Source organism: Gilvibacter sp., from assembly GCF_013214815.1.
Classification (GTDB): domain Bacteria; phylum Bacteroidota; class Bacteroidia; order Flavobacteriales; family Flavobacteriaceae; genus Gilvibacter.
Genome location: NZ_JABSPU010000018.1, coordinates 1 through 46,154, shown reverse-complemented (window position 1 = coordinate 46,154; position 46,154 = coordinate 1). Strand labels below are relative to the sequence as shown.

Annotated in this window: 44 protein-coding genes and 1 pseudogene; 26 read left to right on the top strand and 19 right to left on the bottom strand. The window is 42.3% G+C overall.

The features are described from left to right. The 5 genes from HRT75_RS05995 to HRT75_RS05975 form a co-directional block, all read left to right on the top strand. Positions 1-463: aminotransferase class V-fold PLP-dependent enzyme (locus tag HRT75_RS05995; protein ID WP_291183841.1), on the top strand; the 463-nt coding region annotated here is incomplete at its 5' end. 18 nt (positions 464-481) lie between these two features. Beyond that, positions 482-1,435 carry a D-2-hydroxyacid dehydrogenase gene (locus tag HRT75_RS05990; RefSeq protein ID WP_291183838.1) on the top strand — a complete coding sequence of 318 codons (954 nt, stop codon included), beginning with the start codon at positions 482-484 and terminating at the stop codon, positions 1,433-1,435. Between the two features lie 124 nt (positions 1,436-1,559). After that, positions 1,560-2,210 carry a DUF937 domain-containing protein gene (locus HRT75_RS05985; RefSeq protein WP_291183835.1) on the top strand — a complete coding sequence of 217 codons (651 nt, stop codon included), beginning with the start codon at positions 1,560-1,562 and terminating at the stop codon, positions 2,208-2,210. A 117-nt stretch (positions 2,211-2,327) separates the two neighbouring features. After that, positions 2,328-2,732, top strand: a complete 405-nt coding sequence (locus HRT75_RS05980; RefSeq protein ID WP_291183832.1) for a DUF6146 family protein — start codon at positions 2,328-2,330, stop codon at positions 2,730-2,732. Further along, positions 2,732-3,028: a DUF6787 family protein gene (locus HRT75_RS05975; protein ID WP_291183829.1), complete on the top strand. Its 297-nt coding sequence runs from the start codon at positions 2,732-2,734 to the stop codon at positions 3,026-3,028. The genes HRT75_RS05980 and HRT75_RS05975 overlap by 1 nt, the downstream gene beginning before the upstream one ends. A gap of 94 nt (positions 3,029-3,122) precedes the next feature. On the opposite strand, the gene HRT75_RS05970 is transcribed toward HRT75_RS05975, so the two are convergent. The 3 genes from HRT75_RS05970 to HRT75_RS05960 all read right to left on the bottom strand — a co-directional run bounded on the left by HRT75_RS05970 (position 3,123) and on the right by HRT75_RS05960 (position 6,663). Next, positions 3,123-3,746, bottom strand: coding sequence for a GTP cyclohydrolase (locus tag HRT75_RS05970; protein ID WP_291183826.1), 624 nt, complete (start codon positions 3,744-3,746; stop codon positions 3,123-3,125). 143 nt (positions 3,747-3,889) lie between these two features. Next, entirely contained in the window at positions 3,890-6,244 is a 2,355-nt protein-coding gene (locus tag HRT75_RS05965; RefSeq protein ID WP_291183824.1) for a TonB-dependent receptor, read from the bottom strand. 122 nt (positions 6,245-6,366) lie between these two features. Beyond that, on the bottom strand, positions 6,367-6,663 hold the full coding sequence (locus tag HRT75_RS05960; RefSeq protein ID WP_291183822.1) for a hypothetical protein: 297 nt from the start codon (positions 6,661-6,663) through the stop codon (positions 6,367-6,369). A 221-nt stretch (positions 6,664-6,884) separates the two neighbouring features. Here HRT75_RS05960 and HRT75_RS05955 point away from each other — a divergent pair, with 221 nt between their 5' ends. Next, positions 6,885-7,451 carry a type 1 periplasmic binding fold superfamily protein gene (locus HRT75_RS05955; protein ID WP_291183818.1) on the top strand — a complete coding sequence of 189 codons (567 nt, stop codon included), beginning with the start codon at positions 6,885-6,887 and terminating at the stop codon, positions 7,449-7,451. A gap of 51 nt (positions 7,452-7,502) precedes the next feature. Here the strand turns inward: HRT75_RS05955 and HRT75_RS05950 are convergent, their stop codons facing one another. Further along, on the bottom strand, positions 7,503-7,811 hold the full coding sequence (locus HRT75_RS05950; protein ID WP_291183816.1) for a hypothetical protein: 309 nt from the start codon (positions 7,809-7,811) through the stop codon (positions 7,503-7,505). Between the two features lie 280 nt (positions 7,812-8,091). Between HRT75_RS05950 and HRT75_RS05945 the strand changes: the two genes are divergently transcribed. The 9 genes from HRT75_RS05945 (at position 8,092) to HRT75_RS05905 (ending at position 17,262) form a co-directional block, all read left to right on the top strand. Then, positions 8,092-10,500 (top strand): DUF5916 domain-containing protein, encoded by a 2,409-nt coding sequence (locus HRT75_RS05945; protein ID WP_291183812.1) that lies wholly within the window; start codon positions 8,092-8,094, stop codon positions 10,498-10,500. Between the two features lie 62 nt (positions 10,501-10,562). Further along, positions 10,563-11,219 (top strand): ABC transporter ATP-binding protein, encoded by a 657-nt coding sequence (locus HRT75_RS05940; RefSeq protein WP_291183809.1) that lies wholly within the window; start codon positions 10,563-10,565, stop codon positions 11,217-11,219. Further along, on the top strand, positions 11,219-11,986 hold the full coding sequence (locus tag HRT75_RS05935; protein ID WP_291183806.1) for a TIGR02757 family protein: 768 nt from the start codon (positions 11,219-11,221) through the stop codon (positions 11,984-11,986). The genes HRT75_RS05940 and HRT75_RS05935 overlap by 1 nt, the downstream gene beginning before the upstream one ends. A 70-nt stretch (positions 11,987-12,056) precedes the next feature. Beyond that, on the top strand, positions 12,057-12,530 hold the full coding sequence (locus HRT75_RS05930) for a hypothetical protein (RefSeq protein WP_291183801.1): 474 nt from the start codon (positions 12,057-12,059) through the stop codon (positions 12,528-12,530). Positions 12,531-12,634: 104 nt separating this feature from the next. Then, the gene (locus HRT75_RS05925; protein WP_291183798.1) at positions 12,635-14,557 is read left to right on the top strand and encodes a BatA domain-containing protein; all 1,923 of its coding nucleotides are present in this window, start codon (positions 12,635-12,637) and stop codon (positions 14,555-14,557) included. Between the two features lie 34 nt (positions 14,558-14,591). Continuing rightward, on the top strand, positions 14,592-15,851 hold the full coding sequence (locus HRT75_RS05920; RefSeq protein WP_291183796.1) for a dihydroorotase family protein: 1,260 nt from the start codon (positions 14,592-14,594) through the stop codon (positions 15,849-15,851). Further along, a complete protein-coding gene (locus HRT75_RS05915; RefSeq protein WP_291183793.1) occupies positions 15,844-16,164 on the top strand; it encodes a hypothetical protein in 321 nt (106 codons plus the stop codon). The genes HRT75_RS05920 and HRT75_RS05915 overlap by 8 nt, the downstream gene beginning before the upstream one ends. 46 nt (positions 16,165-16,210) lie before the next feature. Next, positions 16,211-16,525: a hypothetical protein gene (locus HRT75_RS05910; RefSeq protein ID WP_291183790.1), complete on the top strand. Its 315-nt coding sequence runs from the start codon at positions 16,211-16,213 to the stop codon at positions 16,523-16,525. Between the two features lie 80 nt (positions 16,526-16,605). Beyond that, positions 16,606-17,262, top strand: a complete 657-nt coding sequence (locus HRT75_RS05905) for an alpha/beta fold hydrolase (protein ID WP_291183787.1) — start codon at positions 16,606-16,608, stop codon at positions 17,260-17,262. On the opposite strand, the gene HRT75_RS05900 is transcribed toward HRT75_RS05905, so the two are convergent. Both HRT75_RS05900 and HRT75_RS05895 read right to left on the bottom strand, forming a co-directional pair. Next, positions 17,259-17,753, bottom strand: a complete 495-nt coding sequence (locus HRT75_RS05900) for a hypothetical protein (RefSeq protein WP_291183784.1) — start codon at positions 17,751-17,753, stop codon at positions 17,259-17,261. The two genes, HRT75_RS05905 and HRT75_RS05900, sit on opposite strands and share 4 nt — an antisense overlap. Before the next feature lie 15 nt (positions 17,754-17,768). Further along, positions 17,769-18,548: an MBL fold metallo-hydrolase gene (locus tag HRT75_RS05895; protein ID WP_291183781.1), complete on the bottom strand. Its 780-nt coding sequence runs from the start codon at positions 18,546-18,548 to the stop codon at positions 17,769-17,771. A 79-nt stretch (positions 18,549-18,627) separates the two neighbouring features. Between HRT75_RS05895 and HRT75_RS05890 the strand changes: the two genes are divergently transcribed. Beyond that, positions 18,628-20,073 carry a TonB-dependent receptor gene (locus HRT75_RS05890; RefSeq protein ID WP_291183779.1) on the top strand — a complete coding sequence of 482 codons (1,446 nt, stop codon included), beginning with the start codon at positions 18,628-18,630 and terminating at the stop codon, positions 20,071-20,073. Between the two features lie 15 nt (positions 20,074-20,088). Here HRT75_RS05890 and bcp read toward each other — a convergent pair whose 3' ends face one another. Then, positions 20,089-20,544 carry a thioredoxin-dependent thiol peroxidase gene (bcp, locus tag HRT75_RS05885; protein WP_291183776.1) on the bottom strand — a complete coding sequence of 152 codons (456 nt, stop codon included), beginning with the start codon at positions 20,542-20,544 and terminating at the stop codon, positions 20,089-20,091. A 30-nt stretch (positions 20,545-20,574) separates the two neighbouring features. Here bcp and nth point away from each other — a divergent pair, with 30 nt between their 5' ends. After that, positions 20,575-21,243, top strand: coding sequence for an endonuclease III (nth, locus tag HRT75_RS05880; RefSeq protein ID WP_291183773.1), 669 nt, complete (start codon positions 20,575-20,577; stop codon positions 21,241-21,243). A 241-nt stretch (positions 21,244-21,484) separates the two neighbouring features. On the opposite strand, the gene HRT75_RS05875 is transcribed toward nth, so the two are convergent. After that, positions 21,485-22,069, bottom strand: coding sequence for a sigma-70 family RNA polymerase sigma factor (locus tag HRT75_RS05875; RefSeq protein WP_291183770.1), 585 nt, complete (start codon positions 22,067-22,069; stop codon positions 21,485-21,487). Positions 22,070-22,304: 235 nt separating this feature from the next. On the opposite strand from HRT75_RS05875, the gene uvrA reads away from it, so the two are divergent. The 4 genes from uvrA to HRT75_RS05855 all read left to right on the top strand — a co-directional run bounded on the left by uvrA (position 22,305) and on the right by HRT75_RS05855 (position 28,101). Further along, a complete protein-coding gene (uvrA, locus tag HRT75_RS05870; protein WP_291183767.1) occupies positions 22,305-25,082 on the top strand; it encodes an excinuclease ABC subunit UvrA in 2,778 nt (925 codons plus the stop codon). Between the two features lie 295 nt (positions 25,083-25,377). After that, positions 25,378-25,677: a hypothetical protein gene (locus tag HRT75_RS05865; RefSeq protein WP_291183764.1), complete on the top strand. Its 300-nt coding sequence runs from the start codon at positions 25,378-25,380 to the stop codon at positions 25,675-25,677. A 260-nt stretch (positions 25,678-25,937) separates the two neighbouring features. Beyond that, on the top strand, positions 25,938-26,657 hold the full coding sequence (locus HRT75_RS05860; protein WP_291183763.1) for a hypothetical protein: 720 nt from the start codon (positions 25,938-25,940) through the stop codon (positions 26,655-26,657). 151 nt (positions 26,658-26,808) lie between these two features. Beyond that, positions 26,809-28,101 carry a hypothetical protein gene (locus HRT75_RS05855; protein ID WP_291183760.1) on the top strand — a complete coding sequence of 431 codons (1,293 nt, stop codon included), beginning with the start codon at positions 26,809-26,811 and terminating at the stop codon, positions 28,099-28,101. A 35-nt stretch (positions 28,102-28,136) separates the two neighbouring features. Here the strand turns inward: HRT75_RS05855 and HRT75_RS05850 are convergent, their stop codons facing one another. From HRT75_RS05850 to HRT75_RS05840, 3 genes are read right to left on the bottom strand one after another with little or no spacing between them, the layout of a single operon-like run. After that, positions 28,137-29,456 (bottom strand): glycosyltransferase family 4 protein, encoded by a 1,320-nt coding sequence (locus tag HRT75_RS05850; RefSeq protein WP_291183758.1) that lies wholly within the window; start codon positions 29,454-29,456, stop codon positions 28,137-28,139. Between the two features lies 1 nt (position 29,457). Continuing rightward, the gene (locus HRT75_RS05845) at positions 29,458-31,893 is read right to left on the bottom strand and encodes a hypothetical protein (protein WP_291183755.1); all 2,436 of its coding nucleotides are present in this window, start codon (positions 31,891-31,893) and stop codon (positions 29,458-29,460) included. Positions 31,894-31,916: 23 nt separating this feature from the next. Continuing rightward, positions 31,917-32,174 (bottom strand): DUF4834 domain-containing protein, encoded by a 258-nt coding sequence (locus tag HRT75_RS05840; RefSeq protein WP_291183752.1) that lies wholly within the window; start codon positions 32,172-32,174, stop codon positions 31,917-31,919. Between the two features lie 107 nt (positions 32,175-32,281). Between HRT75_RS05840 and HRT75_RS05835 the strand changes: the two genes are divergently transcribed. Continuing rightward, the gene (locus tag HRT75_RS05835; protein WP_291183749.1) at positions 32,282-33,283 is read left to right on the top strand and encodes a transporter; all 1,002 of its coding nucleotides are present in this window, start codon (positions 32,282-32,284) and stop codon (positions 33,281-33,283) included. Next, complete coding sequence (locus HRT75_RS05830) at positions 33,280-34,398, top strand: GTP cyclohydrolase (protein ID WP_291183746.1); 1,119 nt, start codon at positions 33,280-33,282, stop codon at positions 34,396-34,398. The genes HRT75_RS05835 and HRT75_RS05830 overlap by 4 nt, the downstream gene beginning before the upstream one ends. Positions 34,399-34,445: 47 nt before the next feature. Here HRT75_RS05830 and HRT75_RS05825 read toward each other — a convergent pair whose 3' ends face one another. The 3 genes from HRT75_RS05825 to HRT75_RS05815 all read right to left on the bottom strand — a co-directional run bounded on the left by HRT75_RS05825 (position 34,446) and on the right by HRT75_RS05815 (position 39,014). Then, complete coding sequence (locus tag HRT75_RS05825) at positions 34,446-35,708, bottom strand: aminotransferase class I/II-fold pyridoxal phosphate-dependent enzyme (protein ID WP_291183743.1); 1,263 nt, start codon at positions 35,706-35,708, stop codon at positions 34,446-34,448. A gap of 124 nt (positions 35,709-35,832) precedes the next feature. Next, positions 35,833-36,873 (bottom strand): pyridoxal-phosphate dependent enzyme, encoded by a 1,041-nt coding sequence (locus tag HRT75_RS05820; RefSeq protein WP_291183740.1) that lies wholly within the window; start codon positions 36,871-36,873, stop codon positions 35,833-35,835. Positions 36,874-36,956: 83 nt separating this feature from the next. Further along, positions 36,957-39,014 carry a S9 family peptidase gene (locus tag HRT75_RS05815; protein ID WP_291183844.1) on the bottom strand — a complete coding sequence of 686 codons (2,058 nt, stop codon included), beginning with the start codon at positions 39,012-39,014 and terminating at the stop codon, positions 36,957-36,959. A gap of 154 nt (positions 39,015-39,168) precedes the next feature. Between HRT75_RS05815 and HRT75_RS05810 the strand changes: the two genes are divergently transcribed. Next, complete coding sequence (locus tag HRT75_RS05810; RefSeq protein ID WP_291183737.1) at positions 39,169-39,495, top strand: YbaB/EbfC family nucleoid-associated protein; 327 nt, start codon at positions 39,169-39,171, stop codon at positions 39,493-39,495. Here HRT75_RS05810 and HRT75_RS05805 read toward each other — a convergent pair. Then, complete coding sequence (locus HRT75_RS05805; protein ID WP_291183734.1) at positions 39,492-39,947, bottom strand: thioredoxin family protein; 456 nt, start codon at positions 39,945-39,947, stop codon at positions 39,492-39,494. The genes HRT75_RS05810 and HRT75_RS05805 overlap by 4 nt on opposite strands. A gap of 105 nt (positions 39,948-40,052) precedes the next feature. Beyond that, on the bottom strand, positions 40,053-41,147 hold the full coding sequence (locus HRT75_RS05800; protein ID WP_291183732.1) for an OmpA family protein: 1,095 nt from the start codon (positions 41,145-41,147) through the stop codon (positions 40,053-40,055). Between the two features lie 231 nt (positions 41,148-41,378). On the opposite strand from HRT75_RS05800, the gene HRT75_RS05795 reads away from it, so the two are divergent. After that, positions 41,379-41,705 (top strand): YegP family protein, encoded by a 327-nt coding sequence (locus tag HRT75_RS05795; protein ID WP_272832375.1) that lies wholly within the window; start codon positions 41,379-41,381, stop codon positions 41,703-41,705. Positions 41,706-41,753: 48 nt separating this feature from the next. Here the strand turns inward: HRT75_RS05795 and HRT75_RS05790 are convergent, their stop codons facing one another. Genes HRT75_RS05790 through HRT75_RS05780 form a run of 3 tightly spaced genes read right to left on the bottom strand, consistent with a single transcriptional unit; the run spans position 41,754 to position 45,815 of the window. Next, positions 41,754-42,767: a GntG family PLP-dependent aldolase gene (locus tag HRT75_RS05790; RefSeq protein WP_291183727.1), complete on the bottom strand. Its 1,014-nt coding sequence runs from the start codon at positions 42,765-42,767 to the stop codon at positions 41,754-41,756. After that, positions 42,768-43,394 (bottom strand): hypothetical protein, encoded by a 627-nt coding sequence (locus HRT75_RS05785; protein WP_291183725.1) that lies wholly within the window; start codon positions 43,392-43,394, stop codon positions 42,768-42,770. A gap of 6 nt (positions 43,395-43,400) precedes the next feature. Continuing rightward, positions 43,401-45,815: a zinc-dependent metalloprotease gene (locus tag HRT75_RS05780; protein ID WP_291183723.1), complete on the bottom strand. Its 2,415-nt coding sequence runs from the start codon at positions 45,813-45,815 to the stop codon at positions 43,401-43,403. A gap of 91 nt (positions 45,816-45,906) precedes the next feature. On the opposite strand from HRT75_RS05780, the pseudogene prfB reads away from it, so the two are divergent. Further along, a pseudogene (gene prfB, locus HRT75_RS05775) lies at positions 45,907-46,154 on the top strand (peptide chain release factor 2); the annotation flags it as partial.

Sequence of the window (46,154 nt, the reverse complement as noted above, 5' to 3'; positions counted from 1 at the left end):
GGTTAAAGAAGAAATTCTGGTCAAAGTTAGCCGTACCATCCCATCCATGTTGGATTACCAAGTTCATTTAGGGAAGGACAGTATGTTCAACACGCCTTCTGTATTTGCAGTATTCACTTCTATGTTGACCTTAGAGTGGTTAGAAGAGCAAGGCGGTGTTAGCGCTGTAGAAAAGATCAATAACGATAAGGCGGCCTTGTTGTACGGGGAGATTGACCGAAACCCACTCTTTAAAGGTTTTGTTGCAGATGCTACAGACCGATCCACTATGAACGCCACCTTTACCATTAATGATGAGTCGCAGACCGATCGATTCAACGCCCTATGGCAAGAAGCCGGAATTAACGGTTTGAACGGACACCGCTCCGTAGGCGGTTATCGCGCTTCTATGTACAATGCTTTACCGCTTTCAAGCGTACAAGTATTGGTAGATGTGATGCAAGAATTTGAAAGAACAGCATAATATAAATTAGCAGGAATAATGAAGAAGATTTTAGCCAACGACGGAATTTCGCAAAGCGGAGTCACGGCTCTAGAAGCCGCAGGCTATGAAGTGATCACCACTAAGGTGGCTCAAGAACAGTTAGAGAATTATATCAACGAAAACCAGATCAGCGGTTTGTTGGTTCGTTCAGCGACCACAGTACGCAAAGACCTGATTGACGCATGCCCTAGCCTAAAGCTTATTGGACGCGGTGGTGTTGGAATGGACAATATTGATGTGGATTATGCTCGTGACAAAGGACTGCATGTGATCAACACTCCTGCAGCCTCGTCAGCTTCTGTTGCCGAATTGGTATTTGCTCACCTTTTTACGGGAGTGCGCTACCTCTACGATTCCAACAGAAATATGCCCTTAGACGGAGACACAAAATTCAAAGATCTTAAAAAGAACTACGCTAAAGGCGCAGAACTACGCGGGAAAACCCTTGGAATTATTGGTTTTGGACGTATTGGTCAAGCTGTGGCAAAGATCGCTATTGGCTGCGGAATGAATGTCTTAGCTCATGATAAGTATACGGAAGCTGCAAGTCTTCAATTGGATTTCTTTGACGGGCGTTCTATGGATTTTGAGATCAAGACCATCGCTATGGATGAAGTACTGCAAAAGTCAGACTTCATCACTTTACACGTTCCTGCACAAAAGGATTACGTGATCGGCAAGGCAGAAATGGATCAAATGAAAGCAGGTGCTGCCTTGATCAACGCTGCTCGTGGAGGAGTCATTGATGAAGTAGCGCTGATTGACGCTTTAGATAACGGCAAGCTCTCCTTTGCAGGTTTAGATACCTTTGAGGAAGAGCCCAAACCGGCCATCAAAGTATTGATGAATCCAAAGGTATCATTGACACCGCACATTGGTGCAGCTACCCAGGAAGCGCAAGATAGAATCGGAACCGAATTAGCAGATCAAATTGTGAGTTTGCTCGGTTAAGTGTATTTTGTCGGTTAATGTTATCGCTTTAACTGATTGATTTTGAAAATTTAAGGTGAGGTACTGGTATTTGTACTTCACCTTTTTTAATTTGTAGTCAGAAATAATTCACTAAACAATAATCATGGAAGGATTAATGGATTTGCTTCAAAGCGACATGGGTAAACAAATCATAAACGGGGTTAGTTCCCATACAAATGCATCTCAACAACAAACGCAATCAGTACTCTCAATGGCTTTGCCAGTACTTATGGGAGCCATGAAGCGTAACGCAGCTTCTCCAGAAGGTGCTGAAGGCCTTATGAGTGCGCTATCTGGAAAGCACGATGGAAGCATCTTAGACAACCTAGGCGGACTATTTGGCGGTGGAGTTGATCAAAGTGTTATGGATGACGGTGCCGGAATTTTAGGACACGTATTGGGAGGTTCACAACAAAACGTGACTTCTGCTCTTTCGTCTAAATCGGGCTTGGATTCTAACACGGTAGGCAACATTCTACAAATTGCTGCTCCTATCCTACTCGGATTCTTAGGGAAACAACAGCGTCAACAAAATGTACAATCAAGTGCTGGTTTGGGAGATCTTCTAGGTGGATTAATGGGCGGCGGCGGCTCTCAACAACCTAAGCAGCAGTCAATGATCGAATCTTTACTTGACGGTGATGGTGACGGGAGTATTTTAGACGATGTAGCAGGAATGGTTTTGAACTCTGGAGGTAAAGGCAAAAAAGGCGGCTTAGGAGGATTGTTAGGCGGACTCTTCGGAGGGCGCTAACAGACCGCTACAAATAGTATAAAAAGAGGCTCCTGGCCTCTTTTTTTTTATTATGACATTCAGAATTAATTAGGTTGACGGTATATTTAGTAAATTTACAATCAATTAAAAGCTAAGATGAAATACCTTCTAGGATTTATACTCACCGGTCTTCTCATTTTCAGTTGTGACAGTTACAAAGGGCCGTCTAGATCGGCTCGTGACGGGGCAACTGCCAACGACACGGTGCGTATTGCCAATGACAGCCTAGATTATGAGATCATCATTATTGAACCTGGCTTTTACAATTGGTTGGTGACTCAATTTCCAGAAGACTATTATACTTTGAGCTTTTTGGAGAACAGAAACTTATTCTACGTTCAAGAGTACAACCGCAGAGTAATTAATCCCAACCAGTACGATTCACAATTGTATTTATGGCAGATCGATTATCAGCCCAATGTCAAATACGGCAAAGAAGTGAATTATTTACTCTACAACTGGTTCATTTACTTTCAACAGACCTACAAGCAAAAACTGTGATGGACAAGCTAAAAGCCCGTTGGAACATTCAAGACAATTGGCAATTGACGGTAATTTTTATCGTTTTTGCGATTACTGGAAGCACTGCTGCTAAATTTGCGGGACCATTGGTGGAATATTTAGGAATCACCAAGGAGAGTGGAGCTCTGATCTATTGGCCCGCGCGTATCCTATTGATATTCCCAATTTATCAGATTCTGTTGGTGTTCTTCGGATGGCTTTTTGGTGAGTTTCAGTTCTTTTGGAACTTTGAAAAGAAAATGCTGCGCATGTTTGGACTGTTTAAAGAGCGGTAGTCCGTTTATCACCAGTACTAAAAAGACATATACAAAAAAAACTCCCGTCCTGTAATAATACAAGACGGGAGTCTTTATAAGAGCTTTTAACTAATTACTGTACGTTCAATACGAAAGTTAGATCGAAGTCAGTATCTCCATCGTTAACTCCTGTATCAGCAGTTTTGATATCTGGCTGGTGCTGAAGTCTAACACGGAAAGATCCTCCTGTAGAAGCAGCAGCGTTTGTAGTCCAAGAAGTGCTAAGACCTACTGGGTTCCCATTGTCATCAGTATCGTTGTAGTTGATAGCGTCAGCGGCATCGTCAAAGTTTCCGTTTCCAGCTGGGTCTGCAAATACATCAGTTGTGAATGAGAAAAAGAACTGGTGCTCATCATCCTCTTCTAAGATTTCCTCTCCGATGTCTTCTACATCAGCAGGATCCAAAGCGTTAAGGATAGCCATAGTCAAAGTGTAAGTCGCATCAGCAGTAAGCGTGATCTCGTCGTTCACTTGTAATTCTTGGATACCTTCTCCATCAGGATCTACAGCAGTAGCAGTTACTACGTCAGTAGCATCAGCATTGTTGGTAAAGATCAAAGAAACAGAAGTAATTACTTCTACTTCATTCTCCTCTTCTGGAGCAGCATCATCGTCATTGCTACAGCTTGCTGCAAAAACAGCAACAAACAATAGAGCAATTAGTCTAAAATTCAAAATTTGATTAAAGGTTTTCATTTTTATTTGAGATTTGATTTATGAACTTGTTATTAATTTAAATAGTAGTGTAATAGAACGGTTTGTAACGTAATTTATTCATGGAGCTCTTGTTTTTTTGTTGTATTCATTAAAGTCTGATGTTATTTCCATCGAATTTGTATTTAAAAACTGTAATTCAATGAAAACAGTATGTTTATTCCGGGTTCATCGGCAAAATACCTGAACTCGTTTAAATAGTTTCTATAGCTGTTGTTTAATACATTTTGGGCTGTAATACTGCCGCCTAAGTTCTTTACTTGGAAACTCCACTGCATGTCGAGAAGGAAATAGCCTTCAGGTGCATCAATAAAGTCAAATATTTCAGAATCCGTATCAATTTCCACAGTTCCTTCTACCAAACTCTCAGGAGTCACTGTTCTCGGAGCTTGGAACTGCTCAAATGTGTAGCTCGGGCGCAGTCCCCAGGTACTGTCGTCAAAAATCCAAAATCCACCTTGCTCCCACTGCAACTCTAAATTGGTAGAAATTGGTGGTTGTTCAATTAAGGGTTGATCGTCACCTATATTTCTAGACCAGAGATAACTCAATCCATAAGTTGAGGATAATCGCTCACTGAAATTGTGTTTCCAAGTATAATCCAATCCTATAAAGAGTGCTTCGGCTTGATCGATAATGAATGCAGGTTGGGGACCTCTAATACTACCAAACACGCCAATTGGACGCTCATACACAAAATTGTCAATGTAATTGACGTATCCAGTTAGTAAATGGGAATTATTTTCAGAATTGGTTCGGTATTCTGTGGTAAGTTTATATCCGCGTTCCAAGTCAACATCACTGTCTTCTAACAATACGACTTCACTGGTACTCAAAGTTCCGTTATCATCAGAGAATCGAAGTAAACCAAAGGTAGAACGATAGCCTTGTTGTCCAAAACTAAACAACTCGGCAACATTAGGTGTTCTAAAGGCAGACCCGACATTGGTGCTCAGAGAACTGTTGTCGGAAATATTCCACAGATACCCTAAGGATGCTGTGAAATTGGTAAAGGTATAATTGTCTCTAAAAATATCTTGATCGGTCTCACGTCCTCTCACATCGTTGGTCTCCCGGTCAAAACGAACTCCAGCCTCAAAAGTGTCATCCCCTACTTCTAAGGTTTCAATAACAAACACACTGACCCGTTCGGTATTGTAGTTAGGAATAAAAGGAGTGGTGAGTGTCCCTGGGTTATTATCATTATTCTGATTGAAATACTGAACACCAATAACACCATCAAAACCCTTCCAATCGGGATGTTCCCATTCCAATTGGTATTCATAGGTAACCAAGTCCAAGATAATAATTGGGATCTCCTCCGGCCTTCTTACATCAAATTCGTTACGTCTGTTTTGTTGAATTCCCGCGTGAAAATGGAGTTTACCTCCATTTGAATAACGCCAATCTATACCCACCTTTGCCAGTTGGTGTTCTGTGGTTTGGTTGGGTTCTTTAACATCATAGGTAAACGGATTGATAATTATAGGTTCATCGGCGTTGATCGAATTGATAAACAGGTCTGGGCTTCTTGTTACAGAAGAACGCAACAAACCGAGGTTTTGGTCGATATAACTGTAATAGACTTTAAAGTCCCAAGCATCAATATTGTATCGAGCGCCCAAACTAAAGGCCGTTTCTTCCTTTCCGGTATTGGATAGGTTGTAATCTGGAGCCTTTCTATCACCAATACGCGCATAGCTTCCATTAGCGAAATAACTGAAATGCTCACCGCCTGCTCCAATTTCAGCATTGGCATTGTAACCACGACCGTTGGTTTGATATCCTGCTCCTACTCGCCCATAAAATGGATTGTAAAGCGCTAAAGGATTCGGCTCAACTAATATGGCTCCACTGAGTGCTTCTGGTCCAAAACGAACTCCAGCAGCACCTTTAATGACGGTAATTCCATTGGCCGCATTCATGTCGATCTCTGGAGCATGGTCAGAACCCCAATTTTGGAACGCATGCTTAATATCGTTGTTCAGAACTAAAATTCTGTTTCCAGACAAACCATGAATAATCGGTAATTGCACGTTGGTACCTGTCGACGCAAAGGTCACCCCTTCTAGTTTGGAAAGAGATACCGCCAGTGATTGGGTTGAATTACTCAGAATGTCATCCTTGCTCAAACGGCTTTGGGCTATGGTCTCTGTGCCTTTTTCCTTAGCAGCTTCTACCTTCACAGTAACTTCATCTAAACTAGCCACAGTCTCTTCTAAGTAATATGTTGGGATTTCACCGTCCTGTCTTGTGGTGGTGAAATTTGCTTCCTTATAACCCAGCACATTGATGGATATGCTAACGCGGTCCGGGCAATAATCGGTCAAAACAAAACTTCCGTCTTCCTTGGTTTGGGTGTAAACATTCGTGTTAGGAACGTTGACCGTTGCAAAAGCTACAGGAGCATTGGTCGCTTTGTCCAATACTTTCCCCTCGGTACAACAACTGCAGCTTTGCTGCTGTCCTTGAACAGGCAAATTAAATAGACAAAAGCCTAAGCATATTGCAAATCTTAGTTTGATAATTCTGGAATTAAATAATTAAAGGGTGGCTGAATGATAATCAGCGCTCAGGTTTAAAAACAGGATCTTTGGACGTATTACAAAGAGTGCGGCGGAGGCCTGCTGTAAAGATGTGAATTGATTTCCTGCTTGGCAGCGGAAACCACAACCCCGTGAATCTCTTCTTGAAAGTTTAAAATTTCCTCCTTCAATTCAAAGGTAGTCTCTAAGACTAGAAAACCAAGTTCTTGCGAAGTTACAAGGTGTTCGCAGAGTTCACAAGCCATCTCGTGGCCATCACTATCTGCATGATGCGTAACCTGATGTATTGCAAGAGAAGACACCTTGAGCACTACAGTGATCAGCAGTATTGAAAAGAAAAAATAGTTTTTCAACTTCATAGCGTGTTGAAAAGGTAATTTATAGTTGTCTTCTTTAGGATTTTTAACATCCTGCTTACAAGTTTGGCAAAAATAAGTTAAGCTTTAGACAAAAACAACATAATATCGCCTTTTTCTGTAACTTTGTAAAACTGGGTAAACTTAGTAAAACCGCGGGTTTTAGACTCCGCTTAGTGCGTTAATCCCAAGTTAAATTTTTAATAGAAATTAGAATTATGAAAAAGAGTCTATTCTACACTTTTGGACTCCTAGTAACCTTAGTCCTTTTTGCCTGTAGCAATGATGATGACGGAGGTTCTACAGAGAATCAACTCGATGATGTTAATGTGACAACTTTAGTGCTGACCTTAACTCCGGAAGGCGGAGGAACCCCAGTGATCTTTACTTCTCAAGATTTAGATGGTACCGGACCTGGTGAGGCAGAACTAACTGTTGATGGAACGCTAACAGCAAACACCTCATATACAGCTACCATTGTATTTTTAAACGACGCTGTAGATCCTCAAGAGAATCAGACAATTACTATACTCCAGAATCCAAATCAGTTTCAAGTATTCTACATCAGTAGTGATGCGCTGAATCTTAATCCTATTTACTTGGATGGAGATGGAAACGGCAATCCTCTAGGAGTACTTATGGGCTTTGAAGCCGGAGACGGCAGCTTTGGAAACTTGACAATTTCATTACGCCAAGATCCTAACAAACCTAATGACGGCAGCTTATCTGGAGCTGGTGGCACCACGAGAATTGAAACTACATTTACAGGAGTAGCTATTCAATAGTACTACATTAAAAAAGCTAAAAAGCCCCTTCAAAACGAAGGGGCTTTTTTATTAGCGGTCTGCTCTAACTTTTATGGGAGTCAACTCTCCCGGATCTTCACTGTTGAACACATAGGTATATAACCACATCAAAGTGAAGGTGGGTATAAAGTCCAGTCCAGGGATAAGCTCCTCTAGAAATACAATGACAGAAGCCATCTTTCCTTGCTTTCCTGGATACATTTTATTCATTTGCCAAGCGGCTATCGGCGCCCAAACCAGATCAATCACAGTTCCAATTCCAGGTAACACCATAGTTACCATTCCTGCAGCATCTAGCACCAATCCCTTGGCCAGCATTTTATATTTTAATTTACGCATAGGTATTTTTTAGTTCATTTATAATCGAGCAATAAGCGTACCAAATTTTGGAGCTAAGAAAGCTCGTTACTGATCAGACGCGAAAACGTCTTGTTTGTTTCAATACTAAAGATCTCATTTATTCTTCTAAGCTAAACAATCCTGACAAACAATTATCATTCTTTTGACATTTCCTTGGCTTTATTTAACGTTTCCTTAGTAGCCCTCCCCAATTGAGCAGAGTAGCTTTGCTTGCAATCAACTGACGACCTCGCGGTCCGCCGCAAAAAAATTTAACTGTATGAACTTGCGTAGCTTAACGTTATTGTTGCTGCTTATACCTACTCTATCTCTGTGCCAAGTCCGCAAAAACCTTGAGGCTACACGGATTGACACCCCTCCTAAAATTGACGGAATTCTAGACGATGCGATCTGGCAAGAGCTCCCGGCTTTTAACGATTTCAATATGTATGAACCTGGGAATGAAGGAGAGATCCCTGACGAATATCAAACCGAAGTTAAGTTCGCCTATGATGACAACTACGTCTATATCGCGGGCTATATGTATGATCCGAATCCGGAGTCTATTTTAACCCAATTCTCCCAACGCGATGAGGTTTTTGTTCAGGCCGATGTATTCACGGTAGCACTCAACACCTATAATGACGGAATTAACGAAACGCGCTTTTACATTAACAGTGCCGGAGCTATTGGAGATGCCTTTGTGTCTAACGGCAGAACTGATTTTAGTTACAACGTTGTTTTTAGCGCGCGTACCTCAATGGATGACAAAGGTTGGTATGCTGAATTTAGAATTCCTTATAACGCTTTGCGCTTTCCTGAGATCGATATTCAAGATTGGAGCATAAACTTTTACAGACGTCTTCAAACTCAAAATGAGACACATACGTGGAACTTCATTGAGAACAGCGTGGGTAATGAAACGCAGTACAATGGAACGGTGAGTGGTGTTCAGGGGATCAATCCACCACTAAGATTGACCCTTTTCCCCTTTGTTCAAGGTGTAGCAACAACATTTGATGGCGAATCCGAAACAGAATTTGCGGCCGGAATGGACATTAAATACGGGCTCAGCGATAGTTTCACTTTGGACGCTACTTTAATCCCAGATTTTGGGCAAGCCGCTTTTGATGAAGTCCGATTGAATTTGGGGCCCTTTGAACAAACCTTTGGTGAGAACAGACAGTTCTTTGTTGAGGGTATAGAGCTTTTTAACAAAGGAAACATTTTCTTTTCCAGACGAGTAGGAAACGCTCCAACAGGAAGCGTTGGCCCCTTAGACGAGAATGAACGGATCATTGAACAGCCTTCAAAAGTTAATCTGCTCAATGCCGTAAAAATTTCAGGGCGTACCAAAGAAAAACTCGGAGTTGGATTCTTCAATGCCATTACGGAGCGCACTTTTGCCCGTATTGAAGACACGCTCACTGGAGAACGCAGAAGGGTACTTATTGAGCCTTTGGCCAACTACAACATCTTTGTGCTGGATCAACAGTGGAATGACAACTCATCCATATCCCTGATCAATACGAACGTACTTAGAAACGGAAACTTTAGAGATGCTAACGTGACTGCTTTAGTTTTTGACGTTGCCGATAAGGCCAATACTTTCAGAACCTCTGGACGTGTGGTGGTGAGTAATGTAAATGAGAACAACGGCTTTAAAACGGGTTTACGTACTGAGTTTGATATTTTTAAGACTAAGGGGAATTGGCGTTATAGATTCGGACATGATTTTGCAAACACCACACTAGACATAAACGATTTAGGGCTAAACTTTAGAAATAACTTCAACAATTTTGTGGTTGGAGGGAGTTATCAAATCTTTGAGCCAACAAAGACCTTTAACTTTTACAGGATCAATCTAACGGTGAGACACCGCCGACTTTATGAACCTGATGTACAAACGGGGAACAGCATTTTTACCAATGCCTTCTTTGTAACTCCAGAGCGCTTCGCTTTTGGTGTTGACGGTAGTTACAATACGGAGAGTGACGATTATTTTGAGCCTCGTGTAGCGGGGCGATTCCTCACCTACCCGTCTAATTATGGTTTTGGCGGATTTGTCTCTTCCGACTTTAGAAAGAAATTTGCCTACGATATAAACGTCGGATACCGCAAATGGGATGCTGAGCAACAGTATCGTTACAACATCAATGTTTCTCCGCGGTACCGCTTCTCGGATAATTTCTTGGTGGTTTGGTCCACTTCTTTATCTAAGAATGAGAACAACTTTGGGTGGATCTTTAATGACGATAATGGCATTGTCATAGGTCAGCGAGATTTAACCAACCTGGAAAACAGCCTTACGGCGAGTTATAACTTTGATCCCTATAAGGCGCTTGACCTGCGTTTTAGAAACTTTTGGAGTACAGCAAATCACAGTGACAATGTTTACTGGATGCTAGAAGAAGATGGCTCTAGAACACGCACAGATTATGATTTAGCCAATAGAGATCCCGACACCAATTTTAATATTTGGAATTTGGATTTGAGCTTCCGTTGGCGTTTTGCACCAGGTAGTGAGGCTACACTGCTCTATCGCAACCAGATCTTCAACGTGACCGATATGGCTAGTTTGAACTACTCTGAAAGTTTGGAATCTCTCTTTGAACAGCCAGCGCAGCATACCTTGTCCTTACGCATTACCTATTTTGTAGATGTGAATAATTTTGGAAATTGGATCTAATTGTCTCTGCGGATTGCATCAGCCAATTTAATGTTCTAATTTTACGTTTTATCATTCGGTAGATGATCCAAGCAGTAAATCTTCATAAATCTTATTCAGACCTGCATGTCTTAAAAGGTGTGGATCTCTTGGTAAAACAAGGGGAAATAGTTTCTGTTGTCGGAGCATCAGGCGCAGGTAAGACTACTTTATTACAGCTTTTGGGGACTTTAGACCAGCCTGATGAAGCGACAACTAGCCTAAAGTTTCAAGATCAAGAGCTCAAAGGAATGAATAAGCGCGAGCTCGCTGAGTTTCGCAATAAGCATTTGGGATTTATCTTTCAGTTTCACCAATTACTTCCAGAATTCACTGCTTTTGAAAATGTGTGTATTCCGGGTTATATCGCTGGGACACCAAAGGCAGAAGTGCAGCAGCGCGCTAAAGAGCTTTTAGATCTGCTCGGACTTCAAGATCGCTATGATCACAAACCCAGCGAACTCTCCGGTGGAGAACAACAACGCACAGCGGTTGCACGGGCTTTGATCAACAAACCTGACCTTATTTTGGCTGATGAACCCTCCGGGAATTTAGACTCTGAGGCTGCGGATAAATTGCACAAACTGTTTTTCGAACTTCGTGACACTTTAGGCCAGACCTTTATTTTGGTTACTCACAATAACGAATTGGCCGATATGGCTGACCGAAAACTTACCATGGTAGACGGTAAGATCGTATAATGAATCGTAGCGAGCTCAAAGCATTCTTAGATGAAAAGGCGGCTTACTACGAGCAGCCTAGCTTTCTGGAACAAGACCCCATTCAAATCCCACACAGATATACCCAAAAGGAAGATATTGAGATCAGTGGTTTTTTAACAGCTGTCATTGCTTGGGGGAATAGACTGAGTATCCTCCGCAGCGCCGATAAAATGATGCAGATCATGGGTGACGCCCCACATGATTTTATTCTGAATCACGAGCCTACGGATCTTGAAAAGATCGAAGGTTTTGTGCACAGAACCTTTCAAACTGTAGATCTCAAGTACTTCCTAAAGGCCTTGCAGCAACTCTATCGTCATCAAGGAGGCCTAGAATCTACCTTAGCAAAACACTATAAAGAAGCCGGAGAACTGCAACTGGCTTTGAGCTCTTTTAAAAAAGAGTTCTTCAGTTTTGATCCTCCTGAGCGGAGTTTAAAACATTTACCAGATCCGCTTAAAGGTTCAGCGGCAAAACGCATCAATATGTATTTGCGATGGATGGTTCGCTCCTCGGCTAGAGATGTTGACTTTGGGATTTGGGATCAAATTCCTGCTTCTGCCCTCTCCTGTCCGTTGGATGTTCACAGCGGTCGTGTTGCCCGTGCTGTTAAACTTTTGAAGCGCAAACAGAACGATGCAAAAGCCGTTTTGGAACTGGATAAGGCACTGCGACGTTTAGATCCGGAAGATCCTGTGAAATACGATTTCGCGCTATTTGGCCTGGGCGTGGATGAAAAATTCTAACCCTTCACTGACAGTATTTACTGCTTTCTGCGACTTAAGTTACATCAGAGCAATCCTTCTGTTGAGCCTAATGGCCCTACCCTTTTCCGTATTGAGTCAGAATATGAACAACGAGCGCCTGCAAGAGATTCTTCAGGTAGAAAGTGATTCGGTTGTTGGTGCCAACGGGCGTTGGCAAATAACTTACAAAGAAGCACCCATGCTGGTACTGACAGACCAGACCAATGACCGAATGCGAATCATTATGCCTATTACTAAAGGGACCACACTCTCAAAAGAGATGCTGCAAGCCTGCTTAACGGCCAATTTTCATACGGCTTTGGATGTCAAATATGCTTTGTCTGACGAACTTTTATGGGCAGTGTACATACATCCTTTAAGTCCGTTGACAGAAGGCCAACTCAAAAGTGCGCTGGCCCAGGTATACTCTGCTGCCCTGACCTTTGGCACTACATTTTCCAGTACTGATCTATTGTTTGGTGGTGGTCAAATTCCAGAGGATCAGCCAGATCCGAGTCCGGAATTAAACCCTAAAAGAGGCTGATAGAATTAGCCTGCTGGCTAAAAATGTTGCAGGGAAGTTAAAAGCGTTCCTTCTCGCTATCAAAAGTGTATCTTTGAAAGCAATACGCTTTTTTACTGCGCTAAATGCAATTCAAAAACCCGGAAATCTTTTACGGCCTACTTCTGCTACTGATCCCTATATTGGTACATCTGTTTCAATTGCGGCGTTTTGTCAAGGTGCCATTCACCAATGTTGCTTTTCTAAAAGAGATCCAACTTAAGACCCGAAAAAGCTCTAAACTCAAAAAATGGTTGGTACTCGCCTTGCGTTGTTTGGCCTTAGCAGCTCTTGTAACCGCCTTTGCCCAGCCTTTCCTGTCGGACAAAACCGAAGACCAACAAGAAGACGAATTCGTTTTCTATTTGGACAACAGCTACAGCATGACTGCTCGAGATCAGCAAGGCACGCTTTTGTCAAAAGCCGTGCAAGATCTTTATGACAATCCGCCTTTGTCTGGAAGTTTTAGATGGTTTACTAACAGCGACGACTACAATTCAGATACAGAAGTTGACTTTAGAAACAGCTTGCTAGAAATCAGCCCATCCTTTAAACAATACAATTACAAAGAAATACTGCTTAAAGCCAGCGGTATGTTCTCCAAAGAGGACACGCGTAAAAACCTGGTTATATTTTCAGATTTTCAAGCCAATGCTTTTGGGACGATGGATTCCTTGCCGGCTATTGATATACAGGCCGTAAAACTAGAAGCCCAATCCTTGGCTAATGTGAGTATAGATACTGCATACATTCAAGCAAACATTAACGGAAGCGCCGTTTTAAAAGTAGGCCTAAGTGCCGCTACAAGAAATAATGTCAATTACCCGGTTTCCTTATGGGAAGCAGAGACACTGGCGGCCAAATCAGCCGTTTCCTTCGATCAAAACCTAAAACAAGAAGTAGAGTTTCCTATTGACTTGAACAAGCCATTTTTAGGCCGATTGAGTGTCAATGATCAAGAACTGGAATTTGATAATGAGCTCTATTTTGCACTCGGCAAGAAGACTGCCATTAAAGTGATGAGTATCAACCAAGCAGATCAATCCTTTTTGGATAAGTTATTTCCTCAAGGTGATTTTGAATTAACCCATTTCAATTACGCAGCTGCAGATTATAACGCCATCTTACAACAAAATGTAGTTGTGCTGAATGAATTAGATCGCGTTCCCGCAAGTTTGGTCACAGCTCTGGAACGCTTTAAAGAAGAAGGCGGCGTGATTGTTGTGATTCCAGCGGCACAAGCAGATCTAGCAGAGTATACCGCTTTATTACAACGCCTGGAGGCAGGAACTTTTTCTGAGCCCGTCAATCAGCAGCGAAAACTCAACACTATAAATTTTGATCACCCCCTGTTTAGTTCTGTATTTAGTAAAACTGTGGACAACTTTCAATATCCAACAGTCAACACCTTTTTTGATCTGACCAGTGGCGGCAATGACCCTTTATCACTTGAAGGAGGAAATCCATTCTTGGTACAATTCAATAGTGTTTATGTATTTGGCGCGCCTTTGAGCAGTCCAAATTCCAACTTTAAAGAGTCACCGCTTATCGTCCCTACATTCTACAATATCGGGCGGAGCGCACTCCCCTTACCGGTCCTTTATTATGAAATCGGGAAGAGTCAGCAGATCGGTTTGCCAATTTCCTTAGGGGAGGATCAAATTGTAAACCTAAAAGGAACCGATCAGGATTTTATCCCGCTTCAACAACGCTATGCCAATAAGGTAGTTTTGTCTACAGAAGCAGATCCGGCCTTTCAAGGACATTATTTTGCCATGAACAAAGCCGATACCGTGGCCATTCTTCCTTACAACACGTCAAGGAAAGAAGCAGATCTTCAAAATTACAACACCAATGATTTAAGGGGTATTAACTTCTTTAATTCTGTAAAGGATATGTTGTTGGAAATGAAGCAACAAGGACAGCAACGTCCGTTATGGCAGTGGTTTGTGATCTTAGCCGTGCTGTTTTTGATTACAGAAATGGCAGTTTTACACTTTTTAAAGTGATGAATTTTTTAAAGATAGTATTATCTTTGCGCCGATGCAGGTGTTAATAAAATCCGCAACCATTCTAGATCGTGCTAGTGATCACCACAACAAAAAGCGCGACATTCTCATTTTTAACGGTATTATTCAAAAGATTGCTGCCTCCATTGACCAGAAGGAAGCCGATCTCGTTATTGACAAGCCCAACCTTCATGTTTCTTTAGGTTGGTTTGATTCCAGCGTGAGTTTTGGTGAACCGGGCTACGAGCACCGGGAAACCTTGGCCAATGGTATGCAAGTGAGCGCTCAGTCTGGGCTGTGTCACGTGGCCATCAATGCCAATTCAGCGCCAATAACGGACAACAAATCTGCAGTGAGCTTTATTGCACAACGCACTGAAGATTCTCCGGTAAATGCTGTGATCGTTGGTGCCTTAACTCAAGGAAGCAAAGGAATTGATCAGGCTGAAATGTTCGATATGAATACTGTAGGCTGTCCGAGTTTTTACGATTACAAACGTCCAACAGACGATGTAAACTTGCTGAAACTTTCTTTGCAATACACACAACCTTTTGGTGGATTGGTACAGAGTTTTCCTCTGGAAAAAGGCTTGGCTACAAAAGGCGTAGTCCATGAAGGCATTGCCAGTACGCAATTAGGTTTAAAAGGAATATCCAGTACCGCCGAGACCTTGAGAATTCAAAGGGACTTGGGTATTTTAGAATACACCGGTGGAAAGTTGCATATTCCTACCATCTCATCTGCCGCTAGTGTGAAATTGATCAAAGCGGCTAAGAAAAGTGGTTTGGATGTTAGTTGTAGCGTTGCTGCGCATCATTTGTTATTTACTGATGATGTTTTAGAAGGCTTTGATACCCAATACAAGGTCATGCCTCCACTGCGTGATGAAGCAGATCGCAAGGCGCTTATCAAAGGCTTGCTAGACGGCACCATTGACGGAGTAACCTCAGATCACAATCCGCTGGATATTGAATCCAAAAAAAAGGAATTTGATCACGCAGACTTCGGCACTATTGGCTTAGAATGCCTATTTGGAGCAACTAATAAAGCCTTGGGAACTGAAGCAGCTGTTGATGCTTTAACTGGATTGAGAGCAGCCTTCGGAATCAATTCAACCACAATTGAGGAAGGCCAAACAGCTGACCTGAGCCTGTTTGATCCTCAAGAAACTTGGACGGTAGATGCTAAGACCCTTCCCTCCTTTTCTAAAAACTGTATCTATCACGGGCATAAGCTTCAAGGAAAGGCCTATGGAATGATCTTGGGTGAAAAATACCACTTAAACGATGAGTGATTCTCCTTCTGACAAAAGCATTGCCATAATCGCTTACATTACCTTCATTGGGACCATTATCGCCTACTTTTTAAATAGAGAGGCTAAACATCCCTTTGCTACCAAGCACATTCAAAATATGTTTGGCTTATTGCTGATCTTATTCTGTGCCCAAGTGGCCTACGGTTATATGAATCCTATTTTAGGCGATGTCCTTTGGATCGGGTCCTTTGGAGCCTGGGCCTTTAGTTTAGTGACCGCAATTATCGGTAAAGAACCTGCCATTCCTTTCTTCAGTCAAAAATTTCAAGAGTGGTTTCAGTTTTTAAAGTAATTAGCTATCTTTAAAAAGCTAAATAACTAACTAAAAACAATTTACCATGTCTGAAGAAACTACTTCAACCTCCTCGAATACTATTGCTATCATTAGCCACATTACACTTATTGGATGGATTATTGCCTTGGTAATGCATCAAAATGACAGAACCAGTTTAGGTGTTTTTTACATTCGTCAAGTACTTGGACTCTTCCTGTTGATGTTCGTTTCGAGCTTTATTCCATTTCTAAACTTAATTCTAGTACCTGTGGTATTAGTTCTGTGGATATTGAGCTTGATCGGGGCTGTTCAAAGTAAGGAGCAGTTAACCCCTGTTTTAGGCCCAATGTTTCAAGATTGGTTTAAAGGTATTTCCTAAAACAAAACCGATAACAAAATTACAGCCATCGTTTTACGGTGGCTTTTTTTATGGCTAATTTTGCCTAAGACTTAAGCATTATGGCCACATTTGCACTAGAACATTTATACCGACCAGCGGCAGACACCTCTAAAAAAGCACCATTGATTATCATGCTTCACGGCTACGGAAGTGACATGAATGACCTGTTTTCATTCGCTTCTGAATTGCCTGAGGAGTATGCAATTCTTTCAGTTCAAGCGCCGCATGCAATGCAACCCTACGGCAATGCGTGGTATGCCATTCACTGGGATCAGGTTGGCGGTGGAAAGTTCAACGATATTGAGCAGGCTGTAGCATCTCGAGAATTGTTGGGGACTTTTATTGAGCAGGCCTTAGAAGAATATCCAGTGGATCGGGAGCGTGTCGCACTAATAGGTTTTAGTCAAGGTACAATTTTGAGTTTTGCTTATGCCTTATCCCATCCGCAGCAAATCAAGTGCGTAGTGGGCTTAAGTGGTTATATCGTACCAGAAATGTATGCTGAGAATTATCGGGAAAATGATTTTAGCGGACTTAAAGTATACAGTTCCCACGGAAGTGTAGATGCTGTAATTCCAGTAGATTGGGCGCGTAAAACCCCAGGCTTTTTAGATGAATTGGGAATCTCAAATGTGTTTAGTGAGTTTCCCGTTGGACACAGAGTGGCTCCGCAGAACTTCTACGAGTTTAAAGCTTGGTTAGAAGAAAACCTTTAGTTTGGGTACATCAATGAGCCTAAGGTATTGAAGGTGATCTGTTTATCATCCTCAATATAGTATTCCATCACCATTTCTCCCCAATAGCGTCCGTCGGTGAAATCAGCAACCAACCAACGGTGATTTAAAAACTTCAACTTATTGATACGCATAGTACCGTCCATCCCTTCATACGGGATCAACGGATTTCCTTCTGATTGGCCGTTGTAGGCGTAAATGGATTCGCGCACATAGTTCTCTATGTCTGCAGCCTCAAATCCTAAAGATTCGAAATAGGTCATGGCATTGTCATTGCCCTGAAGCGTAAAGTAATTCAAAGTAGCATTCTGCTCTTGTAGCGTATCGATATCTGCTGTAAGCTGGGCGAGTTGTGTCTCTAAAGAATCAATTTTGCCTTGCTGATCCTCATAAATACGCTTTTGATTGACATACATGAATAACACCAATAAAATGGCGAAGAAGAACAGGTACATGAAAATCGATTTCTTCATAAAACAGATAAAAGATTAATTGAAGTTAAGTTCTAATTTGTCATAAGCAAGGTACACATTCTCGGGCAGGTTTTTAGATACCTCCTCATGAAAACCAAGCAAATGACTGATGTGTGTAAAATAAGTCTTCTTGGCCCCAATACGGGCTGCCATGGCTAAGGCCTCTTCTAGATTTAAATGTGTTCTGTGCGGCTCTACGCGCAAGGCACTGATCACTACCACATCCAATCCTCGCAATTTTTCAAACTCAGCGTCAGGAATGGTCTTCACATCGGTCATGTAGGCAAAATCATCAATACGAAAGCCCAATACCGGTAAATCGCCATGAAATACACGGATCGGCGTAACCCGCTTGCCTTTGAGATCAAAGCTGGTATCTGATTGGATCACATGCTCTGCAATAGTCGGTGCTCCTGGATACTTATTCTCTGTTTCAAAGATGTATCCAAACCGATCCTTAAGCGCATCAAAAACGCGCGGTTCGGCATAAAAAGGAACATCGCCCTGTCTAAAGAAAAAGGGGCGAATATCATCCAAACCTGCGGTGTGATCGCTGTGTTCATGGGTGAGCAGGATACCATCTAACTGTCGTTGCCCAACTCGCAGCATTTGTTGTCTAAAATCAGGTCCACAATCAATGACAAAGTATTGGTCATCCCACTGTAATTGTACAGAGACACGCAGTCTTTTGTCTTTGGGGTCCTCACTTAAACAGACGGGATGTGTACTGCCAATAATTGGGATTCCTTGGGAGGTTCCAGTACCTAAAAATGTGATTTTAAGGGGCGATCTCATAAATGCAAAAATAATTCTAAATTTTTTGTTACCCTATCGGTTTTAGTACCTTTGTAATACATCGAAATTGCAATGAATTATGCCGGATACCATTAAGGGCGACAAGGATTTTGAAAATATTCCTTCCATACACGCCAAATGCCTGAGGATAAACCTAAACGAGAATATTTACGGAACTTTCGCTGAGATCGGCGCGGGTCAAGAAACCGTTAGAAATTTCTTTAGAGCTGGAGGAGCTTCCGGGACTATTGCTAAGACCATGTCAGCCTATGATAAGGACTTTAGCGACGCTATTTACGGTGTGGAGGCAGACGGTCGATACGTGACTGAACCGCGCTTAAAACGCATGTTAGAACACGAGACCAAACTTATCGAGGAGCGCATCCATCGCGATAAGCATCCAGATAAGATCTTCTTTACCTATGCCAATACCGTGACTACCATTGACTTTGCGAAGAAGTATAAAGGTCACGGCTGGGTTGGAATCCGCTTTCAAACAGCTCCAGATGAGGATTATAGTGAAATCATTCTACACGTTCGTTTTAAAGAAAATGACGCCCGTTTACAACAGATTACACTCGGAACACTTGGAGTCAACTTGATATACGGGGCGTTCTATAAACACGATCAGCCTAGAAAATTACTGCGCTACCTCTACGATCACTTGCACAAGGACCAAATTGAGATAGATACGATCAATTTCTCAGGCCCTCGATTCGCTACTGTAGACAACCGTTTGATGAGTTTACAACTGATCAAGAACGGCATGACCGAAGCGATTATCTTTGGCCCTGACGGAAACAACATCCTTCCTGCGCGTATTCTTTATAAAAAGAACATTCTAGCCTTGCGCGGTAGTTTTAGACCGGTAACCAAGGTGAATATTGATATGTATGAAACGGCGCATCGCCTATTTATGCAAGAAAATAAAGTAGATCCAGATCGTTCTATCTCCATTTTTGAGATCACACTTTCTAACCTCCGTGCAGAAGGTGAGATCGACGAACGAGACTTTATGGATCGTGCTGAACTACTATGCTCTTTAGGACATACGGTACTGATCTCCAATTTCCAGGAATACTATAAACTGGTTGAATACTTTAGTAACTATACCAAGAACCGTATTGGTTTGGCTATGGGAGTTAATAATTTAGTTGACGTATTTGATGAGAAGTATTACCGTCATCTTTCTGGAGGAATCTTGGAAGCATTTGGTAAGCTATTCTACAAAGACCTGAAGGTTTACCTCTACCCAATGCGCACTAGTAAAAACGATTATATCACTAGCGAGAATCTCAAAGTACACCCGCGTATGAAGGAATTATACAAGTTCTTCAAGTACAATGGTAAGCTTGTTGATATTGAAGATTATAACGATGATGTTCTGGATATCTTCTCTCGTGAGGTATTACGAATGATCGAAGCAGGAGAATCTGGTTGGGAACAAATGCTTCCTGAAGGCATCTCAGAAATGATCAAAAAAGAAGGCCTCTTCAATTGTAGTGAAAAGGCCCTGCAGTCTTAAATCTTTCAATATGTCTTAGAGTTCTAAGATCTGAGCGGCATGCGCTTTGGTCTTTACTTTAGAAATGACGTGGTCTACCACGCCTTCTTCATTGATCAAAAAGGTCATACGGTGTATACCGTCGTATTCGCGTCCCATGAATTTTTTAGGCCCCCAAACACCAAAGGCGTTGATGACATCCTTTTCTGTATCGGCTAATAATGGAAATGGAAATTCATACTTCGTGCTGAAATTCTTTTGTTTACGCTCGGTGTCGGCACTAACTCCCACTAAATGGTATCCTTTTGCTTGCAACTCACCGTAGTGATCACGTAAATCGCAAGCTTCTGCAGTACAACCAGGTGTACTGGCTGCTGGGTAAAAGAAAACTACCCATTTCTTCCCTTTAAAATCGTTAGAATCTATTGGGTTTCCATCTTGATCGTTGACTTTGAAATGCGGAACCGCATCTCCGGCTTTTAGTGTATTCATTTTGCTATTTTTGTTCAAATTTACGCAATAATGACCAAGCAGGAAAAGGTAAAATTTGTCATCGATACGTTACAAGAGCTTTATCCGGAGATTCCCATCCCCTTAGATCATAAAGATCCTTATACACTGCTAATTGCAGTATTAATGTCAGCGCAAAGTACAGATGTACGGGTCAATCAAATAACCCCTAAGTTGTTTGAAGTTGCTGATAATCCTTATGATATGATCAAGCTCACTCAAGAAGAAATACGCGAGATCATAAAGCCTGTTGGGCTGTCACCAATGAAATCTAAAGGCATCTATGAGCTCTCTCACATTTTAATAAATGAACACAACGGTCAAGTTCCCGCAAGTTTTGAAGCTTTAGAAGCACTGCCTGCTGTAGGCCATAAAACAGCGAGTGTTGTCATGGCACAGGCCTTTAATGTTCCCGCATTTCCTGTAGATACGCATATTCACCGCTTAATGTACCGTTGGGGATTCACCAATGGAAAGAATGTAGTGCAAACTGAAAAAGATGCTAAACGCTTGTTTCCAAAGGATTTGTGGAATCAATTACACTTGCAAATTATTTGGTACGGGCGTCAATATTCTCCTGCAAGAGGTTGGGACCTGGAAAAAGACATTATTACTAAGACCGTTGGAAGAAAGACGGTCTTGAACGATTACTACAAGGCAAAAGCTAAAAAGAAAGCATAAAAAAACCCGCGGTTAAGCGGGTTTTTCCAAAGTTTAGTTTAGAAGTGCTTCAAACTTCAATTTATTATAATCTATAACACTTAAAGCCTTAGAATAATCCAGAAGGAACTTAATTGTCTCTTCTTTTGGGACCATTTTATTCACGGGGTCCCGGCGTGAGGTCTTAGAGTACATTTCTTGCATAGAACGTTGTTTAAGAGTTAATGTTCTTAAAAAACGCGACAAGTATTATTTTATTGTACTAGTTGGTTAAAATTATATTGTGCTTGTCAATCACCTTGCGGAGGTTGATCAAAGCATAACGCATTCTACCCAGTGCTGTATTGATGGAAACGCCCGTCTGCTCTGAGATCTCTTTAAAACTCATATCCTTGTACATACGCATGATGAGTACATTTTTTTGATCTTCTGGCAACTCCTCAATCAGTCTTTTTACGTCATCAGCAACTTGATCCTTAATAATGCGCTTCTCCGCATTTAAAGATTCATCGCTTAAAACAGAAAATATATTGAAATCTCCGTTGTTCTCGAATTTTGGCATACGATTGTTCTTTCTGAAGTAATCGATCACCAAATTGTGAGAAATACGCATCACCCAAGGCAAAAATTTACCTTCTTCATTGTACGCACCGCGTTTAAGGGTACGTATCACTTTAATGAACGTATCCTGAAAGATATCTTCTGCGACATCTCGGTCGTAAACTTTTGAATAAATAAAACTGAATACCTTTTCCTTGTGTCTGGTAATTAGTTGGCATAATGCATTCTCATTACCGTCTATATAGGCTCTTACAAGGTGTGCGTCACTGGTTAAGTTGCGTTCCATATTAGTACTTTATTAGTCTCAAAAACCGCTAGGGCTCTGGTTTCTATCTAATTATAAAGTAGTAATATGCTATAGGCGTGTGCTTTAAAAAAGGCGTTAATGTTCGTAAATATAACAACAAACTTTTCAGAAAAGCAAAAAAAAAGTTGGTTTTTGTTTAAAACTTGTACGGACTTACCCCTATTAAAAACGGCTTTTAAGTGGTATCTTTGCAGGGTTTTTTAAAACAAAATTCGTGTCAAAAACAACCTCCGATTTTAAAAATAACATCCTTATTCAAGGCGCTAAGTTGCACAACCTGAAGAATATTGATGTTACCATTCCCAGAAATAAGCTGGTGGTTGTTACAGGGCTTTCGGGCAGTGGTAAATCCAGTTTGGCTTTTGATACACTTTACGCAGAGGGACAAAGACGTTATGTAGAAAGTCTTTCTTCCTATGCGCGTCAATTCTTAGGGCGTTTAAGCAAACCTAAGGTCGATGCTATTAAGGGAATTGCCCCTGCTATTGCCATTGAACAAAAGGTAAACGCCACCAACCCGCGTTCTACTGTGGGAACTTCTACAGAGATCTATGATTATCTCAAACTACTCTTTACACGAATTGGCAAGACCTACTCGCCTATCTCCGGAGAGCTTGTTAAGAAAGATACCGTTACGGATGTCCTGGATTATATCAAAACCTTAGAGGAAGGAAAAAGATTGCTGTTGTTAGCCCCGATCACTTTGGAAGAAGGCCGCAGCATGGAAAACAAATTAAAGGCTTTGCTGCAGCAAGGATATGCTCGTATCAAAGCCAATGATAAGGTATTGCGTATAGAGGACAGTTTGGACAAAGCCCTTCCTAAAACGCTTTATTTGGTGGTAGATCGTATTGTGAAGAAAGACGATGAAGATTTTTACCACCGCTTAGGAGATGCTGTTGAAATGGCCTTTTACGAAGGCAAAGGGGATGTGATCATTGACCCTGTTGATGAAGGCGTTCAAAAACCATTCAACAATCGTTTTGAGTTGGACGGACAAACCTTTTTGGAGCCCAATATTCATTTATTTAGCTTCAATAACCCTTATGGGGCTTGCCCTACTTGTGAGGGATATGGAGATGTGATTGGAATTGATCCGGACTTGGTTGTTCCAAATACGGCCTTATCGGTCTATGAAAATGCCATCTTTCCTTGGCGCGGTGAAACCATGAGTTGGTATCGCGATCAATTGGTGAACAACGCCTATAAGTTTGATTTCCCAATTCACAAGCCTTGGTTTGAACTTTCAGAAGCTGACAAACGCCTAGTCTGGCACGGAAACAGCTACTTTGAAGGCCTAGATAGCTTTTTTAAAGAACTGGAAGCCAAAAGCTATAAGATCCAAAATCGCGTAATGCTGTCTCGATATCGCGGTAAAACACGCTGCGGTACTTGTTACGGCCGTCGATTAAGACCTGAGGCGAATTACGTTAAGATTCAAGGGAAATCTATTTCAGATTTGGTAGAATTACCCATTGACGAGGTCCGAAGCTTTTTCCAACAATTGGAACTGAATGATCACGACGCGCAAGTAGCAAAACGTTTGCTCTTAGAGATCAACAATAGATTGAGATTCTTGTCTAATGTTGGACTCAATTATCTGACACTGAATCGTAAATCCAATACGCTTTCCGGTGGAGAATCCCAGCGCATTAACCTGGCCACTTCCTTAGGTTCTAGTTTGGTTGGGTCAATGTATATCCTTGATGAGCCCAGTATTGGTCTGCATCCGCGAGATACTGAAAAACTCATAGGCGTACTAGAATCACTGCGTGATCTAGGAAATACGGTTATTGTTGTGGAGCACGATGAAGACCTCATGAAAGCGGCAGATACCATCATTGATATTGGACCTGAAGCAGGTACTTTTGGAGGTGAAGTGGTCGCAACCGGAACCTATGATGAGATCTTAAAATCCGATTCACTTACCGCTGGATATTTAAGTGGTCGTTTAGAGATCAGTGTACCTGAAAAGCGTCGGGAAGTCACTCAAACCATCGAACTGAAAGGGGCTAGACACAATAACCTAAAGAATATAGACGTGAGCTTTCCTTTGGGAAGCTTTAGCGTAGTCACTGGAGTTTCTGGTTCTGGTAAGAGTACACTAGTGAAAAAGATCCTCTTCCCTGCTCTTCAACGTAAATTAGGAGGATACGGAGATAAACCTGGTCAGTTCTCTACACTAGAACTGTCGGAGAATGCCTTACAGAATATAGAGTTTGTGGATCAGAATCCGATTGGACGCTCAAGCCGATCCAATCCGGTGACCTACATCAAAGCCTATGATGATATTCGCTCTTTATTTGCCTCGCAGAAACTTTCTGATATCCGCGGCTATAAAGCCAAGCACTTCTCTTTCAATGTAGATGGTGGACGCTGTGAAACCTGCAAAGGAGAAGGCGTTGTGACCATTGAGATGCAGTTCATGGCTGACGTTCATTTGGAATGTGATACCTGCAAAGGAAAGCGTTTCAAAAAAGAGATCTTGGAAGTGCAATTCCACGGAAAGAATATTCACGATATTTTGACCATGACCGTTGACGAGGCCATTGCGTTTTTTGATCAACACGGAGAAACTAAGATCCACGATAAGCTAAAACCTCTGCAAGCGGTAGGCTTAGGCTATGTGCAATTGGGGCAAAGTTCCTCTACCCTTTCTGGTGGAGAAGCGCAACGCATCAAACTGGCTTCTTTCTTGATCAAAGGAGCGAGCAAGGACAAAACCTTATTCATCTTTGATGAACCTACTACCGGCCTGCATTTCCACGACATTAAAAAGTTGTTGGATTCTTTCAATGCGCTGCTAGACAACGGTCATTCCATCATTGTGGTAGAGCACAATCTGGACTTGATCAAATGTGCAGATCACATTATTGATCTCGGGCCAGAAGGTGGAGATAAAGGCGGAACTGTTGTTGCTTCTGGTACTCCGGAGGAGATCGTGCAAATCTCGGAATCGTTTACAGCTCAGCATCTTAGAGAAAAGCTTTAAACATTAGCTTTTCTTATACTTCTCATTAGTATTAAATATCTTTAAATCAATAGGTTGGCATTTATTTTGCTGCTTTTAAAGCAAACCATTTACCGCGATAAAATCCGCAGTAAACCTTAAAATGCAACCTATGAAAAGAACTATTACACTACTGTTATTTTTAAGCGTAATTACGATTACTCGAGCTTCAGAAAATCGAGAACTTCTCAAGAGTCAATAAGTTTCCTTTGTTTATGAGCAGGTTCATTTTGACATCTTTTTGGACGGAAGTTTTTCCTTTAACCTACCTGCCTCTATGCAATTCAGTTATCGAGGACAACGGGCTAAAACTGGCAAAGGCGGTAGCGCCGATCGCATGAGTGTTCATCACTCCAACACGGGTGCTAACTCTGGAAATAATCTGCTTCTAGATCATTCGGGGATCATTTACGCCATCGGAGAACTTCAACTGGAGTACAACGAACTCGGACAACTGCTTCATTTGGGAGCGATCAATTTTGAGTATGACCAAGGAAGGCTTAAACAAATTGGCGGTTTAGAAATCTTCTACAACCAAGAGGGATTATACAGTCACACTCGTGGCAGTGTTACCTGACTTGGGAGTGCAAATGATTCTGATGCTGTTCGGTCTATCTTGGATCCTTTAGATCAAAACTTAAGACCGAGAAGACGCAACATTCGCTATACCGGTTTTGGAATAATTGATTGAGTAGATGGCCTTTGAGTATTTTAAATGTCATACGTAATATTCTGTATAACAATATTTTAAAATTTTGGCACGCCCTTTGGTTTACTTAAGACAATAGCGCAAGCCGAAAAGCTTTTAGAGTAGGCAAAACCCAAAATTTTAGAATTATGAAAAAAGCAATTCTTACAGTAGGTCTTTTCCTTTTTGGAATTTCTACACAGGCAAATGTGAATACAGAATCTAAGGTTTACAATCCTTGGGGTAACTACGAACGCTATTTAAGTACACAATCAGTAAGTTTTTATGAAGATGGTATCTTGTTTGAAGTGTTCTTGGATGGCAGTTTTAGCTATGTCCTTCCAAACGCAGTACACTACAACAGACGTACCCGTGTAAACGGAAGACGCAACGCCAGCAGAAGCTTACCGATTCACAACACACGTTACCGTGGCCGCGGGCATTACCGACTCAACGTAGATCGATTTGGTGTACTGCACAATATTGGACGTACCAACATCTTTTATAAACCTAATGGTAAGGTACGATTCATAGGAGATGTTACTTTGAGATACCGCAGAGGTCGCTTGGTAAGTGTAGGCGGAATGGAAATTTTCTACAACAGACGTGGACGCGTCACCCATACGCTGGGTAATATTAACCGACGCAATGTAGTCTACGGAGTATGTGGAGTCGCAGGAAGCACTACGTATACCTTTGGCAACAGATATTTTGGCAACGGCCATTACGTAACTACCTATCGCACAGGTAGACGTTCTAGAACTCAGAACAACAATGCAGATTGGGATTTTGACTGGGATGACGATTGGAATGATGACTGGGACGATGATGAAGATGATAACAGACGCGGACGTCGCAGCCGCAACTAGTATCATGATTTAGTTGATGTAGCACTGCTCTCTTAGGAGGGCAGTGTTTTTTTATCGCTGATAATCTAGAGTTTAAAAGTTTGGCACGCCCTTTGTATTTAAGTAAGCGTAATGCTAACCAGAATGCAATTACAAACTAAAACTTAAAGTGATGAAAAAACTTGGCATACTACTTAGCGGACTCTTACTGAGTGTTTCTGGATTCTTTTCAGATGCCCGCGCAGACGACAGACGATACAACTTTGACGGATCTTCATACATCTTTGTAGAAGGTGGTGTAGAATTCTCAGTATTTCCAGATGGACAGTTCGATTTTGTCTTCTTGGGAGGAAATACCGTCAATGTAAATGTGAATACTCCTGCAGTGAGTATCAACTACAATTCTGGTTACGATTACGACGCATTTGTACAGTACGATGATTACGGAGCTGTGATTCAGATTGAAAACGTACCGATCTTTTATGACAACTTCGGACGTATCTCTAGAGCAGGAACAGTAGATATCGTATACAACAACAGACGCATTGTACGTGTAGGTGGTCTACAGGTCTTCTACAACAACTTTGGATACTTTGACTATACGGTTGGATTTATCAGCCCATTTTATAGAACCTATGTATACAGACCATGGCACGTATTTTACGCCAGACCGTTCTTTAACAACTGTATTGTATACAACTATCCGTACCGCAGATACTATGCACCAGTGCGCTATACGTATGCAAATCACCTACGCTACTACAACAATAGAGGCCGTAGTGCCTATGTGAACGGAAGACGTGATTTCTACCGCCCTGGAAGTAGAATTCACTACAGAAACGGAAGAACAGCAGCGAATCCGGATTACCGTCCGGAGCGCAGATCAGGTAGAGATGCTGTAGCTACTAATCGCGGTAGAAGCTCTAGTAGAGCAACAACGGCAAACAACCGCAGAAGTATGAGTGCGAACACTCGTGGAGGAAGCACCTCTCGCGATATGAGAAGTTCAAGGTCAAGCAATGTGCGTAACGGTAGTGCTACAAGCACACGTGGAAACAGATCCAGCATGAGCACTCGCGGGAACACCACAAACAACCGTGGAACCGTTGCTCGCAGCGGGAGCTCTAACAGCAGATCCTCTGGCAATATGCGCTCTCAGCGCAGTACCAATAGATCTTCTGGAAACATGAGATCTCAGCGAAGCACTAGCAGGTCTTCCGGGAATATGAGAAGCTCATCTTCTCGCAGCAACCAGAGAGCTACCTCAAGCAGATCTACACGCAGCAGCAGCAGCATGAACCGCTCCAGCAGATCAAGCTCAAGAGCAAATCGATCTGGAGAATCGCGGTCTAACACCCGCATGAGTTCTAGCAATTCTAGAAGCTCTCGCTCAGCAAATGTTTCACGCGGTAACAGCAGAAGAAACTCCAACGCACGCAGCACGCGTAGCGGTAGAAGAAATTAAAGATCATTTTTTGGTTGGTTAGTTAGGAACCCTTGTTATGACGGTCTATGTCTGGCAAGGGTTTCGCTTTTTAAAACGATAGCCAATTGCTCGGTAAGCACTTTTCTGTCGAATTGTTCTATGGAATTGTTTTGAAGTGCTAAGGACTTATTTTTATAGGACTTATAGGCGTTTAGAATGTAAGCTCCTAAATAATCCTCATGGAGCTGCTCATAATTACAAAAGGCACCACTACCCGACTCCTCCACCAATTGTTTGATGTCACTCCCCTCGGGACCTATCGCAAGGATGGGTCTATGCGCCATCATGTATTCAAAGAGCTTCCCTGGTAAGATTGCCCGCGTCTCTGGAGCATTGATCTCTAATAACAACAGCAACTGACTTTGATGCTGGAGCGCAATGGCTTCGCTGTGGTCTACATAACCTTTAAATTCGGCATGTTGTAAAAGCCCGTGATGAGTTAAAGAGATTTTGACTTCATCTGCTACCACACCTGCAAAAACAAGCTTAAGATCCTTTTTAAAGGCTTCATCCGCTTTGCAAAATTCCCCGAGTAGCTTCCAGAGCGACTCTGGATTGCGTTTGGCAAAAAGCGAGCCAATATGTGAAATACTGAACTTTTCATCCAATTCAGGCTGCTTTGAAGGCTTGTTTGAGGTGTCGTAACCGTTGGTGATCACCGCAATGGGTTGTTTGGTAAGCGCTTCAAACTCTTTTTTTGTCGAAGGGCTGGTAACCAAAATTTGATCAGCCGCATTTAAAACTGCAGCTTCTAAAGCTTTATGTTTTCTAGCATTCCAAGGTAATAATCGTAAGGATTTGTGATATCCAATGGTGGTCCATGGGTCTCTAAAATCAGCCAACCAAGGGATGTTTACAGATTCTTTGAGTTGTTTTCCTATAAGATGAACGCTGTGTGGAGGTCCGGTAGTGATTATAGCATCATATTGATGCTCTTTGAGATGATCCTTCAAATAATGGACTGAGGGCTTCACCCACCCTTTTCTCGCATCAGGAATAAAAAAGTTCCCACGAATGAAAAGCATTAACTTCTTAAGCAGGGAAGGATTCTCATCAATAATGCCCTTACTAAGGGTCTTAGTAGACTTTTTACCCAACCGTTTACCCAAGCCGTAAGGTTCCCATATGGGATGCTTTAAGACCTTTATGCCTTTTGGCACTTCTTGCAAAAGCCCCTCATCTACAATGGGATAGGTAGGGTTCTTTGGAATGTAAACCGTTGGTTCAATTCCATTTTCTGGCAGATACGTACAAAACTTCAGCCAACGCTGAACCCCTGGCCCACCTGCTGGCGGCCAATAATAGGTAATTACCAAAACTTTTAAGGGCTCCATGCTAGGCAGCTTCTCGGTCAGATTTTCTGTAGTTCATATACCCGAATCCCAGCAAGATCAGTATAAAGACGGCAGCAGAGACTAAACTTAAAAGGCTTCCGCGTTGCACCACTGCTGGTTCAAAGGAGAAAACGATCTCATGGGGTCCAGCTGGGAAGACCTTTGCTCGTAGGGTATAATTAGCTCTAAAATAGTCAGCGTCTTGGCCGTCAACAGTCAGCTTCCAACCGGGTTTGTAGTACATCTCAGAAAAGACCACTAAGCCCTCTTTGCTACTGTTACTGGTATAAACCATTCTATTAGGCGCAAACTCTTTAAGGCTGATGGTTGCTGTGGAGTCTACTGTAAAACGCTTACCATTTAATTGTTCGGCAAAGTTTGAATGAACCACGGCTAAGGCTTGGATTTCCTCATCTGCAGAACTCACCATTTCATAATCAGAGACAAACCAGGCATTGCCATTGGCTCCTGGATTACGCTGCGCAAAAGGCCCACCGTTATCTCCAAAACGAATCAAATAACGCACATTAAACATATTGATGATGTTCATATTGGGTTGTCCACGCAACAAATAGAAATCGTTAATATCGTTGATGCGGCCCATTTTAACTGCGGAATATCCTCCCAAGGCATTGTGGAAGAAACTCGCACGTCCACTGGTAAAGGCAGCACTGGTCATATCATATACTCTAAAGAAACCATCGGTGTCCTTTTGAATTTGAAGATCCGCACCATTGGCCTGATACGGTTGCTCCATCACTCGAGAATCCACAAAGTCATCCTCATTGACGTAGCGTTTGTCAATACCAACCAAATCGAACACTAATAAAACCGCTAAAATCCCAACAGCCACCGGCTCTTTGATAATTTGGCGTATAAGAGCAAACAATACCGCAAAACTGGCAACGACCAATCCTAGGGATCGTAAACTGTCTTCTTTGAATACAGAGATTCTATCGGCCTGAATCCCTTCAATGAGTAAAGGTCCAATCTCACCCAATGCTGCGGCAACGTCGGCATCATAAGGCGCCTCAAAATCAAACAAACTGGATCCGAAGAGGTAAAAAATCAGCAACAATCCAGAGACTATACCACCAGATAGCATTAGTGCTTTCTTGCGGCTTTCTTTGGAATTAAAGTCATTAAATAGATGATGTAAGCCAATAACAGCCGCAATGGGCAATAACAGTTCAATGATCACCTGCATGGAGCTCACTGCTCTAAACTTGTTATACAGCGGCACATAGTCTACAAAGAACTCGGTGAGAAAGGCAAAGTTCTTACCCCAAGAGAGCAATAGACTTAAAATAATACCGCCTAACAACCACCAACGCAGTCGGCCTTTGATCAAAAAGAAGCCCAACAAAGCTAAAAAGACCACTATGGCTCCAACATAGGCAGGTGCTTCTATAATGGGCTGTTGCCCCCAATACATGGGCAGCGGAACCTGTCTCAAGATATTGTTCGCATCTTCTGGGGAGATTGGTAAACCTCTTAAGGTTTCAATAAGTTCGCTTTCTTCTGGCAGGGGTTCTCCAGAACCACCTCCCATAAAACGCGGCACCAATAAATTGAAAGATTCCAGTTTCCCATAACTGTACTCCGTGATATAATCGTATGATAAACCGTTGGTAACCTCTTTAGGAGTTCCGTCTGGTTTGATGGTCAATTCGCTCTTTCCGCGCATGGAATAAGGTGCGTACTCGGCTGTGGCTAATATATTCGCACTGTTAAATCCAATGGCCAGCAGTACGGCTCCACAAAGGATCAAAACAGATTTCGTAAAATGTTGTAGTTGCTTTTTTAAGATCGCATCAATCAAATAAGCTATTCCCAAAACAACGACTAATATCAAGAGGTAATAGGTCATCTGGAAGTGGTTGGCCACCAATTCCAAGCCCATGGCAACTGCCGTTAGTGCAAATCCCCAAAGATACTTCCGCCTAAAGGTTAAAATTATACCCGCCAAAACTAGCGGCATATAAGCTATGGCGTGTGCTTTCAAGTTGTGTCCTACCCCGAGTATTATGATCAAATAGGTGGAAAAGCCAAAGGCTAGAGCGCCCAGAAATGCGAGCTTATAGTCTATTTTCATGACCAAAAGCAACACGTACATGCTCAGCAAATACAAAAACAAATAGTCTGCGGGTCTTGGCAGAAAACGCAGCGTAAGGTCAAGTTTTTTGATCAGGTGGTTTGGATAGCGGGCTCCGATCTGATAGGTTGGCATTCCGCCAAAGGCCCCATTGGTCCAATAGGTCTCCTCACCTGTTGCCGCTTTAAAGTCCCGCTGTTGCTTGGCAATCCCATTGAATTGAGCAATATCACTTTGGAAGCTGGTATCGCCTTGTAGTACCGGGCTGAAATAGATCAGCGAGGCCAAAACGAATAGAATTAAAACAATGAGATGAGGAAGCGCTTTTTTTAAGGCAGCCATAGAAGCGGATTTAAGCCTCCAAATTAATCAATTTCTTCATAATCGATATAGTCTCCTACAACCTTAGTGGCCTCTTTTTTTCCTTGTGGCTTGCGGTGTACATGTACACTGCCTTCTGGTTTAGGGGGTTGCTGTTGCTCAAAGGCTCCGAACTGTTGTTCAAAGCGCTGCTGAAGCTTTTTACTGGCATAGCGCAAAATGTAAGGTGCAGCGAGTTTTAACGCAAAACGCAGCATCAACAATACCAAAATAACGATCAAAAACGTTCTCAATGCATCCATGCACTCTAAATTTAATGTAAAGGTAGGGATTCAGCGGCTAAGAAGCCGCTAAAGAACTATTAAAAAACTAATAAATTCTGCTATCTTTGACTGCAAACCAACACCCCATGATCACCCGCCTCTGGCTAAGTTTATGCATACTTCTTATAAGTGTTCCGACCGTTCTAGGTCAATATACGGAGACCATTAATTCCAACCGACCCGGTAATTCACAAGGCGCTTTTGCTGTAGGTAAAAACGTGCTACAACTGGAATTGGGCCTCGGATTAGGACAAGAGAATCACGATCTGCTCAACACGGAGGCCAGTGCTTTCAGTATTGACTACGCCGTTCGTTACGGACTTCTCAAAGAGCGATTAGAGATCAACGCAATTGGAAATTACCAACGCAATGAGGTTACTTTCAACGACGGTTTTGTTACGGGAAACTTTACTCAAGCTAATTTTAGACTAAACAGTGTTGGAGCCAAGTATCTCTTGTACGACCCGTACAGAAAGCGTGATTTAGAAGGGCCGAATCTTTACAGCTGGAAGGCTAACAACACTTTTCAGTGGCGCGACTTGATCCCTGCAGTATCCGTCTATGCAGGTGCCAATTTTGACTTTGAGGACAATCCCTTCACGCCAGAAGATGAATTGACCATAAGTCCACGTGTGGTTATTATTACTCAGAATAACTTTTTAGGCGGATGGGTTTTTGTAACGAATATCATTGTTGATCGTGTAACTACTGAGTTTCCGTCATACAGCTATATCTTGACCTTAACGCATGCCTTTAGCGAGAAATTCTCTGCTTTTGTCGAGAATGAAGGAATTAAAAGTGACTTTTATGCTGACCAACTCTTTAGAGGTGGCGCGGCTTATCTGTTTAACAAAGACTTTCAATTGGATGCCTCTGTACTACTGAATTGGAAGGACACTCCTACCCGCACTTTCTTTAGAATTGGTGCCAGCTATCGTTTTGATATGCACGGAGAAGATGAGTATATAGAAGAAACTGGGCCTGATGGAGAACCCATTAACAAAAAGAAAAAGAAGAAAAAGCGCAACCGCCGTGATGATGTCGACGTTGAAGACGATGGCGGAAATCCTTTTGAAGACCGTCCATGATTGAAGTCAAACAAATAACCAGCAAAAAAGACCTTAAGGCCTTTGTACGCTTTCCTTTCAGCCTTTACAAAGATTGCAAATACTGGGTCCCACCGCTTATCAATGATGAGCTAGAGACCTTAAGTGGTGAGAAAAATCCTGTTTTCAAGAATGCTGAAACTCAATATTTCCTCGCGTATAAGAATGGTAAAATAGCAGGGCGCATTGCTGCTATTATCAATCATGTAGAAATCAACGAGCAAGGCAAGAAAAAGATGCGTTTCGGTTGGTTGGATATGATTGACGACATTGAAGTGACCAAAGCGCTTTTAGAAGCGGTGAAGACCATTGGGAAGCAAAATAATCTTGAATATTTAGAAGGACCTGTGGGCTTTTCCAATATGGAAAAGGCTGGGATCTTAACTATGGGGTATGAGGAATTGAACACCATGATCACCTGGTACCACTATCCTTATTATGCAGAGCATTTTGAAAAGCTCGGATGTGAAAAGCAGGCAACCCGGGTGGAATACCGCCTGAGTATTCCTCCGGAGATGAAGGAAAAGGTGAAAAAGTTCTCTGCCTTGATTAAAAAACGCTATGATCTTGAGGTCATTCGTTTTGGTTCTAAAAAAGAGATCATTCCCTATGTAGATGCCATGTTTGAGTTATTGAACAACACCTATAACAGTCTACAGACCTTTGTTCCTATTCAACAATATCAGATCGATTATTACAAGGAGAAGTACTTCAACTTCATCCATCCGGATTACATCACCTGTATCAAAGACAATACGGGTAAGCTCATCGCCTTTTCTGTAGTGATGCCGAGCTTCTCTAAGGCGCTTAAAAAGGCCAATGGTAAGCTATTCCCGTTTGGATGGTACCATTTAATGCAGGCTCAGAAAAAGAACGATACGGCCGCCTTCTACTTAATTGGCATTGATCCGGAATACCAAGGAAAAGGCGTTACGGCGATTATCTTTGCGGAAATGCAAAAGCTGTTTAATGCCAAAGGAATTACCCAGGTGGAAACCAATCCAGAATTGGCGGAGAATACAGCCGTACAACTCCTTTGGAAGGATTACGGCCCGGTGCAGCACAAGGAACGCAGCACCTTTAGAAAAGACCTATAAAAAAAGCCACCAATACGGTGGCTTTTTTATTTCATATATCAGAACTATTATTCTCCCATTGAAGCTGCTAGAGCTGCTGAAAGTCTTTTGTAAGTTCCGTTTTCTAAACGCTCGCGAATTGCCGAGAACGCTTCTAATGTTTCTTGAATATCTTCCATAGTATGAGACGCCGTTGGAATCATTCTTAGTAGAATCAATCCTTTAGGTATCACAGGGTAAACTACTATAGAACAGAATACTCCGTGATTCTCTCTAAGGTCTTTCACCAAGGCCATAGCCTCTGGAATACTTCCTTTAAGATAAACTGGAGTTACACAACTTTGTGTTGTTCCTAGATCAAATCCTCGCTCACGTAAACCACCTTGTAGTGCGTTTACGTTCTCCCAAAGTTTGTCTTTATATTGAGTGCTTGAGCGCATCATATCCAAACGCTTCAATGCACCAACAACCAACTGCATTTGCAATGACTTGGCGAACATTTGAGAACGCAGGTTGTATTTTAAGTAATTGATGATCTCTTCATCTCCAGCGATAAAGGCTCCTGTAGAGGCCATAGATTTCGCAAAAGTGGCGAAGTATACATCAATATCATCTTGCACGCCTTGCTCCTCTCCGGCACCAGCTCCTGTTTTCCCAAGAGTTCCGAATCCGTGAGCGTCATCTACGAACAATCTGAAGTTATATTTTTCTTTTAGTGCAACGATCTCTTTTAGCTTCCCTTGTTCCCCGCGCATTCCAAAAACACCTTCGGAGATCAAAAGAATTCCACCACCGGTCTTTTCCGCTACCTTCTCCGCACGTTTTAGGTTCTTTTCGATACTCTCCATATCGTTGTGCTTATACGTAAAGCGCTGACCTAAGTGCAGACGAACTCCGTCAATGATACAAGCGTGAGCGTCAACGTCATATACAATCACATCGTCTTTAGAAACCAAAGCATCAATGGTAGATACCATTCCTTGGTAACCGAAGTTTAATAAGTAAGCGGCTTGTTTGTTTACAAATGCAGCTAGCTCGTTCTGCAATTGCTCGTGCAAGTTAGTATGCCCACTCATCATACGAGCGCCCATAGGGTATGCTGAACCGTATTGTGCGGCTGCAGCGGCATCCACTTCACGAACTTCTGGATGGTTTGCCAATCCTAGGTAGTCGTTCACACTCCAAGTGATCACTTCCTTCCCGTTGAACATCATTCGATTACCGATAGGTCCTTCTAGCTTAGGGAATACGAAATAGCCTTCTGCTGCTTCTGCCCACTTGCCTAACGGCCCCTTATCTCTGTAAATCTTTTCGAATAAATCCTTTGCCAAATCTTTGCTATTAAAGTTTCCGGGCAAAATTATAAATTTATTCCTAATAATCAGGGTTTTTCCGGAATTCCTGCGCATAAAAAAGCCCCGCAAATGCAGGGCTTAAGTATTTTGTTTAAGGCGTTTATTTCACATATTGAATATTGCCTACAACCTCTTCGTGTTCTACGTCAAAGAAGCCTTGCTCCTTCATCCACTTGTCTGAGTAGACTTTACTCATATATCGAGAACCGTGATCGGGTAGAATTACCACAACCACATCGTCTTTTTTAAAGAATCCTTCTTCTCCCAATTGTTGAACACCTTGAAGCGCTGCACCAGAGGTATAACCTGCAAAAAGACCTTCTTTAGTTGCGAGCTCTCTTGCTTTATGAGCACTTTCTTCGTCAGTTACTTTAACAAACTGATCGATGCTGTCAAAATCGGTAGCCGTTGGGATCAAGTTCTTTCCTAAACCTTCAATGCGGTATGGATAGATCTCGTTCTTATCGAACTCACGAGTTTCATGATATTTCTTTAAAACAGACCCATAGGCATCAATTCCAACGATCTGAATATCTGGATTTTGTTCTTTTAGGTATTGGGCCGTCCCAGAAATGGTTCCACCTGTACCGCTACAAGCCACTAAGTGTGTGATTTGACCTGCTGTTTGCTCCCAAATCTCAGGTCCTGTACTGCGGTAATGTGCTGCAGTATTTAAGCTATTGAAATACTGGTTGATGTAAACCGAACCTTTGATCTCGCTGTGCAGTCGCTTCGCCACTTCATAATACGAACGTGGATCATCTGCTGCAACGTGCGCTGGGCAAACATATACCTTAGCTCCCATGGCGCGAAGCATATCGATCTTGTCTCCGCTGGATTTAGAACTCACTGCAAGAATACACTCATATCCCTTAATTATGCTCACCATAGCGATACTGAATCCGGTATTTCCAGATGTAGTTTCAATTATGGTATCGCCAGGAGATAAAATACCTTGACGCTCTGCTTCTTCAATGATGTGTAAGGCAATGCGGTCTTTTGAGGAATGACCGGGGTTGAATGCTTCAACTTTTCCGTAGAAATTACCGGGGATATCGGCAGTAATTTTGCTCAATTTGACAAGAGGTGTATTCCCGATGAGAGAAAGCACGTTGTCATGTGCTTGGATTTTGTCCTTCATAAATTCTGCTTAGTCAGAAGAAAGCCGCTCTTCTTGAATGATTTACGGTTTCAACCCTGCAAAGTTAAGTCAAAAATTTCAAACTACTCGGTTATACCTTCTAAATCAAAGAGGAAGGCCCAGTTTCTGGCTACTTCTTTGAGGGCTTCAAAACGCCCAGAGGCGCCACCGTGACCGGCGTCCATATTGGTGTTTAAAAGCAATAGGTTGTCATCGGTCTTCATTTCACGAAGCTTAGCCACCCATTTAGCAGGTTCCCAATATTGTACTTGCGAATCGTGTAGTCCTGTAGTTACCAATAAGTTCGGATATCCTTGAGCACTCACCTGATCGTAAGGAGAATAACTCAACATATAATCGTAGGAGTCCTTATTATTCGGGTTCCCCCACTCGTCATACTCACCAGTGGTCAACGGAATAGAATCGTCCAACATAGTGGTCACCACATCTACAAAGGGTACTGCAGCAATGACACCGTTGTAAAGCTCAGGAGCCATATTTACAATTGCTCCCATAAGCAAACCTCCCGCTGATCCTCCATAAGCGTATAAGTGTTCGCTTGAAGTGTATCCAGCTTCAATTAAAAATTTAGAACAATCAATAAAGTCAGTAAAGGTGTTCTTCTTGGCGAACATCTTACCGTCTTCATACCACTGACGGCCCATATACTGACCTCCACGAATGTGTGCAATGGCGTATATGAATCCGCGATCCAACAGACTCAAACGCGTCGTTGAAAAGCGCGGGTCAATGGTAGATCCATAAGATCCGTAAGCATACTGAAGCACTGGGTTCTTGCCGTTCTTTTCCATACCCTTGCGATATACCAAAGAGATCGGAATCTTGGTTCCGTCTGCAGCTGTAGCCCAAACGCGCTCAGATGCGTAATTGTCTTTATCAAATTTTCCACCCAGAACCTCGGTCTCTTTCATAACCGTAGATTCCTTTGTTGCCATATTGAAATCAATTACAGAGGCTGGCGTGGTCATAGAATTGTAACCGTAGCGCAAAACTTCTGTGTTGATATCTACATTTTGTGTGGTGTAAGCAGTATAAGTCTCGCTTTCAAAAGGCAAATAATAAGCCCCATCTGGATTGGCCCATGGAATGATCTTGAGTTTGTTCAGACCTTCACTACGCTCACTTACTACTAAGTAGTCTTTGAAAATATCTATATCCTCTAATAATACTGCGTCGTCATGAGCAATTACCTCTTCCCAGTTGTCCTTCCCAGTATTAGCCACAGAAGTCTTCATGAGTTTGTAATTCTTAGCTCCGTCTTTATTGGTCAAGATGTAAAAGTGATCTCCAAAATGCGAAACATAGTACTCTAGGCCGCGTTCTCTGGCCTGTATAGGTTGAAACTCTCCTGTAGGATTGTTCGCGTCTAAATATTGAAATTCAGAAGTCAAGGTACTTGTACTCCCGATCATCATATAGTCGTCTGACTTTGTTTTATACACATAGGTGTAAAAAGTGTCGTCTTCTTCTGTAAAGATGAGGGTTGGATTTGTTGGGTCATCTCCTAGCTTGTGCCTGTAGATCTTATCGCTACGGAGGGTAACCGGATCCTTTCCTGTAAAGAATAAAGTCTCATTGTCATTAGCCCACTCAGAACCCGCAGTGGTCATTGGGATGGCCTCATCGAGGATCTCACCCGTCTCCAAGTTCTTCACATAAATGGTATAGTTTCTACGGCTAACGGTATCTACCCCAAAGGCTACCATCTTGTTGTTTGGGCTCACGTTGATTCCCCTTAGGTTGTAATAAGGATAGCCTTCGGCCATTTCATTGACATCAAAAAGTACTTCTTCTTCGGCATCCAGGGAACCTTTCTTACGTGTGTAGATCGGATAATCCTTCCCAGTCTCGTAACGCGTCACATAGTAATAACCGTTATAGAAATATGGCACGGATGCATCGTCTTCTTTGATGCGACCTTTCATTTCTTGAAATAGATCTTCCTGAAACGCCTTAGTGTGCGCGGTCATTTTATCAAAGTAATCGTTCTCACGCTCCAGGTAATCAATTACCTCTTCATCCTCTCGATCGTTGAGCCAGTAGTAATTATCCACGCGCACATCACCGTGAATCTCTAGATTTTTTGCTTTCTTTTCTGCCGTTGGTGGCGTTATATCCATTGCTGCTTTGGGTTTTTGATCTTGATTACAGGAAGCCGCAAAAATAGTGCAAACTGCTAAGATGAAAATGTTCTTGAACATGATTTTGAGTTTCTAATTGTTTTAAATAGGCCCTCTAAATTAGTAAATTTGTAGCGAATAAAATCTTAAAGCTATGTTTGGAGATATAATGGGAATGATGGGCAAACTCAAAGAGACCCAAGCCAAGGTTGCTGCTACAAAAGAGCGCTTAAACACCGTATTGATAGATGCAGAGAATTCAGAAGGAACAATTAAAGTGACCCTAACGGCCAATCGCGAGATCAAGAACATCACCATTGCTGATGAACTTTTAAATGATAAGGAACAATTAGAAGATTATTTGGTGATCACTTTGAACAAAGCTATTGCGCAGGCAACTTCTGTAAATGAGACCGAACTCGCAGCTGTTGCCAAGGAAGGAATGCCCAACATTCCTGGGCTAGACAATATGTTTGGCTAGTATTTGTAGGCTATCTTATCCAATAACTCATAGTGGTAGGTAGTATCGCGAAGACTGCTGTATCCAGAGACCTCCCCTATCTTTTTGCCCTTGTGATTGTAAGCGATCAATAAGGGAAAGGAACGGTCTGAATTGTATTTTTTCAGGACTTCTTTATTATAGGCTAATTGTTCTGGAGAAACAATGTCAATTCGACGGGGAATGTCAATCTTTACCAGGTAGTAGCCCTGGGTCTTAGCACGGAACTCCTCGGTCTCTAAGAAATCCTCCTTTAACTGTATGCAAGGCGCGCACCAATCGCTCCCCGTAAAATAAAGCAAGACAGGCATCTTATCCTTCTTTGCCATCTTCTGGGCCTCTTCCAGATTGGTCATCCATTGGGTCTTCTCCTGGGTTTGTGACCATCCGCTTTGCGTAAAGAGAATACTTAAAAAAATTAGTAGGGTTCTCATAGTTGTTGATTAGGAAACAGATATCATGCCAAAAATGGACAAAAAAAAGAGAAGCCCCAAATAAATGGGACTCCTCCACGAGTAGTTCACAGGATTGATTGTGAATTACTGAATGATTCTAAACTGCGTTCTGCGGTTTGCTCTGTGCTCGCGCTCAGAACAAGAAACACCATCAGCACAACGGTTTAACAACTGAGACTCTCCATATCCGTTAGAAACGATACGGCTAGAGTTGATCCCTTTAGAGATCAAGTAGTTAGTTACCGCTTGCGCACGACGCTCAGAAAGATCTCTGTTGCTGGCAGCAGTACCTCTTGAATCTGTGTGAGAAGCGATCTCTACACGAACTCCGTCTTTCAATACAGGAAGTAATTTGGTATCGATTTCACGCTTAGCATCTGTAGTCAAAGTAGCTGATCCTAATTTCCAGTTGATGTTCAAGTCGTTGTATTCCAAAAGCTCACACTCTACTTCTTTCCAAGTAGTAAGTCCACCTTTTGTTTGCAATACTTCACGGGTGATCGTTTTGTAAACTGCAGGAATAGTCTCTTCTACAACTTGCGCATCTTTAACCAATACGGTTTTAGTGATAGTAGCGTATTCTGCAGGAATCTCTACTTCTTCCACACGAGCTGGCTCAATAACCAAACGCTTGGTGTACGAAGCAGGAACTTCAGCAACTGGTGTAGAAATTGTGCTAACATCATTTGCTAAGCGCTGAACAGCAACTGTCTGAAATTCTGCAGGATATCCTTTATAACACCAGTAACGACAATCATCTGGGTTGGCAGAAGCATAGTCAGGTGCTGCAGTACCAAGCTCCCATTGAGCATAAGCTGGTTTGATCTCCAAAGTCTCTGAGTCACTAGAAAAGCTTGCAGGAATTATACGTAGTGTAGATGCTCCTTGTTTCTTTACATAAGAGATGGTCTCAGTTCCCCACTTTTCTGGAACTACAACCAGTTTCTTACCAGCCACTTTTACCATTACGCGCTCAGTCACGGTCTCATACTGTGCAGGAACGGTTTTTAATACCTTATAAGCAGGCTTAACCATTACTTGCTCATCTTCATTTACATATACGTCTGGGGTAGTACAACGTACGTAACATTTTCTAGGTTCTGGATTTGACGGAAGGTCTTGGGCTTGAGCTAGATTCGCGAGACCAACAGCCAGGATTAGTGGTACAATTTTTCTCATTGTGATGTTAATCAGTGATTTGTTTTAACGTGGGGCAAATGTCCCTTTCTTAGAATTCCTTTAACATTAGAATGCAAGAAATCGAAAAGCTTAATCGCTCAACAACACAAATAATCGGTGAAATACCTAGACCGTAAATTTTGAAGGGTTAAGCCTCGATCAAAATGATTTTCTGGTTTTTTTTCGGATATTTACTTACACATACGAAGTTTAACACCAAATAATACAAACATGTTTGAATTGAAGCAAAAAGAAGGATCCGATCAGTATCACTTTGTACTGAAGGCCAAAAACGGGCAAGTTATCCTTTCTAGCCAAGTATACGCGAGCAAAAGCGGTGCGATGAATGGTATTGAGTCTGTGCGTAAGAATTCTAGCGACGACGCTAAATTTGAGCGCAACACGGCTAAAAATGGAAAATTCTACTTCAACCTAAAAGCTGCCAACAGCCAAATCATTGGTACGAGCCAAATGTATGCTGCAGAAGCTGGTATGGAGAATGGAATTCAATCTATCAAGAACAACGCTCCAGACGCAGATGTTAAGGAGGTAGAATAAATCCAGCGTCCTTTAAAAAATCAAAGCCCTGCAATTGCAGGGCTTTTTTTATGACAATGTCTTTCTGAGTATTTCCAAAAACTCTTGATGCATGGCATCAGAATAATCCAAATGCGTCACTACACGCAACGCTCCTTGCCCCATATTACTCACTATTATATTATGGTCATCCATCGCTTTTAAAAAGGCAGATTCATCTTCAACATGAAAGATCACAATATTGGTCTCCACTGGCGCCACCTTTTTTACCTGAGGCAAACTTTGTAAAACCTCCCCTATTTCTTTAGCCTTCTTATGATCCTCAGCCAATCGCTCCACATGATGATCTAAGGCGTAAAGACAGGCTGCAGCCATATAACCTATTTGGCGCATTCCGCCACCTAAAACCTTTCGGACGCGAATCGCATTATCCATGTGGTCTTGATCACCCATCAAAACGGTTCCTATGGGAGTACCTAAACCTTTACTAAAACATACGGTGATGGTATCAAAGCGTTTACCAAATTCCTTGGGATCCTGCCCTTTGGCAACTATAGCATTCATTAAACGAGCACCGTCTAAGTGAAGGCCCAAACCGTGTTTGTCACAAACTGCGCGGATCTCGTCAATGGTATCAAAGTCGTAACAAGCCCCTCCTCCTTTATTGGTGGTATTCTCCAGACAGACCAAAGTTGTCAGCGGGCTGTGATAAAAATCAGGTGGATTGATAGCGGCTTCAACTTGAGCCGCAGTGATCTTGCCATGTGTGCCGTCCAAAAGTTTACAAGACACCCCACTATTGAAAGAAACACCTCCACCCTCATAATTATAAACATGCGCGTATTTATCGCAGATCAATTGTTCTCCGGGTTGAGTATGTAATTTAATTGCCGCTTGATTGGCCATACTTCCCGTTGGAAAGAATAGCGCCGCAGGCTTTCCAAACATTTCAGCCATACGCTGCTCTAAGGCATTTGCGCTCGGGTCTTCTTTATAAACATCATCGCCTACTTCTGCCTGCATAATGGCTTGAAGCATGCCAGGTGTCGGTTTGGTAACCGTATCGCTTCTGAGGTCTATCATTTAGTATTTTCTATTGAGTTTACCTTGAGATTCAAGGCTTTTCAAGGTATCATCCACCATAGCTTCTAAGGCTACTAGAGGATGATTGTTGTTGTATTCAAAATTTTTATTGGGATGCTCCGGATCGTTGGTCAACTGGATCTCGTCATAGCGCGAGTTGAATGTTTCAGTTCCCGTAAAAAAGACATACGCCCAACGACAATTGTATACTTCTGTCCTGGCTTTGGTATCTGTATAAGGAACATCAGTATCGTAATCTTTAAGCCGTTCTGTTTTGAGGGTTTGCTCGTGTTCTTTGTAATAGGCGAATATCTTTGGATCCTCAAGCTTAACCGTTTTAAACAAACCGCAATTGTCAATTTTTGTCAAATAGAGTTGTTCGTCCTTAGCATAAACAACCGCAGTTTCAATATACGTTCCGTTGGAAGTACACCAGCTCCCATCGCGCAGCATAAAGCGTTGAACATTTCCTTCACACTTGTGAGCACGTACAAAGATCTCCGTCACTCCCTCAGCCTGCAAGGCTTCCACATGGTCTCTGAGCAAGCCTTCTACATATTGGGCGTCGTTTTGAGCAAACGATGAGATGCTAAGTAGCAGTACACTTATTAATACAAGCTGTTTCATCTCTCTTTAGTGTTGATTGTGTGAACACTGAAAGCTCCCAATAGGACTTCCATCAGGAATTGTTGGAGCGGATTGCGGCTTGTATTCCTCAGGGTCTTCCATGAAGTTTTTAATTTCAAGTGCTAAGAACTGGGAAAACAAACTGCCCTCTTCAGTTAATATATCCTGATTGGATGTCAAAAAGCTCAGCACAAGTGCCTTTACACTAGGAGTGGTTCTTCCATCCATGGCTAAGTTCATCATATGTTGAATAACGCGGTGTTTAACAGCTTTGGAGATCTCCGCCTCGTATTCAGTGTCGAATTGGTAAACTGAGATGATTTGTGCATTCAGATAATTCATAATGTCCAAAAAGCTGGCATTTTTGCTATTCATAGCCGATTGCTGGTTCAGACGATTAGCCCGCTCTGGGTGCAACAAAAGTCCCAAGGTGAAATCTGCAGCGGTTGTGGCCGCACCCACAGGGTCAAAAGCCACTCCAGTCTTTCCTTTGAAGGATTCACGATCTCTCCAATAGCCAAAGGCACGCGGTGGGAAAAGCTCTAAAACATGCTCAGGAATCACTAAGTTTTCGGGCTTTAGGGTCTCCATCATGGCCTGTAGCGCCTTCAATTGCTCCTTTTTACTCACTACCTCGTGAATCAAATTACCATCTCCCTTAACCGAGTAGTTGTAGTTTAAGCCACCTATCAGCTTTACAGCAGCTTCTGTTTGGTAGCGGTGGAAGAAATACAGCGGTACAAATACATCTTCCAGTACCGTTAGTGGTTCTCCGCTGCGGATATTATCCACAGAAAAATTATTCATAGCGGTCTGACGCAGTTTCATAACCTCTTCCAATTCTTTAACTGCATCTTCCCCATTATCCCAAAGGTGAGCAAAAGCGTGTGCCCCGCCTTGAGCGCGCGCATCACTGTCCGATATGAATTGGAGGCCATCTTTTTGTGCCTGACTCAATACTTCATCCAAATAGTCTTTCTCTGATTGCCCGGCCGCAGGATCACCATAGGAATAAGCTACAGTGACCTTATCCCAAACTCCAATGCCTGTATCATAAGCATTACTGATGTCTAATTGTCCATTCTTCATTCTTAAAAGCGGATGAGGATAATCCATCACACTGGCACGCCCGGTTGGGCTGGCCGCAAAATTGTGAGCAAAACCTAGGGTATGTCCTATCTCGTGTGCAGAGAGCTGTCTTATTCTAGCCAAGGCCATTTCCAACATAGGGCCATAATTATCATCATTGTTTGCAAAAGGCTGATTCATCAATGCCTGAGCAATCATAAAATCCTGACGAATCCTCAAACTCCCCAGACTTACATGTCCTTTTAATATCTCCCCGGTACGTGGGTCTACAATGCTCGCTCCATAACTCCAACCACGAGTAGACCGGTGTACCCATTGGATCATATTGTACCTAAGGTCCATAGGATCGGCATCCTCTGGGAGGATCTTAACCTGAAAAGCGTCTTTATAACCGATAGCTTCAAACGCCTGATTCCACCAACGTCCGCCTTCTAAAAGTGCAGAACGCACGGGCTCTGGAGTTCCGGGATCTAGATAGTAAATAATAGGTTCAACAGCCTCGCTTACTGCTGCACCAGGGTTCTTCTTTTCCAAGCGGTGTCTTACAATGATTCGTTTACGGATCGGTTCCCAAATCGGGGTGGAATAATCCAAGTAAGATCGGTGAATAGCTCCACTGCGCGGATCAAAAGCTCTGGGTGAATAGCCATCATCTGGCAATTGTACAAAACTGTGATGCTGAATTACTGTCAAAGCACTGGCATCAGGAGCTACACTGCTGACATTTCTGCCTGTGGGCTGCCCTTTAAAGGTGAGCATGGCTTCAAATTCAACATTCTTAGGGAATGCCTTGGTGCGTTCCATCCACAAGACATTACGGGTTTTGTCCAAGCTGTACTTTCCTTCTTTAGCTCGAGCCAAACGTTGCGCAACGCCGTGAGTATCGAGCATTAAAAAGGGTGTAAGATCAATAACATAGCTGCCACTCGCTGTGGTCTCCTTAATATCAAAACCAAACAGCACAGATTTGGCAAAAGCTTGTTCTACGGATTTGCGTTCTGCTTCATTGTCCGTAACTGCTCTGTAGTCCTGATTGGGTTGCAAGAGCAATAGTTTATTTCCTGATTTGATGAATTTCACAATCACACCATCTCCCAACTGCCCACGGTCCAAGCCGATGTCATTGGAACCTAAACCAGAAGTCAGCGAATGCACGTACAAAAACTCCTGATCGAGTTTATCAACTTCTAAATAAATAGCGCCCGTTTTAGGACTGTAATGAAAATCGAAGAAGCCTTTAAAGGCTTGTAGGTCTTCCTGCTTTTCTAAAAATTGTGATTTAACTGGGGAGATACAACATACAATTGCCAAGAGGCAAATCAATCGCTTCATAAAAAAATGGTTTGCTAGAGGCATAAAAATACGTCAAAATTGTTTCATCGCAGACCTTGAAGTTCTATTTTTGTATGACTAACAAGCAAGTATGACTACAACAGATCAGATCAAGGATCTTAGAGAGCGCCAGGATGCGTTAAGGAGGTAGCTTTGACATTGCTGGAAAGCGTGTCATTATAGCCAATGACGAAGAAAAGACCTTCGATCCTAACTTCTGGAACAATCCCAAAGAAGCAGAAGTCTTTATGAAAAAACTTCGTGGGCAGAAAAAATGGGTAAGCGACTTTGAAGAAGCTGTATCCCTAACTGATGATGCCCAAGTTCTAATAGAATTCT

Coding starts and splice junctions, on each gene's coding strand:
- HRT75_RS05990 (WP_291183838.1), top strand. CDS start 482: ATGAAGAAGATTTTAGCCAACGACGGAATTTCGCAAAGCGGAGTCACG.
- HRT75_RS05985 (WP_291183835.1), top strand. CDS start 1,560: ATGGAAGGATTAATGGATTTGCTTCAAAGCGACATGGGTAAACAAATC.
- HRT75_RS05980 (WP_291183832.1), top strand. CDS start 2,328: ATGAAATACCTTCTAGGATTTATACTCACCGGTCTTCTCATTTTCAGT.
- HRT75_RS05975 (WP_291183829.1), top strand. CDS start 2,732: ATGGACAAGCTAAAAGCCCGTTGGAACATTCAAGACAATTGGCAATTG.
- HRT75_RS05970 (WP_291183826.1), bottom strand. CDS start 3,746: ATGAAAACCTTTAATCAAATTTTGAATTTTAGACTAATTGCTCTATTG.
- HRT75_RS05955 (WP_291183818.1), top strand. CDS start 6,885: ATGAAAAAGAGTCTATTCTACACTTTTGGACTCCTAGTAACCTTAGTC.
- HRT75_RS05950 (WP_291183816.1), bottom strand. CDS start 7,811: ATGCGTAAATTAAAATATAAAATGCTGGCCAAGGGATTGGTGCTAGAT.
- HRT75_RS05945 (WP_291183812.1), top strand. CDS start 8,092: ATGAACTTGCGTAGCTTAACGTTATTGTTGCTGCTTATACCTACTCTA.
- HRT75_RS05940 (WP_291183809.1), top strand. CDS start 10,563: ATGATCCAAGCAGTAAATCTTCATAAATCTTATTCAGACCTGCATGTC.
- HRT75_RS05935 (WP_291183806.1), top strand. CDS start 11,219: ATGAATCGTAGCGAGCTCAAAGCATTCTTAGATGAAAAGGCGGCTTAC.
- HRT75_RS05930 (WP_291183801.1), top strand. CDS start 12,057: ATGGCCCTACCCTTTTCCGTATTGAGTCAGAATATGAACAACGAGCGC.
- HRT75_RS05925 (WP_291183798.1), top strand. CDS start 12,635: ATGCAATTCAAAAACCCGGAAATCTTTTACGGCCTACTTCTGCTACTG.
- HRT75_RS05920 (WP_291183796.1), top strand. CDS start 14,592: ATGCAGGTGTTAATAAAATCCGCAACCATTCTAGATCGTGCTAGTGAT.
- HRT75_RS05915 (WP_291183793.1), top strand. CDS start 15,844: ATGAGTGATTCTCCTTCTGACAAAAGCATTGCCATAATCGCTTACATT.
- HRT75_RS05910 (WP_291183790.1), top strand. CDS start 16,211: ATGTCTGAAGAAACTACTTCAACCTCCTCGAATACTATTGCTATCATT.
- HRT75_RS05905 (WP_291183787.1), top strand. CDS start 16,606: ATGGCCACATTTGCACTAGAACATTTATACCGACCAGCGGCAGACACC.
- HRT75_RS05900 (WP_291183784.1), bottom strand. CDS start 17,753: ATGAAGAAATCGATTTTCATGTACCTGTTCTTCTTCGCCATTTTATTG.
- HRT75_RS05895 (WP_291183781.1), bottom strand. CDS start 18,548: ATGAGATCGCCCCTTAAAATCACATTTTTAGGTACTGGAACCTCCCAA.
- HRT75_RS05890 (WP_291183779.1), top strand. CDS start 18,628: ATGCCGGATACCATTAAGGGCGACAAGGATTTTGAAAATATTCCTTCC.
- bcp (WP_291183776.1), bottom strand. CDS start 20,544: ATGAATACACTAAAAGCCGGAGATGCGGTTCCGCATTTCAAAGTCAAC.
- nth (WP_291183773.1), top strand. CDS start 20,575: ATGACCAAGCAGGAAAAGGTAAAATTTGTCATCGATACGTTACAAGAG.
- HRT75_RS05875 (WP_291183770.1), bottom strand. CDS start 22,069: ATGGAACGCAACTTAACCAGTGACGCACACCTTGTAAGAGCCTATATA.
- HRT75_RS05865 (WP_291183764.1), top strand. CDS start 25,378: ATGCAATTCAGTTATCGAGGACAACGGGCTAAAACTGGCAAAGGCGGT.
- HRT75_RS05860 (WP_291183763.1), top strand. CDS start 25,938: ATGAAAAAAGCAATTCTTACAGTAGGTCTTTTCCTTTTTGGAATTTCT.
- HRT75_RS05855 (WP_291183760.1), top strand. CDS start 26,809: ATGAAAAAACTTGGCATACTACTTAGCGGACTCTTACTGAGTGTTTCT.
- HRT75_RS05850 (WP_291183758.1), bottom strand. CDS start 29,456: ATGGAGCCCTTAAAAGTTTTGGTAATTACCTATTATTGGCCGCCAGCA.
- HRT75_RS05845 (WP_291183755.1), bottom strand. CDS start 31,893: ATGGCTGCCTTAAAAAAAGCGCTTCCTCATCTCATTGTTTTAATTCTA.
- HRT75_RS05840 (WP_291183752.1), bottom strand. CDS start 32,174: ATGGATGCATTGAGAACGTTTTTGATCGTTATTTTGGTATTGTTGATG.
- HRT75_RS05835 (WP_291183749.1), top strand. CDS start 32,282: ATGATCACCCGCCTCTGGCTAAGTTTATGCATACTTCTTATAAGTGTT.
- HRT75_RS05830 (WP_291183746.1), top strand. CDS start 33,280: ATGATTGAAGTCAAACAAATAACCAGCAAAAAAGACCTTAAGGCCTTT.
- HRT75_RS05820 (WP_291183740.1), bottom strand. CDS start 36,873: ATGAAGGACAAAATCCAAGCACATGACAACGTGCTTTCTCTCATCGGG.
- HRT75_RS05815 (WP_291183844.1), bottom strand. CDS start 39,014: ATGGATATAACGCCACCAACGGCAGAAAAGAAAGCAAAAAATCTAGAG.
- HRT75_RS05810 (WP_291183737.1), top strand. CDS start 39,169: ATGTTTGGAGATATAATGGGAATGATGGGCAAACTCAAAGAGACCCAA.
- HRT75_RS05805 (WP_291183734.1), bottom strand. CDS start 39,947: ATGAGAACCCTACTAATTTTTTTAAGTATTCTCTTTACGCAAAGCGGA.
- HRT75_RS05800 (WP_291183732.1), bottom strand. CDS start 41,147: ATGAGAAAAATTGTACCACTAATCCTGGCTGTTGGTCTCGCGAATCTA.
- HRT75_RS05795 (WP_272832375.1), top strand. CDS start 41,379: ATGTTTGAATTGAAGCAAAAAGAAGGATCCGATCAGTATCACTTTGTA.
- HRT75_RS05790 (WP_291183727.1), bottom strand. CDS start 42,767: ATGATAGACCTCAGAAGCGATACGGTTACCAAACCGACACCTGGCATG.
- HRT75_RS05785 (WP_291183725.1), bottom strand. CDS start 43,394: ATGAAACAGCTTGTATTAATAAGTGTACTGCTACTTAGCATCTCATCG.
- HRT75_RS05780 (WP_291183723.1), bottom strand. CDS start 45,815: ATGAAGCGATTGATTTGCCTCTTGGCAATTGTATGTTGTATCTCCCCA.